The 57,671-nt window shown below is 73.1% G+C and carries 42 protein-coding genes and 2 pseudogenes (1 of these 44 running past the window's edge); 25 read left to right on the top strand and 19 right to left on the bottom strand.

Going from position 1 to position 57,671, the window contains the following annotated elements; all coding sequences use genetic code 11:
* Positions 1-12: the start of a hypothetical protein gene (locus EV374_RS15480; protein ID WP_486485789.1), read on the bottom strand. Its footprint begins 696 nt before the window's first position; only the first 12 of its 708 coding nucleotides appear in the window; the start codon lies at positions 10-12; its stop codon lies beyond the left edge, outside the window.
* 222 nt (positions 13-234) lie between these two features.
* Between EV374_RS15480 and trmB the strand changes: the two genes are divergently transcribed.
* The 3 genes from trmB (at position 235) to EV374_RS15465 (ending at position 5,210) form a co-directional block, all read left to right on the top strand.
* Entirely contained in the window at positions 235-864 is a 630-nt protein-coding gene (gene trmB, locus EV374_RS15475) for a tRNA (guanosine(46)-N7)-methyltransferase TrmB (protein ID WP_486485788.1), read from the top strand.
* 113 nt (positions 865-977) lie between these two features.
* Positions 978-3,482, top strand: coding sequence for a DEAD/DEAH box helicase (locus tag EV374_RS15470; protein WP_132235884.1), 2,505 nt, complete (start codon positions 978-980; stop codon positions 3,480-3,482).
* A 357-nt stretch (positions 3,483-3,839) separates the two neighbouring features.
* Positions 3,840-5,210: an MFS transporter gene (locus tag EV374_RS15465; RefSeq protein WP_207914205.1), complete on the top strand. Its 1,371-nt coding sequence runs from the start codon at positions 3,840-3,842 to the stop codon at positions 5,208-5,210.
* 60 nt (positions 5,211-5,270) lie between these two features.
* On the opposite strand, the gene helR is transcribed toward EV374_RS15465, so the two are convergent.
* Positions 5,271-7,418, bottom strand: a complete 2,148-nt coding sequence (helR, locus tag EV374_RS15460; RefSeq protein ID WP_207914224.1) for an RNA polymerase recycling motor ATPase HelR — start codon at positions 7,416-7,418, stop codon at positions 5,271-5,273.
* Between the two features lie 636 nt (positions 7,419-8,054).
* Here helR and EV374_RS15455 point away from each other — a divergent pair.
* The 3 genes from EV374_RS15455 (at position 8,055) to EV374_RS15445 (ending at position 11,776) form a co-directional block, all read left to right on the top strand.
* A complete protein-coding gene (locus EV374_RS15455; protein ID WP_132235878.1) occupies positions 8,055-8,699 on the top strand; it encodes a hypothetical protein in 645 nt (214 codons plus the stop codon).
* A gap of 155 nt (positions 8,700-8,854) precedes the next feature.
* Positions 8,855-10,639 (top strand): glycosyltransferase family protein, encoded by a 1,785-nt coding sequence (locus tag EV374_RS15450; RefSeq protein ID WP_486485778.1) that lies wholly within the window; start codon positions 8,855-8,857, stop codon positions 10,637-10,639.
* A gap of 45 nt (positions 10,640-10,684) precedes the next feature.
* A complete protein-coding gene (locus EV374_RS15445; RefSeq protein WP_486485777.1) occupies positions 10,685-11,776 on the top strand; it encodes a glycosyltransferase family 2 protein in 1,092 nt (363 codons plus the stop codon).
* A gap of 22 nt (positions 11,777-11,798) precedes the next feature.
* Here the strand turns inward: EV374_RS15445 and EV374_RS15440 are convergent, their stop codons facing one another.
* Genes EV374_RS15440 through EV374_RS15425 form a run of 4 tightly spaced genes read right to left on the bottom strand, consistent with a single transcriptional unit; the run spans position 11,799 to position 15,751 of the window.
* Positions 11,799-12,743 (bottom strand): iron-siderophore ABC transporter substrate-binding protein, encoded by a 945-nt coding sequence (locus EV374_RS15440; RefSeq protein ID WP_132235876.1) that lies wholly within the window; start codon positions 12,741-12,743, stop codon positions 11,799-11,801.
* Positions 12,743-13,591 (bottom strand): ABC transporter ATP-binding protein, encoded by an 849-nt coding sequence (locus EV374_RS15435; RefSeq protein WP_132235874.1) that lies wholly within the window; start codon positions 13,589-13,591, stop codon positions 12,743-12,745. Before EV374_RS15435 ends, EV374_RS15440 begins: the two co-directional genes overlap by 1 nt.
* Before the next feature lie 25 nt (positions 13,592-13,616).
* Entirely contained in the window at positions 13,617-14,708 is a 1,092-nt protein-coding gene (locus EV374_RS15430; RefSeq protein WP_486485776.1) for an iron ABC transporter permease, read from the bottom strand.
* On the bottom strand, positions 14,705-15,751 hold the full coding sequence (locus EV374_RS15425; protein ID WP_132235872.1) for an iron ABC transporter permease: 1,047 nt from the start codon (positions 15,749-15,751) through the stop codon (positions 14,705-14,707). The genes EV374_RS15430 and EV374_RS15425 overlap by 4 nt, the downstream gene beginning before the upstream one ends.
* 154 nt (positions 15,752-15,905) lie before the next feature.
* On the opposite strand from EV374_RS15425, the gene EV374_RS15420 reads away from it, so the two are divergent.
* Positions 15,906-16,265, top strand: a complete 360-nt coding sequence (locus EV374_RS15420) for a YciI family protein (protein WP_132235870.1) — start codon at positions 15,906-15,908, stop codon at positions 16,263-16,265.
* A gap of 12 nt (positions 16,266-16,277) precedes the next feature.
* Here EV374_RS15420 and EV374_RS15415 read toward each other — a convergent pair whose 3' ends face one another.
* The gene (locus tag EV374_RS15415) at positions 16,278-16,718 is read right to left on the bottom strand and encodes a cytidine/deoxycytidylate deaminase family protein (protein ID WP_132235868.1); all 441 of its coding nucleotides are present in this window, start codon (positions 16,716-16,718) and stop codon (positions 16,278-16,280) included.
* A gap of 167 nt (positions 16,719-16,885) precedes the next feature.
* Here EV374_RS15415 and hrpA point away from each other — a divergent pair, with 167 nt between their 5' ends.
* Entirely contained in the window at positions 16,886-20,911 is a 4,026-nt protein-coding gene (gene hrpA, locus EV374_RS15410) for an ATP-dependent RNA helicase HrpA (protein WP_132235866.1), read from the top strand.
* On the opposite strand, the gene EV374_RS15405 is transcribed toward hrpA, so the two are convergent.
* Together EV374_RS15405 and EV374_RS15400 are read right to left on the bottom strand one after the other, a co-directional pair.
* Positions 20,878-22,218: an FAD-dependent monooxygenase gene (locus tag EV374_RS15405; protein ID WP_132235864.1), complete on the bottom strand. Its 1,341-nt coding sequence runs from the start codon at positions 22,216-22,218 to the stop codon at positions 20,878-20,880. The genes hrpA and EV374_RS15405 overlap by 34 nt on opposite strands.
* A 181-nt stretch (positions 22,219-22,399) precedes the next feature.
* Positions 22,400-23,329, bottom strand: coding sequence for a LysR family transcriptional regulator (locus EV374_RS15400; protein WP_132235862.1), 930 nt, complete (start codon positions 23,327-23,329; stop codon positions 22,400-22,402).
* 77 nt (positions 23,330-23,406) lie between these two features.
* On the opposite strand from EV374_RS15400, the gene EV374_RS15395 reads away from it, so the two are divergent.
* From EV374_RS15395 to EV374_RS15365, 7 genes are all read left to right on the top strand, one after another.
* Positions 23,407-24,096 (top strand): succinate dehydrogenase cytochrome b subunit, encoded by a 690-nt coding sequence (locus EV374_RS15395; protein ID WP_486485775.1) that lies wholly within the window; start codon positions 23,407-23,409, stop codon positions 24,094-24,096.
* Between the two features lies 1 nt (position 24,097).
* On the top strand, positions 24,098-26,035 hold the full coding sequence (locus tag EV374_RS15390; protein ID WP_132235858.1) for a fumarate reductase/succinate dehydrogenase flavoprotein subunit: 1,938 nt from the start codon (positions 24,098-24,100) through the stop codon (positions 26,033-26,035).
* Positions 26,032-26,796 (top strand): succinate dehydrogenase/fumarate reductase iron-sulfur subunit, encoded by a 765-nt coding sequence (locus tag EV374_RS15385; RefSeq protein ID WP_132235856.1) that lies wholly within the window; start codon positions 26,032-26,034, stop codon positions 26,794-26,796. Before EV374_RS15390 ends, EV374_RS15385 begins: the two co-directional genes overlap by 4 nt.
* 651 nt (positions 26,797-27,447) lie before the next feature.
* On the top strand, positions 27,448-28,632 hold the full coding sequence (locus EV374_RS15380; protein ID WP_132236044.1) for a zinc-dependent alcohol dehydrogenase: 1,185 nt from the start codon (positions 27,448-27,450) through the stop codon (positions 28,630-28,632).
* Complete coding sequence (locus EV374_RS15375; RefSeq protein WP_132235854.1) at positions 28,629-29,573, top strand: SDR family NAD(P)-dependent oxidoreductase; 945 nt, start codon at positions 28,629-28,631, stop codon at positions 29,571-29,573. The genes EV374_RS15380 and EV374_RS15375 overlap by 4 nt, the downstream gene beginning before the upstream one ends.
* An 86-nt stretch (positions 29,574-29,659) precedes the next feature.
* Complete coding sequence (locus tag EV374_RS15370) at positions 29,660-30,676, top strand: serine hydrolase (protein ID WP_486485774.1); 1,017 nt, start codon at positions 29,660-29,662, stop codon at positions 30,674-30,676.
* A gap of 165 nt (positions 30,677-30,841) precedes the next feature.
* A complete protein-coding gene (locus EV374_RS15365) occupies positions 30,842-31,987 on the top strand; it encodes an MBL fold metallo-hydrolase (RefSeq protein ID WP_132235850.1) in 1,146 nt (381 codons plus the stop codon).
* Positions 31,988-31,993: 6 nt separating this feature from the next.
* Here the strand turns inward: EV374_RS15365 and EV374_RS15360 are convergent, their stop codons facing one another.
* Positions 31,994-33,505, bottom strand: coding sequence for a dGTP triphosphohydrolase (locus EV374_RS15360; RefSeq protein WP_132235848.1), 1,512 nt, complete (start codon positions 33,503-33,505; stop codon positions 31,994-31,996).
* A 148-nt stretch (positions 33,506-33,653) separates the two neighbouring features.
* Here EV374_RS15360 and EV374_RS15355 point away from each other — a divergent pair, with 148 nt between their 5' ends.
* The 6 genes from EV374_RS15355 (at position 33,654) to EV374_RS15330 (ending at position 41,770) form a co-directional block, all read left to right on the top strand.
* Positions 33,654-36,191 (top strand): Tex family protein, encoded by a 2,538-nt coding sequence (locus EV374_RS15355; protein WP_132235846.1) that lies wholly within the window; start codon positions 33,654-33,656, stop codon positions 36,189-36,191.
* 389 nt (positions 36,192-36,580) lie between these two features.
* Complete coding sequence (locus EV374_RS15350; protein WP_132235844.1) at positions 36,581-37,021, top strand: hypothetical protein; 441 nt, start codon at positions 36,581-36,583, stop codon at positions 37,019-37,021.
* A gap of 231 nt (positions 37,022-37,252) precedes the next feature.
* On the top strand, positions 37,253-37,963 hold the full coding sequence (locus tag EV374_RS15345) for a sugar transferase (RefSeq protein WP_486485773.1): 711 nt from the start codon (positions 37,253-37,255) through the stop codon (positions 37,961-37,963).
* Complete coding sequence (locus EV374_RS15340) at positions 37,960-39,108, top strand: aminotransferase class I/II-fold pyridoxal phosphate-dependent enzyme (protein WP_132235842.1); 1,149 nt, start codon at positions 37,960-37,962, stop codon at positions 39,106-39,108. Before EV374_RS15345 ends, EV374_RS15340 begins: the two co-directional genes overlap by 4 nt.
* On the top strand, positions 39,105-39,749 hold the full coding sequence (locus tag EV374_RS15335; RefSeq protein WP_132235840.1) for an acetyltransferase: 645 nt from the start codon (positions 39,105-39,107) through the stop codon (positions 39,747-39,749). The genes EV374_RS15340 and EV374_RS15335 overlap by 4 nt, the downstream gene beginning before the upstream one ends.
* A 149-nt stretch (positions 39,750-39,898) precedes the next feature.
* A complete protein-coding gene (locus tag EV374_RS15330; protein ID WP_132235838.1) occupies positions 39,899-41,770 on the top strand; it encodes a nucleoside-diphosphate sugar epimerase/dehydratase in 1,872 nt (623 codons plus the stop codon).
* Positions 41,771-41,830: 60 nt separating this feature from the next.
* Here the strand turns inward: EV374_RS15330 and wecB are convergent, their stop codons facing one another.
* The 4 genes from wecB to EV374_RS15310 are packed head-to-tail and all read right to left on the bottom strand — an operon-like array spanning position 41,831 to position 46,348.
* Entirely contained in the window at positions 41,831-42,955 is a 1,125-nt protein-coding gene (wecB, locus tag EV374_RS15325) for a non-hydrolyzing UDP-N-acetylglucosamine 2-epimerase (RefSeq protein ID WP_132235836.1), read from the bottom strand.
* Positions 42,952-44,190, bottom strand: coding sequence for a glycosyltransferase family 4 protein (locus tag EV374_RS15320; RefSeq protein WP_132235834.1), 1,239 nt, complete (start codon positions 44,188-44,190; stop codon positions 42,952-42,954). Before EV374_RS15320 ends, wecB begins: the two co-directional genes overlap by 4 nt.
* Positions 44,187-45,314 carry a polysaccharide biosynthesis C-terminal domain-containing protein gene (locus tag EV374_RS15315; protein ID WP_132235832.1) on the bottom strand — a complete coding sequence of 376 codons (1,128 nt, stop codon included), beginning with the start codon at positions 45,312-45,314 and terminating at the stop codon, positions 44,187-44,189. Before EV374_RS15315 ends, EV374_RS15320 begins: the two co-directional genes overlap by 4 nt.
* Entirely contained in the window at positions 45,308-46,348 is a 1,041-nt protein-coding gene (locus EV374_RS15310) for an SDR family NAD(P)-dependent oxidoreductase (protein ID WP_132235830.1), read from the bottom strand. Before EV374_RS15310 ends, EV374_RS15315 begins: the two co-directional genes overlap by 7 nt.
* Positions 46,349-46,724: 376 nt before the next feature.
* Here EV374_RS15310 and EV374_RS15305 point away from each other — a divergent pair, with 376 nt between their 5' ends.
* Together EV374_RS15305 and EV374_RS33445 are read left to right on the top strand one after the other, a co-directional pair.
* Positions 46,725-48,119: a hypothetical protein gene (locus EV374_RS15305; protein WP_132235828.1), complete on the top strand. Its 1,395-nt coding sequence runs from the start codon at positions 46,725-46,727 to the stop codon at positions 48,117-48,119.
* A gap of 155 nt (positions 48,120-48,274) precedes the next feature.
* Complete coding sequence (locus EV374_RS33445; protein ID WP_486485772.1) at positions 48,275-49,609, top strand: O-antigen ligase family protein; 1,335 nt, start codon at positions 48,275-48,277, stop codon at positions 49,607-49,609.
* Positions 49,610-49,723: 114 nt separating this feature from the next.
* On the opposite strand, the pseudogene EV374_RS15300 reads toward EV374_RS33445, so the two are convergent.
* Together EV374_RS15300 and EV374_RS15295 are read right to left on the bottom strand one after the other, a co-directional pair.
* Positions 49,724-50,752 (bottom strand): annotated as a pseudogene (locus EV374_RS15300) (glycosyltransferase family 4 protein); the annotation flags it as partial.
* Positions 50,753-50,844: 92 nt separating this feature from the next.
* Positions 50,845-51,975 carry a glycosyltransferase gene (locus EV374_RS15295; protein ID WP_132235824.1) on the bottom strand — a complete coding sequence of 377 codons (1,131 nt, stop codon included), beginning with the start codon at positions 51,973-51,975 and terminating at the stop codon, positions 50,845-50,847.
* 236 nt (positions 51,976-52,211) lie between these two features.
* Here EV374_RS15295 and EV374_RS15290 point away from each other — a divergent pair, with 236 nt between their 5' ends.
* A complete protein-coding gene (locus tag EV374_RS15290; RefSeq protein ID WP_165947801.1) occupies positions 52,212-53,396 on the top strand; it encodes a glycosyltransferase in 1,185 nt (394 codons plus the stop codon).
* Between the two features lie 47 nt (positions 53,397-53,443).
* Here the strand turns inward: EV374_RS15290 and EV374_RS33440 are convergent.
* The 3 genes and pseudogenes from EV374_RS33440 to EV374_RS15275 all read right to left on the bottom strand — a co-directional run.
* Positions 53,444-53,602 (bottom strand): annotated as a pseudogene (locus tag EV374_RS33440) (DapH/DapD/GlmU-related protein); the annotation flags it as partial.
* 429 nt (positions 53,603-54,031) lie between these two features.
* A complete protein-coding gene (locus tag EV374_RS15280; RefSeq protein WP_132235818.1) occupies positions 54,032-55,513 on the bottom strand; it encodes a lipopolysaccharide biosynthesis protein in 1,482 nt (493 codons plus the stop codon).
* Positions 55,510-56,457 carry an NAD-dependent epimerase/dehydratase family protein gene (locus EV374_RS15275; RefSeq protein ID WP_132235816.1) on the bottom strand — a complete coding sequence of 316 codons (948 nt, stop codon included), beginning with the start codon at positions 56,455-56,457 and terminating at the stop codon, positions 55,510-55,512. Before EV374_RS15275 ends, EV374_RS15280 begins: the two co-directional genes overlap by 4 nt.
* 213 nt (positions 56,458-56,670) lie before the next feature.
* Between EV374_RS15275 and EV374_RS15270 the strand changes: the two genes are divergently transcribed.
* Positions 56,671-57,600: an NAD(+)/NADH kinase gene (locus EV374_RS15270; protein ID WP_132235814.1), complete on the top strand. Its 930-nt coding sequence runs from the start codon at positions 56,671-56,673 to the stop codon at positions 57,598-57,600.
* Positions 57,601-57,671 lie beyond the last annotated feature (71 nt).

The raw sequence follows: 57,671 nt of genomic DNA, 5'->3' as shown, positions 1-57,671 counted from the left end.
GCTGCGGTGCACCGACACGACGCCCCCTCCCGGCGCGTTGGGGCAGTGCCGGGCAATACCAGACGCCCGGTCTGCCGTACGGGATGGATCCTCTCATCCCCGGGCGAACATCACATCCGATTCGGCGCGGTCGTCGCGTACCCTCGGGTCGTTGTGACCTCCACCGACTCCCCCGCCGCCGTCCCCGCGCCCGCCGCCCGGACGATCCGGACCTTCCATCCGCGCCGTGGCCGGATGAGCAGCCGCCAGACGGACGCCCTCGACCGGCTCTGGCCGGTCTACGGCCTGGACGTGCCCGAGCGGCCCGGCACGCCGGTGGACCTGGCCGGCCTGTTCGGCCGGCGGGCCCCGCTGGTGCTGGAGATCGGCTCCGGGATGGGCGACACCACGGCCGAGATGGCCGCCGCCGACCCGGACCGAGACTATCTGGCGGTCGAGGTGCACACGCCCGGAATCGCCAATCTGCTGGACCTGGTGGACCGGCACGGCCTGCGCAACGTACGGGTGGCGCAGGGCGACGCGCTGGACCTGGTGGCGGGCCTGCCGGAGGCGTCGCTGGACGCGGTGCACGTCTTCTTCCCCGACCCCTGGCCCAAGTCCCGGCACCACAAGCGGCGGATCATCCAGCCGGCCCACGTGGCGCTACTGCGCTCCCGGCTGGCGCCCGGCGGCACCCTGCACTGCGCGACCGACTGGGCCGAGTACGCCGAGGCGATGCGCCAGACCCTGGACGCCGACCCGGGGCTGGTCGACGCGCACGACGGCTTCGCGCCCCGCCCCGCCCACCGCCCGGTCACCAAGTTCGAGCGCCGGGCCCTGCGGGCGGGTCGCCCGATCTTCGACCTGATCCACCGCCGGTCGTGAAAGGAAGGGCCCCCTGTTAACGGATTCCGTTGTACAGGGGGCCCTTGCTAACACTTCAGGCGCGCGGAGCCGGTTGGCGTTCGGGGGCATGATCCAGGCACCATGGACGGGCTATGACGCTCACCGCCGCGCTGCCGACAAGCGCCGACCCCGACACCCTCTTCGACGCGTTCGCCGGCTGGGCGAAGGAGCGCGGCCTCGACCTCTACCCCCACCAGGAGGAGGCGGTCATCGAGATCGTCTCCGGCGCCAACGTGATCATGAATACGCCGACCGGGTCCGGCAAGAGCCTGGTCGCGATCGCGGCGCACTTCGCGGCCCTGGCCGACGACCGGACGACCTTCTACACCGCCCCGATCAAGGCGCTGGTGTCGGAGAAGTTCTTCGCCCTCTGCGAGGTCTTCGGCGCCGACAACGTGGGCATGCTGACCGGCGACGCCAGCGTCAACGCCGACGCGCCGATCATCTGCTGCACCGCCGAGATCCTCGCCAACCTGGCGCTGCGCGAGGGCGACCGGGCCGACGTCGGCCAGGTGATCATGGACGAGTTCCACTTCTACGCCGAGCCCGACCGGGGCTGGGCGTGGCAGGTGCCGATCATCGAGCTGCCGCAGGCGCAGTTCGTCCTGATGTCCGCCACGCTGGGCGACACCACCCGCTTCGTCGACGACCTGACCCGGCGTACCGGCCGGCCCACCGCCGTCGTCCGCTCGGCCGAGCGGCCGGTCCCGCTGATCTTCTCGTACGCGATGACGCCGCTGCACGAGACGCTCGAAGAGCTGCTGGAGACGAAGCAGGCACCCGTCTACGTCGTGCACTTCACCCAGGCCGCCGCCCTGGAACGCGCCCAGGCGCTGATGAGCGTCAACGTCTGTACCCGCGCCGAGAAGGACATGATCGCCACCGCGATCGGGAACTTCCGGTTCACCTCCGGGTTCGGCAAGACCCTGTCCCGGCTGGTCCGGCACGGCATCGGCGTGCACCACGCCGGGATGCTGCCCAAGTACCGCCGACTGGTCGAGACCCTGGCCCAGGCCGGCCTGCTCAAGGTCATCTGCGGCACCGACACCCTCGGCGTCGGGATCAACGTGCCGATCCGCACCGTGCTCTTCACCGGCCTGTCCAAGTACGACGGGGTGCGCACCCGGCTGCTCAAGGCCCGCGAGTTCCACCAGATCGCCGGGCGGGCCGGGCGGGCCGGGTTCGACACCGTCGGCCGGGTGGTCGTACAGGCCCCCGAGCACGTGATCGACAACGAGAAGGCGCTCGCCAAGGCCGGCGACGACCCGAAGAAGCGGCGCAAGGTGGTGCGTAAGAAGCCGCCGGAGGGCTCGATCGGCTGGGGCAGGCCCACCTTCGACCGACTGGTCGAGGCCGAGCCGGAGCCGCTCACCTCCAGCTTCCAGGTCAGCCACTCGATGCTGCTCAACGTCATCGGCCGGCCCGGCGACGCGTTCGCCGCGATGCGGCACCTGCTCACCGACAACCACGAGGACCGCGCCGCCCAGCGCCGGCACATCCGCCGCGCCATCGCCATCTACCGGGCGCTGCGCGCCGGCGGGGTCGTCGAGCAGCTCGACGAGCCCGACGAGACCGGGCGGCGGGTCCGCCTCACCGTCGACCTCCAGCTCGACTTCGCCCTCAACCAGCCGCTCTCCCCGCTGGCGCTGGCCACGATCGAGCTGCTCGACGTCGAGTCCCCCGCGTACGCCCTCGACGTGCTCTCGGTGGTCGAGTCGATCCTGGACGACCCGCGCCAGGTGCTCTCCGCGCAGCAGTTCAAGGCGCGCGGCGAGGCGGTCGCCGCGATGAAGGCCGAGGGCATCGAGTACGAGGCCCGCCTCGAACTCCTCGACGGGGTGACCCACCCGAAGCCCCTCGCGGAGCTGCTGGACTCGGCGTACGAGATGTACCGGCAGGGGCACCCGTGGGTGGCCGACCACCAGCTCTCCCCCAAGTCCGTCGTCCGGGACATGTACGAGCGGGCGATGACCTTCACCGAGTACGTGCAGTTCTACGGGCTGACCCGGTCGGAGGGGCTGGTCCTGCGCTACCTCGCCGACGCGTACAAGACGCTGCGCCAGACGGTGCCCGAGGACGCCAAGACCGAGGAGCTGGTCGACCTCATCGAGTGGCTCGGCGAGCTGGTCCGGCAGGTCGACTCCAGTCTCATCGACGAGTGGGAGCGGCTGCGCAACCCCACCGACGCCGCCGAGGCCGCCGAGGCGCTGGACGACCGCGTGCCGGCGGTCACCCGCAACGCCCGGGCCTTCCGGGTGCTGGTGCGCAACGCCCTGTTCCGCCGGGTCGAGCTGGCCGCCCTGCGCCGCTGGTACGACCTCGGCGAGCTGGACGCCGCGTCGGGCTGGGACGCGGACGCCTGGGCCGACGCCCTGGAGCCGTACTTCGAGGCGTACGACTCGATCGGGGTGGGTCCGGACGCCCGCGGCCCGGCGCTGCTGATGATCGAGCAGGGCCGGGAGCGGTGGACGGTCCGGCAGATCCTCGACGACCCCGAGGACGACCACGACTGGGGGATCAGCGCCGAGATCGACCTCGCGGCCTCCGACGAGGCGGGCGCGGCGGTCGTCCGGATCACCTCGGTCGGCCAGCTCTAGCCACCGCCACGACCGTGGGGGCCGGCTCCGGCCGGCCCCGCCGCGGTGCTCCGGGTGCCCACGGGCAGGTATCGCGTTGCCGGGGTGAACCGCTCTGGACTACGTTGACCCCGTGCCCGCCTCGGACAGGGTGCGCCGCCCCTAGCGGCGGCGCGAAACCCCAGACTGCCGAACGCTCTGCGTTTCCGCTCCGCCGCATCAGCGACCCTTCGCCGGTGTGGCCGTCCGAGCTGCCCGGCTCCGCATGCGATGTCCGGAGCCTTTCGTGCACAGTTCTGCATCCACCTGTCCCGTCCCCTGTGACGCCCCCCGCTTCCGTCTCCTCCTGATCGTCGTCGTCCCGGGTCGGTGGTCGCGGTGAACGCGCGCGCCCTCACCCTGACCGCGGTGCTGTTGTCGTCGCTGTCGTTCCCGCTGACCATCACCGGGGCGTCCGTCGCGCTTCCCGGCATCCAGCACGATCTCGACACGTCGCTCACGACGGCACAGTGGGTCGTCAACGGCTACAACCTCTGCTTCGCGGCGTTCCTGGCCCTCGGCGGCTCGCTCGCGGATCTGCTCGGCAAGCGCCGCCTCTTCACTGCCGGGGTCGCGGTCTTCTTCGCCGGCAGCGTGCTGTGCGTGCTGGCCCGGGACGCCACGGTCCTCAACCTCGCACGCGTCCTCGCCGGTACGGGGGCGGCAGCGGCGACGGCGACCGGTCAGTCGATCCTGGCGGCGACCTTCGGCGGACCGGCCCGGACCCGGGTGTTCGGCGCGCTCGGCGCGGTCCTCGGCGTCGGCCTCGCGTTCGGGCCCACGATCTCCGGCCTGCTGGTGGACGCGCTCGGGTGGCGGGCCGTCTTCGCGGTCCCCGCCACGCTGGCGGGAGTCGTGCTGCTGGTGTGCCCCTTCCTGCCCGCCCTGCCTGGCGCGAGAAGGAGGATCGACTGGGCCGGCGGCACGCTGTTCACCGCCGCGCTCGCGCTCCTCATCTGGGCCTTCGTCGAGGCACCCGCCCTGGGTGCCTCGCATCCGTCGGTGATCGCCGCGCTTGTCGCCCTCGTGATCTGCGGGATCGCCTTCGTACGGGTCGAGAAGCGCGGCACCGACCCGATGTTCGACCTCGGCCTCCTGCGCGACCAGCGCTTCGTCGGGTACTCGCTGGTCGCCGCGACCATGATGGGACTGCTCGTTCCCCTTCTGGTCTACCTGCCCTCCTACCTCATCGACGTCGCCGGCCTCGACGCCGGGCGAGCCGGGCTGTGGATGCTCATGCTCACCCTGCCCTCGGTCGTCCTGCCCCCGGTCGGAGCGATGGTCGCGCGTCGCTCACCCCGCCTGCTGTCAGTCGGGGCGGTCGCCCTCGGCACGGCGGGCATGTTCACCCTCACCACCGTCGGGCCCGACAGCACACCGGGTTCCCTCCTGCTCCCGCTGCTGCTGATCGGGGCCGGTGTCGGCGCCACCACGGGCGTGATCGACGGACTCGCCATCTCCAGCGCGCCCGTCCGACAGGCCGGCACGGTGGCCGGGCTGTTCAACACCGGCCGGCTCGTCACCGAGACGGTCGCGCTCGCGCTCGTCGGCTCCACCCTCGCCATCGTCAGCGGCGGGCACCTCGCCGGCGACGGCTTCACCGCCGCGCTGCGCGTCGTCGCGACGGCGCTCGGCTGTTTCGGCGCGGTCTCCGCCGTCGGCGTCGGTCTCCTCCTGCGACGACGGGATGCCGGGCGCCCGGCGGCGTGAGCCTCTGCCGCCGCGCGTCCCGGCGCCGCCGCGTGCCCGGGACGCGCGGCGGGCGCGTCGTCAGGAGGTGGTGAGGACGACGAGCTGACGGGTCGCCCGGGTCATCGCGACGTAGCGGTCCACCGCGCCGGCGACGCCGGCGCCGAACGCGTCCGGGTCGACGAGGACGACCAGGTCGAACTCCAGTCCCTTCGCCAGCTCCGGGGTCAGCGACCGGACGCGGGACGTCGCCCGGAACGTGGGGTCGCCGATGACGCACGCGGTCCCCTCGGCGTGGGCGGCGAGCCAGGTGTCGAGGATCGCGTCCCGATCGGCGGCGGACCCGCGTACGACGGGAGCGCCGCCGCCACGGATGGAGGTCGGCACGTTGGCGTCGGGGAGCACGGCCCGGATGACGGGCTCGGCCTCCGCCATGACCTCCTCCGGCGTCCGGTAGTTGACGGTCAGGGAGGTCACGGTGATCCGGTCGAGCCCGACGCGCTCCAGCCGTTCCCGCCACGACTCGGTGAACCCGCGGCGGGCCTGGGCGCGGTCCCCGACGATGGTGAAGCTCCCCGACGGGCAGCGCAGCAGCAGCATCTGCCACTCGGCGTCGGTCAGCTCCTGAGCCTCGTCCACCACGATGTGGGCGAACGGTCCGGCGAGCAGATCCGGCTCCACGTGGGGCAGGGCGGTCTCGTCGACCAGGGCGTCCTGGAGGTCCAGCTGACGCAGGCTCGACAGCACGCCCTCGCCGTCGTCGTAGGCGTCGGCCTCGATCAGGTCGTCGACGACGGCGGCCATGCGCGCGCGTTCGACGGCGACGACGGCCTCCTGCCGGCGCCTGCGCCCGGACGCCTCCGCGTCGCCGAGCCGCTGCCGTGCCGCGTCCAACAGCGGCAGGTCGGACACCGTCCACGCCCCGGCGTCGCGGCGCTGGAGGGCGCGGACCTCGTCCGGGCTCAGCCAGGGAGCGCACCGGCGCAGGTAGGCGGGCACCGACCACAGGTCGCCGACGAGGTCGGTCGCCTCGATCAGCGGCCAGGCCCGGTTGAACGCCGTACGCAGCTCCCGGTTGCGCAGCAGCGAGGCGCGGACCACGTCGTCGGGCTCGTCGCCGTCGTACTTCTCCGCCAGGATCGTGAGCAGCTCCTCCCAGACCTCGTCGCGCGCCTCGTTGTGGGGCGTACCGGGTCCCGGCGCCTCGAACGCCTCGGCCCAGTCGGCGGCGCGCAGCCGGAGGTCGGCCTCGTCCGTGCTGACCGTCATCGGGGCGGTCGGCGGCTCCTCGTAGAACCTGACGGCCGACTCGATCGCCTTCACCATCGCCGCCGACGACTTCAGGCGGGCCACCTCCGGGTCGGTCTCGACGCTCGCCGAGGCGCCCTCGGGTACGAGGTCGCGCAGGGTGCAGGTCTGCACCTCCTCCTCCCCCAGGCTGGGCAGCACGTCGGAGACGTACGCCAGGTAGGGCTGGTGCGGCCCGACGAACAGCACCCCGCCCCGGCGGTGACCGAGGCGCGGGTCGGCGTAGAGCAGGTACGCGGTGCGGTGCAGCGCGACGACGGTCTTGCCGGTGCCGGGACCGCCGTCCACGACGAGCGCCCCGCTCGACCCCGCCCGGATGATGGCGTCCTGGTCGGCCTGGATCGTGCCGAGCACGTCGCGCATCCGCGGCGACCGGCTGGCGCCCAGGCTGGCGATGAAGGCGGACTGGTCGTCGAGCGCGGCGGCGTGCCCCACGAGGGCGTCCGGGGTGAACACCTCGTCCCAGTAGTCGGTGATCCGGCCGCGTGTCCAGCGGTACCTGCGGCGGCTCGCCAGGCCCATCGGGTTGGCGTGCGTCGCCGCGAAGAACGGCTCGGCCGCGGGGGAACGCCAGTCGAGCAGCAGCCGCCCGCCCGCGCCGTCGGTGAGGCCGCGCCGTCCGACGTACACGGGCGCGGGATCGTCGGCGCCGACCATCCGGCCGAGGCAGAGATCCACGCCGAAGCGGCGCAGTGTGCGCAGGCGGGCGGCCAGCCGGCGGACCTCCATGTCCCGGTCCACCGCCTGCCGGCCCTTGCCACCGGGGGCCCGGCGCTCGGCGTCGAGGCGGTCGGACAACTCGGTGCCCGTCCGCTCGATGCTCCCGGCGACTGCCGCGAAGTGCTGCTCGTCGGCGGCGATCAGCGTCGGGTCGGCCTTGGCGGCGAGGTGGTCGGGAAGGTCGAACACAATGGTCGTCAGGCGATCCACGTCGGCAACTCCACTCTCGTTCCGGCTCCCGGCCCGCGATGCCGTGCGCCGCACGCGCGCACCGGGCGTCCGGCCATCGGCTCGACATCTCCATTCGGCCGTACGTCGACGGCGACCCACGCTTTCGCTGGTCCCGTTTCCGCAGCTCGCGGCCTCGGCCGGTGATTCTGCGGCACGGATGGGGTCTTGCCGCAAGCCCCCGGGTGCGATATATCTTGAGAAGGGAAAGGGGTGGTCACACTCCCTTTCCCTTTGTTTCTGTCCGGAGTGTTTCTTTCCGGGGCGGAAGACCCTTCGGAATCGGCGCCGCACAAGATGGGCACCGGACAGCGGCAGCGGTGCGCGCCTCGGCGCGGGCCGTCGGCGCGGATCTCCCGCGGGCGCGTCGGTGGCCCGTCTTCGCGCGGCAGCTATGCGCTGGGTACGCGAACCACGTCGTCGAAGAGTTCCTGCAGTCGGTCCCGGCAACGCAGCAGAAGTGTCCCGCGCTCCCCCGCGCCTCGATGAGCCGGTGCCGGTCGGCCGTCGGCGGACCGGGCGAGAGAGTCCCCCGCGAACCCTGGGAGATGTCACACCCGTCGATTAGAATGTGTGTACTAATCGAGGTCCTGACCTGGGAGGACGCCCGTGACCACGCCCGCCTCCGCCCCACCCACCCCCTACGCCACCCTGCTCGGCTTCACCCGCTACGTCGACCGCACCGGCCCGACGAAGGCCACCTTCGTCGGGGGCCTGCGCAAGCAGCGGGCCAGCCGCTCCGGCTTCAACCCGCACGGCCAGTTCGTCAAGGCGCTCAAGGCCGACATCGCCTTCCACACCGGCGGCACCCACCTCGACCAGGTGGTCGACGTGGTCAAGCCCCGCTGGCGACCGCTCTACCAGGCCCTCGTCCCCGGCGCGACGACCTGGCTGCGCTCCCTCGGCGAACCGAGGGCCGTCGACCTCGCCCAGACCCGCGACGCGCTCGCGATGCTGGGCGACCTGCCCGTCAAGGTCAACCCCCAGTTCGGCGTACGGCACGCCGACGGTCGCGTCGAGGCCGTCCGACTGCACTTCGACGAGGCGCCGCCCAGCGAGGAGGCGACGCTGGCCACCCTGCACCTGATGGCCCGGCACATGGACGCGGTGCTCCCGCACGCCGAGCCGGTCCTGGTCGACGTCCGCCGTGGCGAGGCCCACCGCATGCCCGCCGACGCCCGCCCGGAGCAGATCGAGCGGTGGCTGGCCGGCGAGGCGGCGGCCTTCCGGGCCATCTGGGCCACCGCCGCCTGACCCCTGCCCACCACCCACCCGATCCCGCTCGCCCGGTCCGGCCGACGTTGGCCGGACCGGACGTGCGTCCCGGGCGCGTCGGCGGACCCGCGCGAAAGCCCACATCCCGGGCGGCGGATCGACACGACGCACAGCATCGTGAATCATCTATCCTCATGACCACCGGGTCCACGGACGCCCGTCCGCCCGCCGAGATCGCCGACGACGAGCAGGTTCCCGCGCCCAGGGACCCCGGCCGGCGGGAGCGGTGGTGGTGGCTGCGCCACGAATGGACGTTGGCGGTGCTCGGCGGGCTGCTGCTGGCCGTGGTGCTGACCTGGCCGACGATGCGGCACCCCGCGAGCACGATCCCCGGCGACATCGGCGACCCCACGTTGCAGGCGTGGCAGATGGCCTGGGCCGGGCACGCCGTGCTCAACAACCCGGCCGGTCTCTGGCACTCGAACACCTTCTTCCCCGAGACCTACACGTACGCCTACAGCGACACCCTGCTCGGCTACGCCCCGTTCGGGATGCTCGGCTCGGGCTTCGAGGCCGCCCTGGTCCGCTACAACGTGATGTACGTGCTGGTGCACGCGTTGGCCTTCATCGGGGCGTACGCGCTGGCCCGGCAGCTCGGGGCGGGCCGGCTGGGCGGGGCGGTCGCCGGCATCGCGTGGGCGTACGCGCCCTGGCGGCTGGCGCACTCCGGCCACCTGAACATCCTGTCCAGCGGCGGGATCGCGTTGTGCCTGGCGATGCTGGCGCGCGGCCACGGCTGGTCACTGCGGCACGGCTACCGGCCGGAGCGGCGGCGACCGGGCTGGGCCCTCGCGGGGTGGCTCGTCGCCGCCTGGCAGATCAGCCTGGGCTTCGGCATCGGGCTGCCACTGGTCTACTTCCTGCTGGCCGCGGTGCTGGTCGGGGCCGGCGGCTACGGCTGGTCCTGGTGGCGGCGCGGGCGACGACCCGCGTTCGGCCGGCGGCTGCTGCTCGCCGACGTGGCCGGTGGCGCCGTCTTCGGCGCGGTGACGCTCCTGCTGGGCCTGGTCTATCTGAAGGTCGTCGACCTCAACCCGCAGGCCGAACGGTCGTTGGCCTGGACGGAGATGTTCTCGCCGCCGCTGATCGGCTTCGTCACCGCCCCGGCGGACTCGTGGTGGTGGGGCGAGCGGCACGCGGCGGCGCGGGAACAGCTGTCCTGGCCGCCGGAGATGGCGCTGTTGCCCGGGATGGTCCTGCTCGCGTTGGCTGCGGCGGGGCTGTTCGTCTCGGTCTACCCGGCCCGGCACCGGGTCGCGCTGGCGCTCGGTGTGCTCGGCACGGTGCTGCTGGGCCTGGGCGTCACCCTGGGCGGCGACGGCGATCCGGGCTACCTGACGCTGTCGAAGCACCTGCCGGGCTGGGACGCGCTGCGGACGCCGGGCCGGATGATGCACTGGACGAGCCTGCTGCTGGCGGTGCTGGCGGCGGGCACGGTGACGGTGTTCGCCACGGCAGTGCGGCGCTGGTCGTCCCGGGGTTGGGCCAGGCTCCTGGCACCGGTGCTCCTGCTGGTGCCGCTGGCCCTGGTCGGGCTGGAGGGGGTCAACCGGACGCCGCATCCGGTGGTGCCGACGCCGCCGGCCGCGATGCGTACGGCGGCGGAGCCGATGCTGGTGCTGCCCGCCGGCGGCGCGGTCGACCTGATCTTCATGTCGTGGACGACGGACGGGTTCCCCCGGGTCACGAACGGGCTGGGCGGGTTCGAGCCGGTCACCCAGGCGCAGACCCGGGTCGCGACGGCCACCTTCCCCGATGCGGGCAGCGTGACGTACCTGCGGGGAATCGGGGTGCGGTCCGTGGTGGCCCTGCCGGGCTGGACCGCCGGGACGCCCTGGGAGGGCATCGCGGACCGGCCGATCGACGGGCTCGGCATCACCCGGGAGGAGATCGATGGTGTGCTGGTCTACCGCCTCTGAGCGGGGCGGCGCGGGACGGGCGTCCTCGGGCGCCGGCCGGGCGGGGTGACGCAGGTGCGCCTGTCGCTGGTGGTGCCCTGCTTCAACGAGGAGGCCTCGGTGGAGCGCCTGCACACGGCGGTGACCGCCGCGGTCGCGGAGCTCACCGACGTCGACATCGAGGTGGTCTACGTCGACGACGGCAGCTCCGACGGCACCCTCGTGGCGCTGCGCCGGCTCGCCGCCGCCGATCCCGCCGTGCGCTACACGTCGCTGAGCCGCAACTTCGGCAAGGAGGCGGCGATGCTGGCCGGGCTGGAGCGGGCCACCGGGGACGCGGTGGTCATCATGGACGCCGACCTCCAGCACCCGCCCCGGCTGCTGCCCGACATGGTGGCGTTGTACCGGCAGGGTTTCGACCAGGTGATCGCGCGCCGGGACCGGCGTGGCGACCGCTTCGTCCGGATGCTGGCCTCGCGGTCCTTCTACCGGGTGGTCAACTGGTGGATCGACGTGCGGCTGCTGGACGGGGCGGGTGACTTCCGGCTGCTGTCCCGGCTGGCGGTGGACGCGGTGCTGGCGATGCCGGAGTACAACCGCTTCTCCAAGGGGCTGTTCTCCTGGATCGGCTTCCGGACGGTGGTGGTCGCGCACGGCAACGAGACCCGGCAGGCGGGCCGGAGCAGGTGGACGTTCGGCAAGCTGTTCAACTACGCGTTCGACGGGCTGCTGTCGTTCAACAACCGGCCGCTGCGGCTGGCGATCTACGGTGGCCTGTTCCTCACCCTGATCGCGGTGGTCTACATGGCCTGGGTGGTCGCCGACGCCGTCAGCAAGGGAATCGACGTTCCCGGCTACACCACAATCATCGTCAGCGTGATCGGTCTCGGCGGCATCCAGATGACGATCCTGGGCGTGATCGGGGAGTACATCGGCCGGATCTACTACGAGACCAAGCGTCGGCCGCACTACCTGGTCCAGGAGACCGAGGACCTGGTCACGCAGCACGGGGAGACGCCCCGGGTGCCGGACCAGCCGGCGGTGCACCCGGCCGGGCGGGTCCGGCAGGGCGGGCCGGCCCGCGAGGACCCCTCCCGGTACCGCTCGCTGCGGCGCGCCGCCGGCGAGTCCGTGACGGGTGACGCGCGGCAGCCGTAGCGGCTGCCGCGCGCGACACGGGTCAGGCGGTGAGGTACTTCGCCAGGTCGTCGAGGATCTTGTTCGCGGCGCCGATGCCGATGCCGGTCATCCAGATCTCGTCGGAGACGACGTGCGACTTGCCGGCCTTGACCGCCGACAGCCCCTTCCAGAGCGTCCCGCCGGTGACCTTGGCCTGCTCGGCGGCGGCCTTCTCGCCGTACGCGGTGACGAAGATGACGTCGCCGTCGACCTCGCCGATGCGCTCCGGGCTGACCCGGTCCATCCGCCGGTCCTCCTTGCCGGTGAGCTGCTGCCGCTCGGGGCGGCCCAGGCCGGTGTCGCCGATGACGATGCCGGAGAACGAGTCCGGCCCGTACACCCGGATCTCGGTCGGCATGAAGCGGACGATGGAGACCTTGCGCTCGGCGGCGTTGCCGAGCTTGCCGCCGAACTCCCTGGCCCGCGTCTCGTACGCGGCCAGCAGGTCCTTGGCCTGCTGCTCCTTGCCGAGCGCCGCGCCGTCGAAGAGGAAGTTCTCCTTCCAGGTGATGCCGACCTTCTCGGTGAAGACGGTCGGCGCGATGGCGGCCAGCTCGTCGTAGAACTTCTCCTGGCGGAACTTGCTGCCCAGGATCAGGTCCGGCTTGAGGGCGTTGATGGCCTCCAGGTCGGGCTCGGTGAGCACCCCGACCTCCTTGATGCCGGCGAGCTTCTCCTCGCCGAAGTAGGTCGGCCAGCTCTTCGCCTCGCCGGCGGTGGCGGCGCCGACCGGTGTGACGCCGAGTGTCAGGGCCGTGTCGATCTTGTCTGTGTCGAGCACGACGACACGCTTCGGTTCCACCGGCACCTTGGTGGTGCCCATGGCGTGGACGATCTCCCGGGTCTGTCCGGTGGTGGTGTCGGCGACCGGGTCGCTCTCACCGCAGGCGGTGAGAGCGACGCCGAGGGCCAGCGCCGCGGTGAGGGCGGCGGCGAGACGACGCATCAGATTCCTTTCGAAGGGTGCGAGCCGGTCAGCGGCGTCGCCGCGTTCCCGGCGGGCAGGCGGGTCAGGGAGGGACTGGTGAGCGCGGGCACCACCAGGGGCGCCCCGGTCACCGGGCAGGGCACGACCACGCAGTCGAGGCCGAAGACGTCCCGGACCAGGTCGGCGGTGAGGATCTCCCGGGGCGGCCCGGCGGCCACCACGGCACCGGAGCGCATGGCGATCAGGTGATCGGCGTACCGGGCGGCCTGGTTGAGGTCGTGCAGTACGGCGACGACCGTCCGGCCCCGCTCGACGCGCAGCCGGTGCAGCAGGTCCAGCACCTCCACCTGGTGCGCGAGGTCGAGGAAGGTCGTGGGCTCGTCCAGCAGCAACGCCTCGGTGTCCTGGGCGAGGGTCATGGCGATCCAGACACGCTGCCGCTGGCCCCCGGAGAGGGTGTCGACCGGCCGGTCCGCCAGCGCCGTCACGTCGGCGAGCGCCATGGCCCGGTCGACGGCGGCCCCGTCGGACTCCGACCACTGCCGCCACCACCGCTGGTACGGCTGCCGGCCCCGGCCGACCAGGTCGGCGACGGTCACCCCCTCGGGCACCAGCGGGCTCTGCGGCAGCACGCCGAGGCGGCGGGCGACCTCGCGGGTCGGCAGGTCCCGGATGGCGGTGCCGTCCAGCAGCACGGCGCCGCGCCGGGGCGTGAGCAGGCGGGCGATGGTGCGCAGCAGGGTGGACTTGCCGCAGGCGTTCGGCCCGACGATCACCGTGAACGCGTCGCCGGGCAGCTCCAGGTCGAGCCCGTCCAGCACGGTCCGCTCGTCGTAGCCGGCGACCAGGTCGCGGGTGGAGAGCATCACGCCTCCTTGCCAGGGTGGGACATCACGAGGGCCGCCGCCGGCCACGGAGCAGCAGGAAGATCAGGTACGGGCCACCGATGGCGGCGGTCAGCACCCCGGCGGGCAGCTGGGTGGGGGCGAACAGCCGCCGGCCGCCCAGGTCGGCGAGCACCAGCAGCAGGGCCCCGAGCAACGCGGCGCTAAGCAGCGGCGGGCGCTCGGCGCGGACCAGCCGCCGGGCCAGCTGCGGGGCGACGAGGGCCACGAAGTCCACCGCGCCCACCTGCGCGGTGACCATCGCGGCGGCCAGCACCCCGGTGCCGGCGAGGCCGGCCCGACGGGCCACCGGGCGCAGGCCGATCCCCCGGGCGGTGTCGTCGTCCAGGGCGGTGCTGTTCAGCGCCCAGCCGGCCCAGGCCAGCACCGGCAGGAGCGCGGCCAGGGTGAGGGCGATCCACAGGCTCTCGTTCCAGCCCTTGCCGGCGAGCGTGCCGATCAGCCAGATCTGCGCGCGCAGCCCGTCGATCGGGTCGGCGGTGAGCAGGACGACCTCGGTCAGGGCCCGCAGCGCGAAGGCGACCGCCACGCCGGCGAGCACGAACCGCTGGGCGGCCAGCCCGTGCCGGGCGCCGAGGAGGAACAGCAGCGCGGCGGCGACCAGCCCGCCGAGCAGCGCCGCCGGGGCCACGAGCACCGCCGCGGCGCCGGTCGTCAGGGCCACCGTCGCGGCGAGGCCGGCGCCCTGGGTGATGCCGACGACGTCGGGGCTGGCGAGCGGGTTGCGGGCCACGCTCTGGATCAGCGTGCCGGCCACCCCGAAGGCCGCGCCGGCCACCGCGGCCAGCACCAGCCGGGGCAGGCGCAGGTCGAGGACCACCAGGTCGTACGGGGTGCCGGCGCCGGAGAGGGCGCGCAGCACGTCGGCCGGGGCGACGTACGGGGTGCCCAGGGAGAGGCTGAGCACCCCTGCGGCGAGCAGCAGCACGACCAGCGCGGCGGCGACCAGCACGGAGCGGCGGCGGACCTGCACGCTGACCGGGCCGATCCGCACGAGCGACCGCCCCGGCAGCGCGGTGACGCCCACCCGGGGACGGCCCGCCGGCCGCCCGGCGGCGGGGGCGGCGGGGGCGCTCACGCCGTCACGACCTTGGCGCGGCGGACCAGGAAGGCCAGCAGCGGGGCGCCGATCAGCGCGGTGACGATGCCCGCGGGCACCTCCCCGGGCGGCGCGACGAGCCGACCGACGACGTCGGCGCCGAGCAGCAGCGCGGGCCCGAGCAGTGCCGAGACCGCGAGGGTCCAGCGATGGTCGGCGCCGACCAGGGCGCGGGCCAGGTGCGGCACCGCGAGCCCCACGAACGCGATCGGCCCGGCGGCGGCCACGGCCGCCCCGGTGAGCAGCACCGCGGCGACGCCGCCGCCGAGGCGGACCAGCCCGATCCGGTGCCCGAGGCCCCGGGCCACGTCGTCGCCGAGGGCGAGCGCGTCCAGGCCCCGCGCGACGAGGGCGGCCAGGACCAGCCCGGCGAGCACGAACGGCACCACCTGGGCGGCCACCGTGAGGTCCCGGCCGGTCAGCCCGCCGACCACCCAGAAGCGGTACTCCTCGAAGGTGCGGGCGTCCATGCTGAGCAGCGCGTACACCACGGAGGCGAGACTGGCGTCGAGGGCCGCGCCGACCAGCGCGAGGGTGACCGGGCTGGCGCCCTCGCGGGCCTTGGCCGCGACGGCGAAGACCAGCACGCCGGCCCCGAGCGCACCGGCGATGCCGAACCAGACGTACCCGGCGAGGGTGCCCACGCCGAAGACGGAGATGGCCAGCACCACGCCGAACGAGGCGCCGGCGCTGATGCCGAGGATCCGCGGTTCGGCCAGCGGGTTGCGGGTGAGGGCCTGGAAGAGGACGCCGGCGACGGCGAGCGCCAGCCCGACGGCGAGGCCCAGCGCCGTGCGCGGCATCCGCAGTTCCCGCACGATGGTGGCGGCGTCGCCGCCGTCCGGGGCGATGAGCGCGCGCCACACCTCGTCGACGGCCAGCGCCCGGCTGCCGAGCGCGAAGCTCGCCAGCACGGCCAGCAGCAGCACCAGCGCGGCGGCGACCGTGACCGCGAGCCGACGACCCCCACGCGCCCGAGGCCGGGTGCCGGCAGGCGCCGGTCGGGTGGCGAGGGTGGTCACGAGGCTCCTGCACGTTCGGGCTTAGGGTCGCCTTACCGTAGCGGAACGCCCTGGCCGGGCCTAACTCGCCGTCGTCGATCCGGGCGGCGCTGAGCAGGGCGGACAGCGCCGGATCCGGTCGGGCGGCGGCCCCGGCCGCCCTAGGGTTGTCAGCATGCGATTCGACCAGCACACCGTGGTGCTCCTGAGCCGGCCGACGGACGCGCCGCAGCTACCGCTGGACGCGGCCGACCGGTTGCAGGACGCCCACCTGGCCCACCACGCGGGGCTGGTGGAACAGGGGCTCGTCCTGGCCGCGGGGCCCTTCGTCGACGCCGACGACGAGCGGCTGCGCGGGTTCGTCGTGCTCTCCATCTCCCCGCAGGAGGCCCGAGAGCTTTACCACAACGACCCGGCCGTGCGGGCCGGGCGGCTGGGCGTGCAGGTGATGAGCTGGATGGTGCCGGAGGGCATCGTGCGGTTCGAGAGCGTGCCGATGCCCCGGTCGATCCTGGCGGCCGCCGCCGGCGACTGACGGCCCGGGACGTCAGTCGGCCGGTCGGGGCGCGGGGAGCGGGCCGGCGGGCCCGTCGAGCTGCTGGTCGGCCCAGACGTACGTCTCCGGCAGCAGCTCGGCGACGTGCACCACCCGCAGCGCGTCCATCGGCCCGACGATGACCCGGACCGTGGGGAAGTAGTCGCGCAGCACCTGCCGGCAGCGCCCGCAGGGCGGGATCACCCCGCGCCCCCGGTCGCCCACCGCGACGATCGTCTCCAGCTCGGTGACGCCCTGGGTGGCGGCGGCGCCGACCGCGACCACCTCGGCGCAGGGGCCGCCGGTGAAGTGGTAGACGTTGACCCCGGTGAAGACCCGGCCGTCGGTGGTCCGCGCGGCGGCGGCGACCGTGTGGTTGTCGCTGCGGCAGCGCAGCTTGGCGACCGCCGTGGCGGCCTGCACCAGGGCCCGGTCGGTGTCCCGCATCGTCATCCATCCCCCGTGGCCAAGGTCGGTCGGCGCCCCACTCTAGTCCGAGGCGGCACCGCCGCGCTCCCCCTGACGGGCGCCGCCGACGGGCGTGCGCGCGGGCGGCCCGGGGCGGGGCGGCGGTAACCCGGGGGCGGTCCGGCCGTCGGCTGCCTATCCTTGGCGACGACATGCAGAATCCAGCCGCACCCGCCGCGACCGACCCCGTCCGCGAGCTGCACCGCCGCCTGAGTCCCCTGATGTTCCGCGACCAGCGCCGCCTGCAACGGCGCCTGGACGGGGTACGCCGGCTGCGCGACCCGCAGCGCAGGGAGTCGGCGCTCGACGAGATCGCCGCCGACGTGGCGCGGGCCGAGGCGGTGCTGGCGGGGCGGCGCGCCGCCGTGCCGGTGGTCACCTATCCGGCCCAGCTGCCGGTCAGCGAACGCAAGGACGACATCGCCGCCGCGATCCGCGACCACCAGGTGGTGATCGTGGCCGGCGAGACCGGCTCCGGCAAGACCACCCAGCTGCCGAAGATCTGCCTGGAGCTGGGGCGCGGGATCACCGGGCTGATCGGGCACACCCAGCCGCGCCGGCTCGCGGCGCGTACGGTGGCGGACCGGATCGCCGAGGAGCTCGGCACCGAGCTGGGCGACGTGGTCGGCTACAAGGTGCGCTTCAGCGACCAGGTGAGCGACCGCAGCCTGGTCAAGCTGATGACCGACGGCATCCTGCTCGCCGAGTTGCAGACCGACCGGATGCTGCGCCAGTACGACACGCTGATCATCGACGAGGCGCACGAGCGCAGCCTCAACATCGACTTCATTCTTGGCTACCTCCGGCAGCTCCTCCCGCGCCGCCCCGACCTCAAGGTGATCATCACCTCGGCGACCATCGAGACCGAGCGGTTCGCCCGGCACTTCGCGGGCCCGCCCACCGCCGACGAGCCCGACGGCGTACCGGCGCCGGTGGTCGAGGTCTCCGGGCGCACGTACCCGGTCGAGGTGCGTTACCGGCCGCTGGTCGAGGTGGCCGAGGGCGAGGACGACGGGGAGGACGAGGAGAACGTCCGCGACCAGGTCCAGGCCATCGGCGACGCCGTCGAGGAGCTGGCCGCCGAGGGGCCCGGCGACGTCCTGGTCTTCCTCAGCGGCGAGCGGGAGATCCGCGACACCGCGGACGCGCTGGGCAAGCTGGTGGAGAAGAAGCCGGCGCTGCGCGGCACCGAGATCCTGCCGCTGTACGCGCGGCTCTCCACCGCCGAGCAGCACCGGGTCTTCGCCCCGCACGGCGGGCGCCGGGTGGTGCTCGCGACCAACGTGGCGGAGACCTCGCTCACCGTGCCCGGCATCAAGTACGTGGTGGACCCGGGTACGGCCCGCATCTCCCGCTACAGCAGCCGGCTCAAGGTGCAGCGGCTGCCGATCGAGCCGGTCTCGCAGGCGTCGGCCAACCAGCGCAAGGGGCGCTGCGGGCGCACCTCGGACGGCATCTGCATCCGCCTCTACGACGAGCAGGACTTCCTGTCCCGCCCGGAGTTCACCGACCCGGAGATCCTGCGCACCAACCTCGCCTCGGTCATCCTCCAGATGACCTCGATCGGGCTCGGCGACGTCGCCGCGTTCCCGTTCATCGACCCGCCGGACCGGCGCAACGTCGCCGACGGCGTCAACCTGCTGCACGAACTCGGCGCGCTGGACCCGGCCGAGGCCGACCCGGCGAAGCGGCTCACCCCGCTGGGCCGGCGGCTGGCGCAGCTCCCCGTCGACCCGCGGCTGGCCCGGATGGTCGTCGAGGGCGAGCGCAACGGCTGCGCCACCGAGGTGATGGTGATCGCCGCCGCGCTGTCCATCCAGGACCCCCGCGAGCGGCCCGCCGACAAGCAGGCCCAGGCCGACCAGGCGCACGCCCGGTTCACCGACCGCGAGTCGGACTTCGTGTCGCTGCTCAACCTGTGGCGGCACCTGCGCGAGCAGCAGCGCGAACTGTCGTCCAGCGCGTTCCGGCGGATGTGCAAGGCCGAATACCTCAACTACCTGCGGGTACGCGAGTGGCAGGACATCGTCAGCCAGCTGCGCCAGGTCCTGCGTACGCCCGAAGAAGGGCGACCGGCGCGCGACGGCGGCGGGCGCCGGGGCGGCGCGGACCTGCCGGAGGAGATCGACACCCCGAAGGTCCACCAGTCGCTGCTGCCCGGCCTGCTGTCACACGTCGGGCTCAAGGACGCGCAGAAGCACGAGTACCTGGGCGCCCGGGGCGCCAAGTTCGCGCTCTTCCCCGGCTCGGCGTTGTTCAAGAAGCCGCCGCGCTGGGTGATGGCGGCCGAGCTGGTGGAGACCTCCCGGCTCTGGGGCCGGGTCGCCGGCCGGGTCGAGCCCGAGTGGGTCGAACCGCTGGCCCAGCACCTGGTCAAGCGCAGCTACAGCGAGCCGCACTGGGAGAAGAAGCAGGCGGCCGTGATGGCCTACGAGAAGGTGACCCTCTACGGCATCCCGCTGGTCACCTCACGCAAGGTCAACTTCGGCCGGATCGACCCGGCGCTGTCCCGGGAGCTGTTCATCCGGCACGCCCTCGTCGAGGGCGACTGGCAGACCCACCACCACTTCTGGCGGGACAACCAGCGGCTGCTGACGGAGATCGAGGAGCTGGAGCACCGCGCCCGGCGCCGCGACATCCTCGTCGACGACCAGACCGTCTTCGACTTCTACGACGCGCGCGTCCCGGCGGACGTGGTCTCCGGGCGGCACTTCGACGCCTGGTGGAAGAAGACCCGCCGGGAGCAGCCCGACCTGCTCACCTTCACCCGGGAGCTGCTGGTCAACGCCGGCCGCACCGGCGTGGACGAGGCCGACTACCCCGACGAGTGGTCCGCCGACGGGGTGACCCTGCCGCTGACCTACCGGTTCGAGCCGGGCACCCCGACCGACGGCGTGACCGTCGACATCCCGCTGCCCCTGCTCAACCAGGTGCCGGCGGAGAGCTTCGACTGGCAGGTCCCCGGGCTGCGCGAGGAGTTGGTGATCGCGCTGATCCGCTCGCTGCCCAAGGCGGTGCGGCGCAACTTCGTCCCGGTGCCGGACTTCGCGCGCGCGGCGCTGGCCGCGATGCCGGCCGGCGAGGAGCCGCTGCTGGACGCGCTGACCCGGCAGCTGCGGCGGATGACCGGCGTCACCGTGCCCCGGGACGCGTGGGAGCCGGAGAAGCTGCCGCCGCACCTGCGGGTCCGCTTCCGGGTGCTCGACGAGGAGAACAAGCCGGTCGCCGAGGGCAAGGACCTGTCGGCCCTGCAACGCCAGCTCAAGGCGGAGGTACGCCAGGTCGTGGCCGCCGCAGCACCCGACGTGGCCCGCACCGGGCTGCGCGAGTGGAGCATCGACGATCTTCCTCGCACCATCGAGCAGGTCCGCTCGGGCTACGCGGTGACCGCGTACCCGGCCCTGGTCGACGAGGGCGACACCGTCGGGGTGAAGGTCTTCGACTCGCCCGCCGAGCAGGAGGCCGCGCACTGGGCGGGCACGCGGCGGCTGCTGCGGCTGACCGTGCCGTCGCCGGCGAAGTTCCTCCAGGGGCGGCTGTCCAACGAGGCGAAGCTGGCGCTGAGCCGCAACCCGCACGGCGGCGTGCAGGAGCTGATCTCCGACGCGGCCGGGGCGGCCATCGACAAGCTGATCGGCGACGCGGGCGGCCCGGCCTGGGACGCCGCGGGCTTCGCCGCCCTGCGGGACAAGGTCCGGGCCGACCTGGTGGACACCGTGGTCGAGATCATGGACCGGGTGCGCCGGGTGCTCGCCGCCGCGTACGCGGTCGAGCAGCGCCTCGGCGCCACGCGGAACCTGGCGGTGGTGGCCGCGCTGGCCGACATCCGGGCCCAACTCAACGGCCTGGTGCACAAGGGCTTCGTCACCGAGACCGGGTACGCGCGCCTGCCCGACCTGCTGCGCTACCTCACCGCCATCGAGCGGCGGCTGGACCGGCTGCCGGGCAACCCGCAGCGCGACAAGCAGCAGCAGGACCGGGTGGCGGTGGTGCAGAAGGAGTACCAGGAGATGCTCGCCGCGCTGCCGCCGGGGCGCCGGCAGTCGACGGCCGTCCGGCAGATCCGCTGGATGGTCGAGGAGCTGCGGGTGAACGTCTTCGCCCAGGCGCTGGGCACCCCGTACCCGGTGTCGGAGCAGCGGATCTACCGGGCGATGGACGAGGCCGAGGGCAGGTAGGGCGACCCGCGCAGCACCCGCAACAGCACCGGCGGGGAGAGCAGCCGCGTCGGCGGGTCGACGAGGTTCACCACCCGCAGGAACGCCGCGCCCAGCGCCGGGTCCCGGGTCGCCGCCTCGTGCAGCCGACCCACGTACGCGTTGACCAGGCGTACCCGCGGCGAACGGCGGCCGGGCACCTCGGGGAAGCGCAGGTCGGTGCCGACCGCGATGGACCACGGCCCGTCGATCAGCCGGGCCGCGCCCCGGAAGAACCGCCGGGCGAGCCGGTCGGACGGCCGTCGCAGGAGTCGGCGCAGCAACAGGGCCTCCAGCGCGGCCACCGTCATGCCCTGCCCGTAGACCGGGTTGAAGCTGCACACGGCGTCGGCCACCACCAGGTAGCCCGCCGGGAAGCGGCGCAGCCGCTCGTAGCGCCGCCGCACGCTGGCCGGGAACTTCATCGTCGCCGGTGGGCTCTCCGGCCGCGCCGTACGCAACAGGTCGGCGATCTGCGGGGCGGCGAGGGTCTCGGCGAAGGCGGTCATCCCCTCGTCGTCGGCCGGCGGCTCCTCGCCGAGCATGCCGCTGAGCGCCACCGCGAACCGGCCCTGCTCCTGCACGGCGACGATGCCGCCCCGGGGCTGGCCGGGCACGGCATTGGTGAGCGCGCCGAGCAACCCCTCCAGGTGGTGCGGCTCCCGTCGGTAGGTGCGGGTGAGGTAGGTGACGCCGACCTTGACCCGTTCCTCCGGCGCCGGCCGGTAGCCCAGCTCGGCCAGCCATACCGGGCTGCGGGTGCCCCGGCCGCCGGCGTCGACGACGAGGTCGGCGGCGACGGTGGTCGGATCCCCGTCGCGGGGGCGCAGCCGTACGCCGGTGACCCGTCCCCGGTCGAGGGTGGTGGTCAGCCCCTCCACCTCGCAGCCCGCCACGATCCGCACCCCGGGCAGGGCGGCCACCCGCTCCCGGACGACCTGCTCCAGCAGCGGCCGGCTGACCCCGAGGGCGAACAGCGGGGACGGCGCGCGCCGCATCCGGTGGCCGTTGTTGTACCAGTGGACCTGCTCGTGCAGGTCGACCGTGGGCACGCCCCGCGCGCTCAGCTCCGCCGAGATCCCGGGCAGCAGTTCCTCGAACGCCTGCCGGCCCCGGGTCAGCAGGACGTGCAACTGCCGGCCCTGCGGTACGCCCCGGCGGCTCTCCGCCTGCTCGGGCAGCAGGTCACGGTCCACGAGGGTGACCCGCTCGTACGCCTCGGTGAGTGCGCAGGCGGTCAGCAGCCCGCCCATGCTGGCGCCGATCACCACGGCGCTGCCCGTTGCCATGCGGGCAGCGTAGGCAGGCCGGCGTGGCCCGGTCGTCTTCCGTCGTGCGCACCTGGCGGCGTCGGACGGCGCGGCCGGGCGGCCTGGGACCGGCGGCGTGGGACCAGCGCGGCCGGGCGGCCTGGGAGCGGCGCGGTCCGGCGGCCTGGGACCGATGCGGCCGGCGCGCGTGCCGGCGGGGTCAGAGGGGCTCGACGCCCGGCGGCAGGTCCCCGCCGGTGGTGGCGTCGCGGACGTAGTCCAGCAGTATCCGGCGCAGCTCCCGGCCGGCGTGGGTGGGTACCACGTCGCGGCGCCGGGCGACCGCGATGGTCCGCCGGACGCCGGGTGGGGCCAGCCGGGTGACGCGCACGCCGGGGCGCCGGGCCACCACGATGCCGGGGACCAGCGCGACGCCCAGCCCGGCCTCGACGAAGCTCAGCACCGCGTCCATCTCGCCGCCGTCGACGGCGATGGTCGGCTCGAAGCCTGCCTCCCGGCAGGCCTGGAGGGTGGCGTCGCGCAGGTCGTAGCCCTCCCGGAACATCACCATCGGCTGGTCGCGCAGGTCCGCGACGCGCAGCTGCCCGGTCTCCGGGGTCACCGACAGCTCCTCGACGGAGGCGACCACCAGGCTCTCCCGCAGGATGGGGTCGGCGCGCAGCCCGGGGTCGGTGCCCTGGGCGGGCATGATGATCAGTGCCAGGTCGAGGTCGCCGCGGAGCAGGCCGCGGACCAGGTCCTGCGAGCCGCTCTCCTCCACCCGCAGGTCGATGGTGGGGTGGGCGTCGCGGAAGCGGCGCAGCACGGGCGGGGCGAGCGAGGTGGCGAGGCTGGGGGTGGCGCCGAGCCGGACCCGGCCACGGCGCAGGCCGACCAGTTCCTGCACCTCGCGGGTCGCGGTGTCGACGTCGGCGAGGATCCGCTTGGCCAGCGGCAGGAGCACCTCGCCGGCCGCGGTGAGCGTGATGTTGCCCCTTACCCGCTCGAACAGCGGGGCGCCGAGGCCGTCCTCCAGGGCGTGAACTTGCTTACTCAACGAAGGCTGGGTGATGCCCACGATGTCGGCGGCTTGGGTGAAATGTCGTACTTCCGCCACCGCAACGAAGTACTTCAGCTGATGGAGCTGCATCTACATAGCCTATAGCTATCAAGACTGCGAGGTCGATGCATTGGACGACTGAATCAAGTGCTCCTAGCGTCGATCGCGTGGTAGTCACGAGAACTCGGTCGCCCATCCGCTCCAGCGTCGGCCTCAAGGCCGTCATGGCGGTGACGGGCATCATCCTGGTGCTGTTCCTGATCGCGCACATGCTCGGCAACCTGAAGATCTTCACGGGGGCGACCTCGTTCGACCACTACGCGCACTGGCTGCGCGAGATCGGCGCCCCGATCCTGCCGGGCGTGTGGTTCCTGTGGATCCTGCGGGTCGGTCTGCTGGTGTCGGTGCTCGGCCACATCTGGGCCGCGACCGCCCTCGCCGTGCGCGCCCGCGCCGCCCGCCCGGTGCAGTACGCGCACCGCAAGAAGGTCCAGGGCAGCTACGCGGCCCGCACCATGCGCTGGGGCGGCGTGATCATCCTGCTCTTCGTGATCTACCACATCCTGGACCTCACCACCGGCACGCTGAACCCGGTCGGCGATCCGAGCCGGCCGTACGCCAACGTGGTGGCCGACTTCGCCCCGGAGCGCTGGTACGTCACGCTCTTCTACACCCTGGCGGTCGTCACCCTCGGCTTCCACCTGCGGCACGGCCTGTTCAGCGCGCTGCGCAGCCTCGGCCAGCAGAGCCCGCGCGGCGAGCGGCGGGCCCGGGCCGTGGCGCTGGGCTTCGCCGTCGTGCTCTGCGCCGGCTACCTGGCGGTCCCGTTCGCCGTACTCACCGGATTGGTGTCCTGACATGGATCTCTACACCGAGGGCGACCCGATCGCCGACACCAAGGCTCCCGACGGCCCCATCGAGACCCGCTGGGAACGCCGCCGCTTCGAGGCCAAGCTGGTCAACCCGGCCAACCGCCGCAAGATGACCGTGATCGTGGTCGGCACCGGCCTGGCCGGCGGCTCGGCCGCCGCCACGCTGGGCGAGCAGGGCTACCGGGTGAAGACCTACTGCTACCAGGACAGCCCGCGCCGGGCGCACTCCATCGCCGCGCAGGGCGGCATCAACGCCGCCAAGAACTACCGCAACGACGGCGACTCGGTGCACCGGCTCTTCTACGACACCGTCAAGGGCGGCGACTTCCGCTCCCGGGAGTCGAACGTGCACCGCCTGGCCGAGGTCTCGGTCAACATCATCGACCAGTGCGTCGCCCAGGGCGTCCCGTTCGCCCGCGAGTACGGCGGCCTGCTGGACACCCGCTCCTTCGGCGGCGCGCAGGTGCAGCGCACCTTCTACGCCCGGGGCCAGACGGGCCAGCAGCTGCTGCTCGGCGCGTACCAGGCGCTGGAGCGGCAGATCGGCCTCGGCAACGTGGAGATGAACACCCGGCACGAGATGCTGGAGCTGATCGTCGTCGACGGCAAGGCCCGCGGCATCGTCGTCCGGGACATGGTCACCGGCGAGATCACCACCGAGTTCGCGGACGCCGTCGTGCTCGCCTCCGGCGGCTACGGCAACGTCTTCTACCTCTCCACCAACGCCAAGGGCTGCAACGTCACCGCCACCTGGCGGGCGCACCGCAAGGGCGCGTACTTCGCCAACCCCTGCTACACGCAGATCCACCCGACCTGCATCCCGGTCTCCGGCGACCACCAGTCGAAGCTGACCCTGATGAGCGAGTCGCTGCGCAACGACGGCCGGGTCTGGGTGCCCAAGACCAAGGGCGACACCCGCAGTCCGCGGGACATCCCCGAGGACGAGCGGGACTACTACCTGGAGCGGATCTACCCCTCCTTCGGCAACCTGGTCCCCCGCGACATCGCCTCGCGCGCCGCCAAGAACGTCTGCGACGAGGGGCGCGGCGTCGGCCAGACAGGGCTCGGCGTCTACCTCGACTTCTCCGACGCCATCGACCGGCTCGGCCGCAAGGCCATCGAGGCCAAGTACGGCAACCTCTTCGAGATGTACGAGCGGATCACCGGCGAGGACCCGTACGAGGTGCCGATGCGCATCTACCCCGCGGTGCACTACACGATGGGCGGCCTCTGGGTCGACTACGACCTCCAGTCGTCCATCCCGGGCCTGTTCGTGATCGGCGAGGCCAACTTCTCCGACCACGGCGCCAACCGGCTCGGCGCCTCGGCGCTCATGCAGGGCCTGGCCGACGGCTACTTCGTGCTGCCGAACACCATCGCCCACTACCTGGCGTCCGGCCCGTTCGAGAAGGTCGACGCCACGCACCCGGCGGCCGTGCAGGCCCGCGCCGACGTCGAGGACCGGATCCAGCGGCTGCTGGCCGTCGACGGCGACCGGACCGTCGACTCGTTCCACCGCGAGCTGGGCCAGATCATGTGGGAGCACTGCGGCATGGAGCGCAGCGAGGCCGGGCTGCGCAAGGCGATCGACGAGATCCGTGCCCTGCGCGAGCAGTTCTGGCAGCGGGTCCGGGTGCCGGGCACCGGCGAGGGGCTCAACCAGTCGCTGGAGAAGGCCGGCCGGGTGGCCGACTTCTTCGAGCTGGCGGAGCTGATGTGCATCGACGCCCTGCACCGCGAGGAGTCCTGCGGCGGTCACTTCCGGGCCGAGCACCAGACGCCCGACGGTGAGGCCGAGCGCGACGACGACCGCTTCGCGTACGTGGCGGCCTGGGAGTTCACCGCCACCGGCGAGCCCTCGGTGCTGCACAAGGAAGACCTGAACTTCGAATACGTCCACCCCACGCAGCGGAGCTACAAGTGAACCTGACCCTGCGCATCTGGCGCCAGTCCGGTCCCGAGGACAAGGGTCGGATGGTGACCTACAAGGTCGACGACGTCTCCCCGGACATGTCGTTCCTGGAGATGCTCGACGTCCTCAACGAGCGGCTGATCCTCGCCGGCGAGGAGCCGGTGGCGTTCGACCACGACTGCCGCGAGGGCATCTGCGGCATGTGCGGCCTGATGATCAACGGCGACGCGCACGGGCCGCAGCGCGGCACCACCGCCTGCCAGCTGCACATGCGGCAGTTCTCCGACGGCGAGACGATCGACATCGAGCCGTGGCGGGCCCGGGCCTTCCCGGTCATCAAGGACCTGGTGGTCAACCGGGGCGCCTTCGACAAGATCATCGCGGCCGGCGGGTACATCACCGCGCCGACCGGCAGCGCCCCCGAGGCGCACTCGACCCCGGTCGCCAAGGCCAACGCGGACGCCGCGTTCGAGGCGGCGGAGTGCATCGGCTGCGGCGCCTGCGTGGCGGCCTGCCCGAACGGCTCCGCCATGCTCTTCACCGCCGCGAAGGTCACCCAGCTCTCGCTGCTGCCGCAGGGCCAGCCGGAGCGCTACACCCGGGTCATCGGCATGGTCGACGCGCACGACGAGGCCGGCTTCGGCGGCTGCACCAACGCCGGTGAGTGCACGGTGGTCTGCCCGAAGGGCATCCCGCTGAACACCATCGGCCGGCTCAACCGCGACTTCCTGATGGCCACCTCGAAGCGGGGCGACAACACCCCCGGTTCCTGAGCCTCCGCACGTCACGCCGGCGACGCCGGTGCGGGGCCGCCGCGTCCTTGGGAGCGCGGCGGCCCTTGCCGTACCGCCTGCCCGGTGGCCTGCCCGCCGTCCCCGCCCCGGGCCGCGCCGCGAGGTGGGAGTCGGGGCCGGCCGTCGCAGCGCCACGCCCCGACCCGACCACGCCAGGTTCGGCCCGCCGCGACCCCCTGTCCCTGGGCCCTGGGCCCTGGGCCATCGCACCCTGCCGCTCGCGCCTCGTCGCCGCTGGCCCTGGCCTCTGTTCCCTGGCCCCTGCCACTCGCGCCCTGTCGAGCTGAGTCGTCTGCGACATCAGCTCGACAGGCAACGACAGGCAACCACCGGCAGCGACCGGCAGCGACCGGACCGCCGGGCCGGAGCCGCTTCGGGGACGTACACCCGGCCTTGCGCATCCCGCTCCGGCCGTTCCTGCGGCGGCTGCTGGCCGCCGCCCTCGCGGTCCTGGCCCTCGACGCCGCCCGGGACGACCCGCTCCCGGCCCAGCCATCGGGGCCCGCCGGCCCACGGCCCAGCCGTCTGCGGGCCGCCCCGCCCCTCGGCCACCCCGGGCTCCGGTGCCGGTTCAAGTCGTCGGGGGCGGGTAGCAACCCCGGGGACGGCACGAGGAGGGGACGACGGGACATGAAGGCGCTGACCTGGCAGGGCAAGCGGGACGTACGGGTGGAGGAGGTGCCCGATCCGCGGATCGAGGAGCCGACCGACGCCGTCGTCCGGATCACCTCGACCGCGATCTGCGGCTCCGACCTGCACCTGTACGAGGTGCTCGGGCCGTACCTGAAGCCCGGCGACGTCCTCGGCCACGAGCCGATGGGCATCGTCGAGGAGGTGGGCGCGGGGGTGACCCGGCTCAAGCCGGGCGACCGGGTGGTGGTGCCGTTCAACATCTCCTGCGGCTCCTGCTGGATGTGCGACCGGCAGCTGTACGCGCAGTGCGAGACCACCCAGGTGACGGCCGAGGGCAAGGGCGCAGCGCTGTTCGGCTACACGTCGCTCTACGGCTCGGTGCCCGGTGGGCAGGCGGAGTACCTGCGGGTGCCGCACGCCCAGTTCGGCCCGATCAAGGTGCCCGACACCGGGCCCGACGAGCGCTGGCTCTACCTGTCCGACATCCTGCCGACCGCCTGGCAGGCGGTGAAGTACGCCGACACCCCGCCCGGCGGCACCCTCGCCGTCTTCGGGCTCGGGCCGGTCGGCCAGCTCTGCGCCCGCATCGGCCGGCACCTCGGCGCGGACCGGGTCATCGGGCTGGACCTGGTGCCGGAGCGGTTGGCGATGGCCCGCCGGCACGGCATCGAGGTGCTCGACGTCAGCCAGCTGGACGACGTGCCCAGCGCGCTGATCGACCTCGTCGACGGGCGCGGCCCCGACGCCGTCATCGACGCGGTGGGCATGGAGGCCCACGGCGCGCCCCTCGGCAAGCTAGCCCAGACCGCCGCCGGGCTGCTGCCGGACAAGCTCGCCCAGACCATGACCGACAAGGCGGGCGTCGACCGGCTGGTCGTGCTCAAGGCCGCACTCAAGGCCGTTCGCCGTGGCGGCACGGTCTCCATCTCCGGCGTCTACGGTGGCGAGGTCGACCCGATGCCCCTGATGGAGATGTTCGACCGGGGCGTCCAGCTGCGGATGGGGCAGTGCCACGTGCGCCGGTGGACCGACGAGATCATCCCGCTGCTCTCCGGCGACGACGACCCGCTGGGCGTGATGGACCTGCGGACCCACCGGGTGCCGCTGGCGGAGGCGCCGCAGGCGTACGAGATGTTCCAGAAGAAGGAGGACGGCTGCGTCAAGGTCGTGCTCGCACCGTGACCCGGACGGTGGTCGTGACCGGCGCGACCAGCGGGATCGGCCGGGCGGCGGCCCGGGCCTTCGCGGCACGCGGGGACCGCCTCGTGCTCGCCGCCCGCTCCCCCGTCGCCCTCGCCGCGGTGCGCGACGAGTGCCGGGCCGCGGGCGCGCAGGTGCTCCAGGTGCCCACCGACATCACCGCCGACGGCGCGCTGACGGCGCTCGCCGACGCGGCCCTCGACCGGTTCGGCGGCATCGACGTCTGGGTACACACGGCGGCGGTGATGGCCTACGGCCGGTTCGAGGAGACCCCGGAGCGGGTCTTCGAGCAGGTGGTGCGCACCGACCTGCTCGCCGCCGCCGCGGTCGCCCGGGTGGCGCTGCGCCGCTTCTCGGCGGACGGCGGGGGAACGCTGATCCTCACCGGGTCGGTGCTCGGCCACATCACCGCGCCCTACATGAGCGGCTACGTGGCGAGCAAGTGGGGGTTGCAGGGGCTCACCCGCACCCTCCAGCAGGAGACCCGGGAGACCCCGGGGGTGCACGTCTGCATCGTCAACCCGGGCAGTGTGGACACCCCGGTCTACCAGCGCGCCGCGAACCACCTCGGCCGGGCCGGCCGGCCCCCGCCGCCCGTCACCACCCCGGAGCGGGTGGCGCGGGCCATCGTGGACTGCGCCGACCGGCCCCGCCGGGAGGTGTCGGTGGGCCGGGTCAACCTGGTCATGCGGGTCGGCTTCACCATGCTGCCGGGCGTCTACGACGCCCTCGTCGGGCCGTTGATGCGACTGCTCGGGCTGACCGACCGGCCGGTCGCACCGCACGACGGCACGGTGTTCGCGCCGGACCCGGCCACCGCGTCGGTGCGCGGCGGCTGGCTGCCCGACCTCCAGCGGCTGGCGCGGGCCGTCGGGGAACTGCCCGGACCGGTCGTGGCGGCCCTCCGGCGCCGGCTGCCGTGAGCCCCGCGCGGGATCACCCGCGTCGATCGTTTCGCCTAGGGTGGTGGGCCGGCCCACCACGACGGGAGAGACGATTGACTATCCGGGTGAACCGCAGGACCGCGCTGGGACTGGGCACGGTGGCCACCGCCGGGACGGTGCTGGGCGCCGCGTCCCCGGCCGCGGCCGCCCCGGCGACCTCCGGCCGTGGCGTGGCCGGGTCGGCACCGGCGACGCCACGGCAGGCCGCGCACCGGGTGACCACGAGCTACCAGGGCGAGAGCGCGTACGCGGGCGGCAACTGGCAGGCGTACGTCAGCGTCGTGGACCCGGCGGGCCCGCTCCTGGTGCCGGTCGCCGACGAGCCCGACCGGCGGATCGAGGCGTACAGCGTCAACAAGATCGCGGTGGCGGTGGCGGTGCTCGACAAGGTCGACCGGGGCCTGCTCACGCTCGACCAGCGCATCGAGGTGACCGAGGCGATCGTGGTGCCCGGCGGCGACGGCATCTTCAGCCTCGACGGGGCCTACCCGAGCTTCGTCACGCTCGGACACGTGCTAGCCAACCTGCTGACCGTCTCCGACGACACAGCGGTACGGCTGTGCGGGTCGGTCTGCCCGGCCGCCGAGCTCAACGAGATCCTGCGCGGCAAGGGCTTCCCGAACACCCAGGTGCAGCCGGTCGCCAACCCCTACCGGTTCTTCCTCGGCACCAGCACCCCCCGGGAGACCCACGACCTGCTGCGCGCGCTGGTGGCGGGCACGCTGCTCGCGCCGACCTCCACGGCGCTGGTGCTCCGGCTGCTGCGGGCGCCGGTCGCGTACACCGACGGGGTGCGGCGGGTCATGTCCTCCGCCGAGCGGGCCCGGGTCGCCACCAAGGCGGGCTGGTTCGCCGACGCCCGGCACGAGGCCGGCGTGATCTTCGACAAGGCCGGCGCGCCCGTGCTGACGTACGCCCTCTTCGCGGACGGCCAGGCCGGCGCCGACAACTTCGGCGCGACGCACCCCGCCGTCGCGGCCCGGGCCCGGATGGGCCGGCACTTCCTCGCCGCGGTCGACAACCTCGTCGGCACCGGCCTCGTCCACCGCCCGGCCGTGCAGCGACCCAGCAACGGCGGCTGAACCGCGCGACCGCCCGTCCGGGCCACCGGCGTGCCGCGAGCACCCGCCGGGGTCCGCCGCCTGGGGGCGGTCCGGCCGGGCCGCCCCCGGCACCCGGCCGGACTGCCCGGCGGTCCCTCGGCGGCCCGGCTACCGTGTACGACGGGACACGGCGGAGGGACGACGATGGGCGCAGCACCGCAACGCGCGGAACCCGACCGGGCACTCGGGCGGCGGCTACGCGGGGCGGCCGGACTGGCCGCGCTCGTCGGGCTCGCGTGGGTGGCCCGGGACGTGCCGGCGGCGCTCGGCGGCCGGCTCACCGGCGCCCGCGCGGAGCGGGCCGCCCGCTCGCCCCGGTTCCACGACGGCGTTTTCCGCAACCCGGGCGGCTCCCGTTCGATGGCCGGCACCCCCGACCGCAACCTGGTCCGTGAACTGATCTTCGGCAAGCAGAAGCGCCGGCCGGGCGTCGCCGTGCCGCTGTCGCGCCCGGGCGCCGCCCCGGCCACCGACGCGGGGCGTGAACTGAACGTCGTCTGGTACGGCCACGCCTCCGCGCTGATCGAGATCGAGGGCCGCCGGGTGCTGCTCGACCCGGTGTGGAGCGACCGGTGCTCCCCGTCGAGCCTGGTCGGCCCGCGCCGCCTGCACCAGCCGCCGGTACGCCTCGACGAACTGCCCCCGGTGGACGCGATCCTGATCTCGCACGACCACTACGACCACCTCGACATGGCGACCGTCCAGGCGCTGACCGCCCTGCAGTCGGCGCCGTTCCTGGTGCCCCTGGGCGTGGGCGCGCACCTGGACCGCTGGGGCGTACCGGCCGGGCGGATCGTCGAGCTGGACTGGGAGGAGAGCCACCGGGTGGCGGGGCTGGAGATCACCGCCACCGCCGCGCAGCACTTCTCCGGCCGAGGGCTGCGCCGCGACGGGACGCTCTGGAGCTCCTGGGTGGTCGCCGGCGCGCACCGCAAGGTCTTCTACACCGGTGACTCCGGCTACTTCGACGGCTACGCCGAGATCGGCGAGCGGCACGGGCCGTTCGACGTCACGCTGATGCAGATCGGGGCGTACGACCGGGCCTGGCCGAGCATCCACATGTTCCCCGAGGAGGCCGTCGCCGCCCACCTCGACCTGCGCGGCGGGCTGCTCCTGCCGGTGCACTGGGCGACGTTCAACCTCGCCCTGCACGACTGGTCCGAGCCGGTGGACAGGATCTGGGCCGAGGCTAAGGCCCGGGACGTACGGCTGGCCGTGCCCCGCCCCGGGGAGCGGGTGGTGGTGGACGACCCGCCGGCCGTCGACGGCTGGTGGCAGGCCGTCGCCTGAGCGCCCTCAGAGCACGAAGGCGTCGGTCCAGAGCGCCCCGGAGCGGCCCGACAGGGCGTCCAGCATGGCGACCGCCTGGCCGTCGGTGAGCTGGGCGACGAAGTCGACGATCGCCCGCCCGCGGGCCTTGCCGATCCGGTCCGGCGTACGCGGGTGCAGCTCCGCCTCGGCCAGCTCCACGAGGTCGTGCAGGCGGCGCGGCAGCCGGGACTCCTCCTCGGGGTCGAGCAGCCACTCCAGCAGCGCCTCCACCAGGGTGCCCAGCAGCCGGGCCTGCCCGCGCTGGTGCAGGGCCAGGTCCGGCCGGGCCAGCACGAACCGGTGGTGGACGAACTTGAGCACCTGCACCTCGTGCCACTGCGCGGGGGCGAGCAGCACGTGACCGGAGCGGACCGCCGGCTGCTCGACGACGGTGATCGCGTCGACGAAGCGGGTCGTCCACCGGGCGGAGAACCGGGCCACGTACTGCTCCGCCTCGATGGAGCCGTCGAAGGGCATGGCGAGCAGCCCCTCCACCAACTCCTCGCGGACGTGCTCGACGGCGGCGGCGAACGCCTCGTCGTCGGCGATCCAGGCGTCCTTGCGGTGCAGTTGCCGGCGCAGCCGCTCGATCGCCGAGCCGGGTCGGCGGGCGGCGGTGGCCAGGGCCGCGTCGGTGATGGCCCGGAAGTGCCCACTCTCGCGCTGCCAGGCCATCAGCTCGGCGGCCACCGCGCCCTGCTGGAGCACCCCGACCCGGTAGAAGTCCTCCACGTCGTGGATCGCGTACGCGACGTCGTCGGCGGTGTCCATGATCGACGCCTCGGGGGTCTGCTGCCAGTCCGGGATGCGACCCACGAACGGCTCCCGGGCCTGCCGCAGGTCGCCGAGCTCGGTCCGGTACGCCCCGAACTTCGACGAGCCGCTGTCCGGGTCGTCCGGCGGCGGGGTGGCGCCACGCGGCGGCGGGTCCAGCAGCCGGGGGTGCGGGTCGGGGTGGTCCAGCCGCGTCCACGGGTACTTCAGCAGTGCCGCCCGCACCGCCGCCGTGAGGTCCAGGCCGGTGGTCGCCGCGCCGCGGATCTCGGTGCTGGTGACGATCCGGTACGACTGGGCGTTGCCCTCGAACCCGTCGGTCAGGCCGAGCCGCTGCCGGGCCAGCCGGTCCAGCACCCGCTCGCCGAGGTGCCCGAACGGCGGGTGGCCGAGGTCGTGCGCGAGCGCGGCGGCCTCCACCACGTCCGGGTCGCAGCCGCCCAGCTTCTCCAGCAGGTCGCGGTGCGCCTCGTCGGCGGTGAGCCGCTCGGCGATGGCGCGCGCCACCTGCGCCACCTTGAGGCTGTGGGTCAGCCGGTTGTGCACGAGCAGGCCGGAGCCGCCGGGGCTCACCACCTGGGTCACGCCGTTGAGCCGGGCGAAGAACGGGGAGGCGACGATGCGGTCGCGGTCGGCCCGGAACGGGCTGGTGGCGAGGTCGCCGAGCGCCCGGGCGCTGCCGCCGAAGAGCCGCCGGGCGCGCGGGTCCACGGGATTTTCCATGATCGCCACGCTAGCGCAGCGGGCGGCGTCGCGGGCGAGGCGGTGTAAGGAAGGGGTGGGGCGGCTCGCCGGGCCGGGGGCGGCGACGGGCGTCGGTGCGGGCCGGCACAATGCAGGGCGGAACCCACACCGAAGGCGGATCGAGATCGTGACCCTCTCTGTTCATCAGCGGATCGCCGACGAGCTCGGCGTCGCCGAGCGTCAGGTACGGGCGGCCGTGGAGCTGCTCGACGGCGGCGCCACCGTGCCGTTCATCGCCCGCTACCGCAAGGAGGCCACCGGCCTGCTCGACGACACGCAGCTGCGCACCCTGGAGGAGCGGCTGCGCTACCTGCGCGAGCTGGACGAGCGGCGCGCGGCGGTGCTGGAGTCGATCCGCGGCCAGGGCAAGCTCGACGAGGCCCTGGAAGCGCAGATCATGGCGGCCGACTCGAAGTCCCGCCTGGAGGACATCTACCTGCCGTACAAGCCCAAGCGCCGCACGCGGGCGCAGATCGCCCGCGAGGCCGGGCTGGAGCCGCTCGCCGAGTCGCTGCTGACCGACCCGGGTCAGGACCCGCGCCAGGCCGCCGCCGGCTACGTGGACGCGGAGAAGGGCGTGGCCGATGCCGCCGCCGCCCTGGAGGGTGCCCGCGCGATCCTCATCGAGCGCTTCGCCGAGGACGCCGACCTGATCGGCACGCTGCGCGAGCAGATGTGGTCGCGGGGCCGGCTGGCTTCCCGGGTACGCGACGGACAGGAGTCGGCCGGCGCGAAGTTCGCCGACTACTTCGACTTCGCCGAGCCGTACCCGAAGCTGCCCTCGCACCGGATCCTGGCCATGTTCCGGGGCGAGAAGGAGGGCGTGCTCGACCTGACCATGGAGCCCGAGGAGGCCGGCGAGGCCGACGCGGTGGTCACCGGGCCGAGCCGCTACGAGGCGGCGATCGCCGGGCGGTTCGGCATCACCGACAAGGGTCGGCCGGCGGACCGGTGGCTGGCCGACACGGTGCGCTGGGCCTGGCGTACGCGGATCCTCATCCACCTCGGGGCGGACCTGCGGATGCGCCTGTGGCAGGCGGCCGAGGAGGAGGCGGTGCGGGTCTTCGCCACCAACCTGCGGGACCTGCTGCTCGCCGCGCCGGCCGGCACCCGGCCCACCATGGGGCTGGACCCGGGCCTGCGTACCGGCGTGAAGGTCGCCGTGGTGGACGCGACCGGCAAGGTGGTCGCCACCGACACGATCTACCCGCACGAGCCGCGCCGGCAGTGGGACGCCTCGATCGAGACCCTCGCCCGGCTGGCCGGCGCGCACGGCGTCGAGCTGGTCGCCATCGGCAACGGCACGGCCAGCCGGGAGACCGACAAGCTCGCCGGCGAGCTGATCAAGCGGTACCCGCAGCTCAACCTCACCAAGGTGGTGGTCTCCGAGGCCGGCGCGTCGGTCTACTCCGCCTCCGCGTACGCCTCCCAGGAGCTGCCCGGGCTGGACGTCTCGCTGCGCGGCGCGGTCTCCATCGCGCGCCGCCTGCAGGACCCGCTCGCCGAGCTGGTGAAGATCGACCCGCGCTCGATCGGGGTCGGCCAGTACCAGCACGACCTGTCGGAGGTGAAGCTCTCCCGGTCGCTGGACGCGGTGGTCGAGGACTGCGTCAACGCCGTCGGCGTCGACGTCAACACCGCCTCCGCGCCGCTGCTGACCCGGGTCTCGGGCATCGGCGCCGGGCTGGCGGAGAACATCGTGCTGCACCGCGACGCGAACGGTCCGTTCCGCACCCGGTCGGAGCTGAAGAAGGTCGCCCGGCTCGGGCCGAAGGCCTTCGAGCAGTGTGCCGGCTTCCTGCGCATCCCCGGCGGCGACGACCCGCTGGACTCCTCCAGCGTGCACCCCGAGGCGTACCCGGTGGTCCGCCGGATCCTGTCCACGACGGGGCAGGACCTGCGGTCGCTGATCGGCAGGAGCGCCATCCTGCGAGGGCTGCGGGCCACCGACTTCGTCGACGACACCTTCGGCCTGCCCACCGTCACCGACATCCTCGCCGAGCTGGAGAAGCCGGGCCGCGACCCGCGGCCGGAGTTCCGCACCGCCACCTTCGTCGAGGGGGTGGAGAAGATCAGCGACCTGGTGCCCGGCATGGTGCTGGAGGGCGTGGTGACCAACGTGGCCGCGTTCGGCGCGTTCGTGGACGTCGGCGTGCACCAGGATGGTCTGGTGCACGTCTCGGCGATGTCCCGGACGTTCGTGAAGGACCCGCGCGAGGTGGTCAAGTCCGGCGACGTCGTACGGGTCAAGGTGCTCGACGTCGACGTGCCCCGCAAGCGGATCTCGCTCACCCTCCGGCTGGAGGACGACGCGGAGGCGGGCGCCGGGCGCGGCGGCCCGGACGGCGGGCGCCGCGAACGTGGTGGTCAGGGCGGACCGCGAGGCGACCGGGGCGCCTCGCGGGGCGGGCAGGGTGGCCAGCCCGCCCAGGGCGGTGGGCGCGGTGACCGGGGCACGCAAGGCGCCCAGGGCGGCGGGCGCGGCGGTCAGTCCGGGCAGGGCGGCGGGCGCGGCGGTCAGTCCGGGCAGGGCGGCGGGCGCGGCGGTCAGTCCGGGCAGGGCGGCGGGCGCGGCGGGACGCAACGGCAGGGCCGTGGCGGAGCGGGACCCGCGCCGGCCAACGACGCCATGGCGGACGCGCTGCGTCGCGCCGGACTGGCCTGACACGGCCTGGGCTGCCCGAGCCTGACACGGCCCGGGCCGCCCGAGCCTGACACGGCCCGGGTCGGACCGGCCTGACACGGCCCATGCCCGGAGCGACGCGGCACGCAGGGCCCTGGGACCCGGCCAGGTCCAGGCCACCCGGCCGGGTTCCAGGGCGGCGCGGGACGCACGTACGACGCTGTCGAGCTGATGTCGTGGACGATTCGACGACGGTTCAGGCAACCGCCTGATGTCGCAAGCGACTCAGCTCGACAGCGTCGTGCGGACCTTTCGCCCGGACTGCTCACGACCATCAGGACCCGGCGGTGCGCGCCTGTCGACCGGCCGGACCGCCGACAGGGCGCGGTGGTGCTTTCCGGTGGCGGGCGGCGGGGCGTACCGTCTCGGTCGTGGATCGGGGCGACGGCCTGGAGTGGCGGGAACGGCAGCGGGAGGCGGTGCGGGCGCACGCGGCGGCCGACGAGCGCCGGCGGGCGGCCGAGCACGCCGAGGCGGCGGAGCTGGTCGGTTGGTTCGTCGCCGAGGCGACCCGGCGCGGCCTGCCCACCGAACGGCTCACGGCCCGGGGCCTCGACGGGCGCGGCAGCTACCGGACGGGGCTGCGCGGCTGGTACGTCGACCGGGCCCGCACCAGGGCCGTCGACGTCGACGGGCGGTTCCACCTGCTGACCGTGGCCGGTGGCCCGCGCGCCCTGCTGTTCGGGGCCGATCCCCAGCCGAGTCCGCCGCCGCTCGTGGTCGGCGCGGGTGGTCGCGACGGCGAGTCGATCCCCCTGCGCACGCTGCTGGCCCGCCGGCTCGAAGGCGGCGACGCGACGCCCTCAGCGTAGGCAGGCGGATGCGCCGAACACCGGCGTCGGCCCACCTGCCGCCCCACCAGGGCCGCGGCGCGGGCAGGTCGAGGGGCACGTCTTCGGCGTCGGGCCGCGTCCTGACGGGCCGTTGCGCGGTTGACCTGTCGGGAACGGCGCGAGTGTCGCGATTTCGCACTGCTGGCACGTTCACCCCTGTTAGAACGTGTTTGTCAACTGGTGCCCGACTCTGCCCTGGAGGTCGAAGCCTTGCCTGGTTCCGTGCACACGCCGGGAAGAAGCCTCGCGGAGCGGCCCCGACCGGAGGCCCTGAAGCGGGCGATCGACGTGCTGGCGGCCGTGGTGCTGCTCGTACTGACCGCGCCGCTGGTCCTCGTCGTGGCGGTGCTGGTGGCGGCGGGACTCGGTCGGCCGGTGCTGTTCCGGCAGCCCCGCGTGGGGCGGCACGGCCGGGTGTTCGAGCTGGTCAAGTTCCGCACCATGCTCCCGCCGGATCCGCTGCGGGGACGGGTGCGCGACGGGGACCGGCTGACGCCGCTGGGGCGCTTCCTGCGCTCCACCAGCCTGGACGAGCTGCCGACGTTGTGGAACGTGCTGCGCGGCGACATGAGCCTGGTCGGCCCCCGGCCCCTGCTCACCGAGTACCTGCCGCGCTACTCCCCCACCCAGGCCCGCCGGCACGAGGTCAGGCCGGGCGTCACCGGGCTGGCCCAGGTGCGTGGTCGCAACAGCCTGGGCTGGGAGGAGAAGCTGGACCTGGACGTCTGGTACGTCGACCACCGCAGCCTGCGGCTGGATCTGTCGATCCTCGCCGCGACCGTCCGCACCGTGCTGCGCCGCGAGGGGATCTCCGCGGCGGGCTCGGCCACCGCTCCCGAGTTCCTCGGCACACCCCCGCCCGCCCCCGCAGCGCCGGGACCGGACGCCACCCTCACCGTCCCCGCCGGAGGTGGCCGATGAGCGGGACCATCCACCTGTCCCCGCCCGACGTCGGGCCGCTGGAGGAGTCGTACGTCGTCGCCGCCCTGCGGTCCGGCTGGGTCGCGCCCGTCGGTCCGGACCTCGACGCGTTCGAGCGCGAGGTCGCCACGCGGGTGGGCACGCGCGGGGCCGTCGCGGTGAGTTCCGGCACGGCGGCGCTGCACCTGGCGCTGCTCGGGGTGGGAGTCGGGCCCGGAGACGCCGTCATCGTGCCGACGCTGACGTTCGTGGCGAGCGCGAACGCGGTCCGCTACGCCGGCGCCCGGCCGGTCTTCGTCGACTGCGACCCGCACTCCGGGAACCTCGACGTGGCCCTCGTGGACGAGCTGATCCGGGCGCTCGTCCTGCGGGGACAGCGCGTCGGCGCGGTCGTCCCCGTCGACCTCTTCGGCAGCTGCGCCGACCACACCGCGCTGGCCCCGGTCTGCGCGGCGGCGGGCGTACCGGTGGTCGAGGACGCCGCGGAGGCCCTCGGCGCGACCCATCACGGCCGGCCCGCCGGCTCCTTCGGGCAGGCGGGCATCCTCTCCTTCAACGGCAACAAGATCATGACCACCTCGGGCGGCGGGATGCTCGTCTCCGACGACACGGCCCTGCTGGCCCGGGCCCGGTTCCTGTCGACCCAGGCCCGCGAGCCGACGCCGCACTACGAGCACCGCGAGACGGGCTACAACTACCGGCTGAGCAACCTGCTCGCCGCGTTGGGCCGCGCCCAGCTCGTCCGGCTGGACGGGATGATCGCCCGGCGCCGGCACCTGCGCGACCAGTACGCCAAGCTCTTCGCCCCGATCCCGGGTGTGCGGCTGCTCGGCGTGGAGGACCCCGGCTCCAACTGCTGGCTGACCACCATCGCGGTCGACCCGCAGCGGGCCGGCTGGCGGGCCGCCGACCTGGCCGCCCACCTGGCGGGGCGGGACATCGAGACCCGCCCGGTCTGGAAGCCGATGCACCTGCAACCGGCGTACGCCGACGCCGAGTGCCTCCTCACCGGGGTGGCCGAGCGGCTGTTCGCCGACGGGCTGGCCCTGCCCAGCGGCAGCGCGATGAACGAGCGGCAGGTCGGCCTCGTCCTCGCCGCCGTCGACGAGTTCCTGGCGGCCCGCACGGGCGGGTCGACGGCGTGACGGTCCCGCTGGTGGTCGTCGGTTGCGGCGGGCACGGCCGGGAGGTCCTCACGATCGCGCGCGCGATGGACGTCGCCGCCGGCCGGCCGCGCTGGCGCCTCCTCGGGTTCGTCGACGACCGGCCCTCCGAGGAGAACCTGAAGCGGGTGCAGCGGCTCGACGTGCCCTATCTCGGGGGCGTCGCCTGGCTGCGCGACGCGCCCCCGGACGCGCACCACGTCATCGGCATCGGCGACCCGCGTGTCCGGCGGGCGGTCGCCGCCCGGGTCGAGGCGTACGGCACGCCGGCGGCGAGCCTCGTGCATCCGGCGGCGACGATCGGGCCGGACACGGTGCACGGCCCGGGCCTCGTCGCCTTCGCCGGTGCCCGGGTCACCACCAACGTCACGCTCGGCCGGCACGTGCACCTCAACCAGAACGCCACGGTCGGGCACGACTGCACCCTCGCCGACTTCGTCTCGGTCAATCCGCTGGCCGCCGTCTCGGGCGACTGCCACCTGGCGGAGGGGGTGCTCGTCGGCACGACGGCGGCCGTGTTGCAGGGCCTGCGGGTGGGCCGGGACAGCACCGTCGGGGCGGGCGCCTGCGTCGTCCGGGACGTGCCGGACGGTGTCGTGGTCAAGGGCGTGCCCGCCCGTTGACCCGACGAGCCCTCCGCCCCACGGACGAAAATTCGGTCATCGAATCCGAAAGCCGCCAAAAATCGTGTTCGGGCATGTATCAACCTAAAGAGCCCTAAAGCTCCTTTCGCCCTGTGGCGGAAGCCCTCGGAGACGGACAGGGAGCACAGATGCCGCCCGCAACAGAGGCCACCCGACTCGGTGAACAGAGTTCACACCGGGCCAGGGCGCGTCGCCGCACCATCGGATTCCTCGCCACCGACAGCACCGCCTGGGTCGGTGGGTTCACCGCAGCGGTCTGGTTCCGTTACGAACTCGACCTGGCCTCCGGCCAGCTCGCGCGCGCCGCCACCTGCGGCGCGCTCGCCGCCGTCGTGCACGTCGCCGTCGCGGCGGTCCGCCGGATCTACTCCGGACGTCACCCGCTCGGCAGCCTCCAGGAGGTGCAGGGGGTCGCGGGCACGACGGCCACCACGGCCGCGATCATGCTGATCGGTCTGCTGCCGGCCGGCGTACGACCGGTGCCGGCGAGCACGCCGCTGGTCGGTGGCGCCCTGGCGCTGCTGTTCATGCTGACCGCCCGGTTCACCTACCGGCACCGCCGCGACCTCGCCATGCGGCCCGACGCCCGGTCCTCAAACCCCGTGCTGCTGTTCGGGCTCGGCGACGCCGGGCAGGGGCTGCTGCGGGCCATGCTCGGCGATCCGCGTGGACGCTACCGGCCCGTGGGCGCCCTCGACGACGACCCCGACAAGCGCGACCTGCGCATCGGCGGCGTACGTGTGCTCGGCGGCCGTCAGGACGTGGCCGCGGCCGTACGGCGCACCGGCGCGACGACGGTGATCTTCTCCGTCGCCAACGCCGACGCCGCGCTGATCCGGCAGATCCGCGAGGCCACCCTCCAGGCCGGGGCGACGTTCAAGGTGCTGCCTCCGGTCCGGGACCTCGTCGACCACCGGATCACCGTCACCGACGTCCGCGACGTGCAGATCGACGACCTGCTCGGCCGCCGGCAGGTGGTCGCCGACATGGCGTTGAGCGGCAACGGGCTCAGCGGCCGACGGGTTCTCGTCACCGGCGCCGGCGGCTCCATCGGCTCGGAGCTGTGCCGGCAGCTGATGAAGGCGGACCCGGGCGAGCTGATGATGCTCGACCGCGACGAGTCGGCCCTGCACGGCCTCCAGATGTCGCTGACCGGCCAGGCCATGCTGGACGGTCCCGAGCTGATCCTCGCCGACCTGCGTGACGACGAGGGCATCCGGCGGATCATCCGCGAGCGCCGGCCGGACGTCATCTTCCACGCCGCCGCGCTCAAGCACCTCACACTGCTGGAGCGGCACCCCGGCGAGGCGGTGAAGACGAACGTCTGGGGCACCCTCTCGGTGCTCGACGCGTGCCGCGACGTGGCCCGCTTCGTCAACATCTCCACCGACAAGGCGGCCGACCCGATCAGCGTCCTCGGCTACTCGAAGCGGATCACCGAGCGGCTGACCGCGCACGCCGCCTCCCGGTTCCCCGGCACCTTCCTCAGCGTCCGCTTCGGCAACGTGCTGAGCAGTCGCGGCTCGGTGGTGACCGCGTTCCAGCGGCAGATCGAGCTGGGCCACCCGCTCACCGTCACCCACCCGGAGGTGACCCGCTACCTGATGACGGTGCAGGAGGCGGTGCACCTGGTGTTGCAGGCCGCCGAGATCGGCCGCGACGGGGAGGCGCTGGTGCTGGACATGGGCGAGCCCGTCCGCATCGCCGACCTGGCCCGGCAGATGGCCGAGCAGGCGGAGAGCGGCGTGCCAATCGTCTACACCGGGCTGCGCCCCGGCGAGAAGCTGCACGAGGACCTGTTCGGCACCGGCGAGACCGACACCCGGCCGCTGCACCCGCTGGTGTCGCACGTGGCGGTGCCCGCCCTGGACCCGATCGAGGTCAGCGGACTCGACCCGTACGACGATCCGGAGAAGGTGGTCGCGCAGCTCGCCCTGCTCTGCGACCACCCGGTCGGGCCGGTCCCCCGCGCCTCCGTGCAGGTGCCGCTGGCTCGCTGACCGCCAGATGGTGAGGGCCGGCGACCGGAGCTTCCGGTCGCCGGCCCTCGCGGTACGCGGTCAGCGGCGGATGCCCGCCCAGTCGTGGTGCCGGCGGACGGTGGAGAGGATGAAGTCGACCACCCGGCGGGAGGTGTCCGGGACCCGGTAGTCGACGGGGCACGGCACCCCCTGCGCGGCGACCTGGGCCACGGTGACCTCGACTGCCTCCACGACGCCCTGCGGGTCGAGCCCGGTCATGATGATCCCGCCGGCGTCCAGCGCCTCGGGGCGCTCGATCGACTCGCGCAACGTCACGGCGGGGAAGCCGAGGATCGCGGCCTCCTCGCTGATCGTGCCGCTGTCGGAGAGCGTGCAGAAGGCCCTGGTCTGCAGGTGCACGTAGTCGAAGAGGCCGAACGGCTCGTGGAACGCGATCCCGTCGAGAGCGGCGGCGTCGGGCGCCAGCGCCTCCAGCCGCTTGCGGGTACGCGGGTGCGTGGAGACCAGCACCGGGTGCCCCCACCGGTCGCGGACGGCCCGGAGGCAGTCGAGCAAGCGCTGGAGGCGGTCCGGCTGGTCCACGTTCTCCTCGCGGTGCGCGCTGACCACGAAGTACCGGCCGGGTGCGAGGTCGAGCTGGCGCAGGACGCCCGACGCGGCGACGTCGGCGCGGTAGTGCTCCAGCACCTCCCGCATGGGCGAGCCGGTGTGCAGGATGCGGCGCGGGTGCAGCCCCTCGGCCAGCAGGTTGCGCCGCGCGTGCTCGGTGTAGACGAGGTTGAAGTCGGCGACGTGGTCGACGAGCCGCCGGTTGGTCTCCTCCGGCACGTTGAGGTCGAAGCAGCGGTTGCCGGCCTCCATGTGGTAGACCGGCACCCGCATCCGCCGGGCCATCAGCGCGGCGATGCAGCTGTTGGTGTCGCCGAGCACGAGCAGCGCGTCCGGTCGCGTCTCGGCGATCGCCGCCTCCATGCCGACCAGCACGCCGCCCAGCACCCGGCCGAGCGACGAGGTGTCCACCCGCAGGAAGCGGTCCGGCTCGCGCAGCCGCAGCTCCTTGAAGAAGACGTCGGAGAGGGTGCTGTCCCAGTTCTGCCCGGTGTGCACCAGCAGGTGGTCCACGGTGTCGTCGAGCCGGGCGATCACCCGGGACAGTCGGATGATCTCCGGTCGGGTGCCGACCACCGTCATGATCCGGGTCATGCCCGTCCTCTCTCTGCTGCCAGCTTGGTCATGATGTCCTCGAACTGGTCCACGCCCACCCGCAGCGACATGCGCTCCTGGTAGACCCGTCGGGCCCGCCGACCCAGTTCCGCCCGGGCGTCCGCGGACTCGGCCGCCGCGACGGAGAAGCGCGCGGCGAGCGCACGCCAGTCCCCCGGCGGGGAGACGAGGCCGACCCCGGCCGAGCGGACCAGGGCCGCGGCGTCGCCGCCCACCGACGCGATCACGGGACTGCCGCAGGCCAGCGCGGCCTGCAACTTCGACGGGATGCTGCCGCGCAGTGCGGGCAGGTCGCGCAGGCAGATCAGCTGCCAGTCGGCGGCGGCGTACAGCGCGGCCATCCGTTCGGCGGGCCGCCGGCCGACGAACCGCACGTTGTCGGCGCCGAGATCCGCGGCGAGCCGGCGCGCGGCCTCCTCGCCGGCACCGGAGCCCACCAGCACCAGGTCGATCCGGTCGCGCACGACGGCCGCCGCCCGGATCGCGGTCTCGATCCCCTGCAACAGGCCGATGTTGCCGGCGAACATCACCGTGCAGCGCCCGCGGTGGCCGAGCGCCGCGCGGGCCTCGTCGGTGGCCGGCACCGGCCGGAACAGCGCGTCGTCGGTCCAGTTCCACACCACCCGCACCCGGTCCGGGTCCGCGCCCCGGGCCACGACCAGGTCGGCCATCGCCGGCGAGATCACCACCACGGCGCCGGCCAGGCGGTACGTCGCGCGCATCAGGGCGGCGACGCCGCGCTCCAGGACCCGGCCCGCCCGGCCGGCGGGCGCCATGCCCGAGCCGAGCACCGACTCCGGCCACAGGTCCTGGACGTGCAGCACGATCGGCGTACGCCGGGCCAGGCGGACCAGCGCCGCTGCGGCCGCGGAGGTGGGTGGCGGGTGGTAGACGTAGGTGACGTCGACGCCGGCCAACCAGCGGACGCCGCCAAACGCGCTGCTGGCCCCGAAGGACAGGTGGCTCAGCGCGCGCCGGGCGGCGGACGTGTCGTGGCTGGGATAGGCGGGCACCCGCCGCACGGCGACCGGCCCGTCGGCCTCGGTGTGTCGCCAGCGCTGCCGCCAGCCGGGGAAGATCCGGCCGTGCGGGTAGCTCGGGAAGGTGGTGAGCACCCGCACGTCGTGGCCGCGCTCGGCCAGTTGCCGCGCCAGGTTGCCGGGGATGAACACCCCTTCGGGCGGGTACCACTGGCTGACCAGGCCGATCCTCACGTGGCAGCCACGGCGTGCTCCGGCCGGCCCGGCTCCACCGGCTCGGGCCAGGTGTCCGGCCGGTCCGGGTCGAACAGCTCGTTCGTCCAGAACATGGTGACCAGGTCGTCGCCGCCGGTGTTGACCAGCTTGTGCGCCCACATGGTGGGCATGTCGACGAGCGCCGGCTCGTCGCCGGAGACCGCGAACCGCACCACCCCGGTGTCGCCGACCCGGCGCAGGCTGATCTCCGCCGAGCCGCGCAGCACGACGAAGCGCTCCACCTTGGCCAGGTGGAAGTGCTCGCCCCGGGTGATGCCGGGGCGGGTGGTGGAGCAGAAGGTCTGGCCGCCTCCCCCGTGCGTCCGGACCGTCTCGACCAGCTCGCCCCGGGCGTCCGCCCGGCGCGGCAGCGCCAGCGGGTAGTGCGCCGGGAAGCAGTGCGAGCGGTAGGTGTTGAACAGCCGCACGTCGTGCCGGTCCACCAGGGCCGGCAGCTCGCCCGTGCGGTAGGTGGCGGCGACGTCGGCGAGCCGGTCGGCGAGGGCCCGTACGCCGGTCCGCAGCGCCGGCATGGCGGGGTCCCAGGAGCCGCCGGCCGGGACGCCGACGAGCCGGGCCGCCGCGTCGGTGACGTGCACCAGGCTCAGCTCGCGGTCGCCGTGCACCTCCGGCTGCCCGCCCTCGGCGAGCAGCCGGCAGAACGTCGCGACCGCCGAGTTGTAGTACGGCCGGCCGTGCTCGCCGTACAGGTTGGGCAGCAGGACGTCGTCGAACGGCAGGCCCGTGTCGGCCAGGATGCCGGCGGCGGCGGCTTTGGCGTCGCCGTAGGGGGTGCCGTTGCCGGCCTGCACCGAGTTGGCGAAGACCACCGCGCCGGGTGGCGTCGGGCAGTGCTTGAGGCCCTGCGCGAGCTGGGCGGCGAGCTGCACGTTGCCGGCGGCCACGTCGGCCGGCTCGCCCCGGTTGACCCCGGCCAGGTGCAGCACCCGGTCGACGCCGTCGAGCTTCGCCGCGACCCGATCCGGGTCGGTCAGGTCGGCCCGGGTGACGACAACCGGCTCCGGCCGGCCGAGGACGCGCAACAGCACCCGCACGTGCCAGCCGAGGAAGCCGCCGGCGCCGGTGACCGCCAGCCTCAGCACGCCAGCACCGGGTCCCGCAGGGCCAGCTCCGCGCGTACCTCCGGCAGCGTCTTCAGCAGCTCGACGATCTCCGGTACGCCCAGCCGCGGCGCGTTGGCGGAGTTGAAGTCCTCCCGCGGCCCCCGGCCCAGCTCGCCCTCGGAGACGTAGAGCGCGTAGTTGAGGTCGCGGGCGTCCAACGGCACCCGAAGGAAGTCGCCGAAGTCGTCCGCCTGGGCGAGTTCCTCCCGGCTGGCCAGCGTCTCGTCCTGCTTCTCGCCGTGCCGTACGCCGATCACGTCGAGCTTCGCGGGCACGTCGAAGAGTTCGCAGACCGCCTCGGCCAGGTCGCCGACGGTGCAGGCGACGGCCTTGCGGATGAAGATGTCGCCGGGCCGGGCGTGCTGGAAGGCGTGCTCGACCAGCTCCACCGAGTCGTCCAGCGACATCAGGAAGCGGGTCATCCCCGGGTCCGTGACGGTGGGCGCCCGGCCCGCCTTGATCTGCTCGATGAACAGCGGGATCACCGAGCCGCGCGAGTACATGACGTTGCCGTACCGGACGCAGGAGACCGTGGTCGCGCTGTTCGGGTTGTTCCGGGCGTGCGCCTGGGCGACCTTCTCCATCATGGCCTTGCTCATCCCCATCGCGTTGACGGGGTGGACGGCCTTGTCGGTGCTCAGCACGACCACGGAGCCGACGCCGTTGCGCTCCGCCGCCTCGACGACGTTGGCGCTGCCCAGGACGTTGGTCCGCACCGCCTCCAGCGGGAAGAACTCGCACGAGGGCACCTGCTTGAGCGCCGCCGCGTGGAAGACGTGGTCGATCCCCCGGCTGGCCCGCAGCACCGAGTCGTAGTCGCGCACGTCCCCGACGTGGTAGCGGACCCGGTCGTCGCCGAGCTGCCGGCGCATGTCGTCCTGCTTCGCCTCGTCGCGGCTGAGCACCCGGACCTCGCCGACGCCGCGGTCGAGGAGGCGGCGGACCATCGTCCTGCCGAAGGAACCCGTGCCGCCGGTGATGAGGACCCGGCGGCCGTTGGTCGAATACGTCACTGGTTGCTCCCCGTCTCGGTTCTGGGATCGCGACGGCCGCGCCGCAGGTCACGAGGCGGCGGTCACACCTCCCGCAACGAGCCGGGCCAGGTCTGGAAACGGCAAAACGGACGAACGGACAGTGTCCGCTTCACTGCCCGGCACTCGCACCACCGCAGGTCGCCACTGCGCCGCATCGGCAGCTCCATTCGACGAAAAGGGCAAATTGCCCTATTGCGGGCTGCTATAACACCAGTCAGCAGGCCGGTGGCAGCACCACGCCGAGTGTCTCGACAGGCAGCGGCTGTGGTGAACGGACAGCACCGGGGTCAGTGGAACCACCACGTCGGGAGGCACCCGACGGACCAGTACCGATACGGGGGCACCAGCCGTGACCATGACGACAGCGGTCCGGGAGGGGCAGCTCCGGCCGATGACGGAAGCGACGGCGCCGTCCTCGGGAACTCAGGCCGCCCCCGGGCGCCAGAAGCCGATCCACCTCTGGCTGCCACTGCTGATCGCCGCTGCCTGGATGCTCGGAACGTTCGGACTGTTTTGGACCGGTGCCCTGGCGGAGCAGGTGCCGAATCCGGCTCGGCTGTGCCTCTTCGTGTTCGCCGCGACCGCCGCCTTCGCCACTGGCTACGTCGTGCGCGTCCGGCGCCGGGCGGGGAGCACGGCCGGGACTGTGAATCCGCTGGCAGACGAGCGACGGGCCCGGCAACTGGTCGTGGCGAGCGCCGTCTACCACCTTGCCCTCGGCGCGGCCCTCCTCCTCGAGTACGGCGCCAACGGGCCGGGCGACATCGTCGCCAGCCTCCAGGATCCGGCGCAGGCCTACGCCAACAAGTTCGCGGTATACCAGGACCAGCAGGACAGCGGTCGGGTCAATCCGGCGGTCCAGGTGCTGACCCTGCTCGGGGTCCTAGGTGCCGCGCTGGTCCCGCTGCTCGTCATCCACTGGCGGCGGCTGTCGGGTGACATCCGGCTGCTCGGGCTCACCGGTACGGGCGTCTACGCGCTCTTCTTCCTCTACATCGGCACTCTGAAGGGCCTCGGGGACTTCGTCGTCATGATCGCCGCCGGCCTGCTCGTGTCCGCCGCTCGCGACGGTGACCGAGCGCGATCGAGGATCCGACGGGCAGCACGACGGCGGTCACTGACGATCATCGTCGTCGTCACGGCCCTGTTCTGCGCGTACATGGTCAGCAGCCAGGCGGACCGGGTGAGCCAGTTCGGCACCCAGGACCGGGTCCGCCCGAACCCCACGGTCGAACGGGTGGTCGGGTCGCATCTCGCCACCGGTGTAGCCGCGCTGGTCATCTACCCAACACACGGCTACCTGGGATTGGCCTACAACCTGGAGACGCCGTTCGTCTGGTCGCGCGGGCTCGGTAGCACCCCGGCGGTCGCCTCGTACGCGGAGCAGTACCTCGGCGCCGACACCGCCCGCCATCCCTCGTACCCGGTCCGGACGGAGAGCCGAACCGGATGGCCGGCGGGCATGTACTGGTCGACCATCTATCCCTGGCTGGCCTCGGACCTGACCTATCCGGGAACCGTGCTGTTCATGGCGCTTCTGGGCTGGCTCTTCGCCGCCATGTGGCTCGGCGCCACCCGGTCCCGTCGGATCCTGCCGACGCTGCTCTTCGTCCAACTCTGCCTGCTCGTTGCCTACATCCCGGCCAACAACCAGTTGGGTCTGTCCCGTCCCACGGTGATCGGCCTGGCCACCCTGCTGGTCGTCATGGTCTGGCTCACGGTTCGACGACACGTACGCCTGGCGCGGTGAGCACCACCTCGAATCCTCTGCATCGTTGACCCTCCCGAGACGGACAGGGCCGGCGGCGACCCGTCGTTCGACGCGTGGGTGTGCCTGCGGCCCCGCACACCCCGACCCGAACCGGGCCGGCCCGGCCGGCCGCCGCCTGCGGGAGGAGATTCGCCGTGAGTCGACGGTACGACGCGCACGGGTCCGTGCTGGGCCGCTCGGGGACGAGGACGGCCGGCGTCGCGGCGACGACCCGGGCCTCTCTCCACCTGACCCGCGCAGCCGGGCCCGCACACGCCGCGCCGGAGGAGACGCGGTGGAGGTTGGCCTGGCTCGGCGTACCGCCGCTCGCCGTCGCCGCCGCCCTCGCGCCCGTCGACCCCGGTGTGGTGTTCGGATTCGGGCTGTGGTTGGCCGGGTTCGCGCTGATCGGCAATGGTCGGCTTCCCCGGCTCGGCCCCCTGGACCACCTGGCGCTGCTGCTCTGCGGATGGGCCACCGCGTCGTTGATGTGGACCCGCGACGTGGCCGCCAGTCAGGTCGCCGTGCATGCCTGGTGGACCGTCGCGCTGCTCATGATCGCCGCCCGACACGTGCTAACCACTCGGCGGCGGCTGCTGGTGGTGGCCGGCGCCCTGCTCGCTGGCACGGTCTGGACAGCGGTCCGGCTCATCCTCGCCGGCAACATCGACGAACCCGCACTACGTGTCGGTCTGGATGGCGTGGGGATCAACTACACCGCCTACGCGCTGACCACCGGCACCCTCGTGTGCGTGATGCTCCTGGTCGCCCGGGTCGGAAACCGACTCGTCCGAGTCGGGCTCTGGACGCTCTTCCCGCTGTTCGTCCACGCGACCGTGCTGACCGGAACCAGGGCGACCCTCATCGCCCTCGCGGCCGTTGCCGGCTACCTGCTCGTCACCCTGCTGTATCGGCACGCCTGGGCCTGGTCGGTGGCGTTGTCGGCTCTCCTGCTTGTGGTCGTGCCCTTCGGACATCTCAGCCGGCATCGTCCGGATTGGCTGGACAGCGTCTTCAACAGACCGCTGGACGACCTCTCCGGGCGGCTGCTCGTCTGGCCGATCGCAGAGGCGTCCTTCTGGGAATCACCGCTGGTGGGCATCGGTGTGGGGGCGTTCCCGAGCACCAATCCGTACCTGGGGATCGGCGCGCACTCGCTGCTGCTCACTCTCGGCAACGACGTTGGCCTGGTGGGAATCGTCGTCTTCATCGCGATGATCAGTCAGGTGATCCGGAGTGCCAGACCGACGTCCGCACGCAGCAACGGCCTCCTGGTCGGAGTCCTGGTCGTCGGGTGGACGCCAATCTGGCTGAGCGGACACTGGGAGATCTCACCGTTCGCGTGGATGGTGCTCGCGCTCTGGTCCCGACTGCCCGTGGCGCTGGCCCTGCCGCGCGGCGGTCGACGTCGACGCCGGCGCTCCGACCCGCCCCTGCCGAGGCGACCGGTGCCCCGCCGGGCGATCAGCGTGCGTGCCGGGTATCCCTGACGGTCTGAGCCCGGTACGGGACCGCGCCGCCAGGAAGTCGCGCATCCGTCGCCCCTGCGCCGCCGGACCACGAGTCTCCTGGACGAAGTCGGCGCCACCGAGCCCGATCCGGGCGCGCTCCTCGATGGGCAGCCGCAGCGCCCGGTCGACGGCTTCCCGCAGCCCTTCGGCCGTGTCGACGTCGGCGAAGACCAGCCACGGCGCGTAGTCCTCCGGAATGCTCGGAAGCCGGGTCGTCACGACCGGGACGCCGGTGGAGAGGTACTCGATGAGCTTCGACGGGAAGGACCAGCGCACGAAGTCCTGTCCGACCGGCCGGGGGTTCACCAGCACGGCGGCCCGGGCCAGCCGCGGCAGCAGCGCGTGCCGCGGCAGCAGTTCAGGCGGTGCGATACGGGAATCGAGAACCGCCTGGTCGCGGAGCCACTCGTCGAGTTCGCCCCGGCCGTACACCCGCAGCCGTAGATCACTACCCGGCAGCCCTCGGAACGCCTCGATCAGGCGGTCGACGCCGTACGCCCGGGTGAGTCCGCCGGCGTACACGATCTCGCGGGTCCCGGGTGCGGCCGGTGCCCGGTCGGTGGCGCCGGACCCGGCGCCAACCGGGTTGAATATGCCCTCCATGACGAGCCGGGGCAGGTCCGGGGCGAAGTCCTCGGCGAGCGCGTCGGTCAGCGTGACCACTCCGGAGCAGCGGGCCAGCGCGGCGCGGACCAGGGCCCGATCCAGTCGACGCAACGACCGGACCAGCCGGCCGTCCGTGGGCAGGACGACGCTCGGCGGGTCGGTCAGCACCGGGACCACCCGTACGCCGAGGCGAGGTCCACGCAGTGCGCCGAACCAGAGGAAGGGCGAGTGCACCCCGTGCACCAACAGCACGTCCGCCTCCTGCTGCCGCAGCACCCGGGTGCCGCTCCGCCACACGTTCACGAACCGGGTGAGGTGTTTCAGTCCGAGTGCGTTGACGAAGCCGAGCAACTGCCCGTCCACCCCGTCCTGCCGGAACGTCCCAGAGCGGAACAGGAACTGACGGTTGCCGGGCCAGTTGGACACGGGAGCCGTCGAGAGCAGATGCACGGGGCAACCCGCCGCACGCAGGCTGCGGGCCAGGCCCCAGGCAAAGGTGTGCGTCTGGACGGGCATGATCGTGTCCCGGCCCATGATCTGATCGAAGAGGTCGTCCGGCACGGTGAAGCCGAGCAGGACGACCCGGACCTGGCCGCCGTCGGGGGCGCTCACCGGCGCAGCATCCGACCGTAGACGCCGTCGAGCGCCCGGAGCATCCCGTCGAGGCTGTAACCTTCGCTGACGACCTTCCGACCCAGTTGCCCCAGGTGGTGCCGCTCCGCCGGGTCGGCGAGCAGCCCCGCCAACGCCGCCGCCAGAGGCTCCGGATCCCCCGCCGGCACGAGGCGGCCACCGCCGGAACGCAGCACCTCCACGTTGCCGCCCACCGCTGACGCGATCACCGGCAGTCCGTACGCCATCGCCTCCAGCAGCGCGTTGGACAGGTTCTCGTGCAGTGTGGGGAAGACGAAGATGTCTGCTGCGGAGAGCAGCTCCGGCACGTCCAGCCGGTTACCCAGCATCCTCACCTCGGTCCCGGCCGCACCGGCCAGTGCCGCCACGATTCCGGCCCGGTCCGGGCCGTCACCGGCGACCAGCAGGACCCGCCGGCCGCCGGCGACCGGCAGCCGGTGCAGCGCGTCGGCGAGGACCCTGTACCCCTTCTCCCAGGTCAGCCGGGCCACCGCGATCATGGCCACGTCGTCGGGATGGAGACTCAGTTCGGCGCGGACCCGGTCGCGGGCCGCCGTAGGGTCGGGCGGCACCGGGACCCCGTTGGGGATGACACCGACGAACTTCCCGGCGTACGGACGCAGGAAGTCCCGTCCGGCGGCGTACTCGCAGACGGTGGCATAGTGGCTGGCCATGCGCAGGGTCGCTGGCTCGGCGCCGTGCGTCAGCAGGCGACGCCGCCAGCCTCGGCCGCCCTGTCGCAGGTCACGGACCGTGCCGTGCACCGTGACGAGGATCCTGGTGCAGCCGGCCAGCCGGGCGGCGAGGACGCCGTGGAAGCCCTCGTTCTGCAACCCCCGCACGTGCACCACGTCCGGTCGCGCCCGGCGGAGCAGGCGCACCCACTCGCGCAACAGGGTGGCGTCGACGCTCCCGTTGCCCGCGCTCTGGTGCATGCGCACGAACTCGTAACGCTCGGCCAGCGGCGAGGCGAGCACCCGCTGCACGGCGGTCAGCGGGCCGTTGGCGCCGGGACGGCCGGCCGAGTGCTGCACGACGACCGGTCGGGACCGGCCGCGCGGCGGGGACGGCCGGTCCCTACCGACCGGCGGGGCGGATGGCTCCACGGACACTCCACTTCGACCTCGGCGGCACCGACCGGCTGCGCGGTCGTTGGTGACAGTGAGAGTGCGTAGAGTAACACCAATAATCGCCCTGATAGGTGTTTATGTGGGCAAGGCGGAAGGATGGCATGGAAGAGCAGGAGTCGCCCACCATTTCGGCGCAGATCCGGGGAGATCGGAGTGAGGTCCTGCCGAGACTGATGGTCCTCGGGGCTTACCGGTTCCCACACGGAGACGCCATGTCGAACCGGTTGCTCCACCTGGCGCGTTCCGCCACCCCCGAGGGCACCGTCACACTGGTCGTCAACGACTGGCCTGCCGGCGACAGCCCGCCCGGTCCAGGCCCGGACCTGCCATCCGACGTACGACTCATCACGCTGCCCGGCGGCGGTGGTGGCCGGTTCGGTCGCTGGCTGCATCAGCGCACCCGTCCCCTGCGAGTACTCGCGGCGTTGCGGCGGGCAGGGATACGAACCGACCAGTTGACCGGGGTCTACCTGCCACTCGGGTTGTGGACCCTCACCACCTGGGCTGTCCTGCGGGTGGTGCTGCGCTGTCCACTGACCGTCGACGTGGTGGAACGGCACGACCCGGAGCAGTTTCCGCACGGACGCCTGACCCCATACTTCATCCGGCACCGATGGTCCACCTTTCTTGCCGGCCGCACGGCGGACCGCGTCATCGCCATCTCCGAAACCCTGGAACGGCACTTTCTCCGACGCGGTCGGCGGACCATGGTGGTGCCGCCCCAGGTCGACTGCGCCGACTATGACGACCCCGCACCTGCCTCGTTGTGCGACGGCCTGCGACTGCTCTACGCCGGCTCCGCCGGCCCTAAGGATCTACTGGCTGTCGTACTCGAAGGAATTCGCCTGCTACCGCCCGGTGAGCGCGCCAGGGTGCGGCTGGTAATCGCCGGTATGAGCCGGGACCAGGCCGCCAACGTCTCCGACCTGGACGAATCCGCCCTGGCCGAGTTCGGTGACCAGGTCACCTTCCTGGGCCGGCTGTCACGCCGGCAGGTGCTCGAAGAACTGGCCCGCGCGCACTTCTCGGTGCTGGTACGCCCGACCGTCGGCTACGCCCAGGCCGGGTTCCCCTCGAAGGTGCCGGAGAGCCTGGCGGCCGGCTGTCCCGTCCTGCTCAACCACACCAGCGACCTGGCCCGACACATCGTCGACGGCCGTGAGGGAATCGTCCTGGCCGGCCCCTCCGCCGAGCACGTCAGAGCCGGGCTGGCCCGGGCGCTCACCCTCGACGACCCACAGTGGTGGCGGATGAGCCGGTACGCCCGGGACCGGGCCCGTTCCTTCGACTACCGGTCCTGGAGGCCGGCGGTGAGTGGATTCGTGGCCGGCGACGATCGCGGAGCCGGTGGCGCGAACTCCGCCAGTGCGGCCAGTTCGCCAGCGTCGAGACGCTGATCCGGCGGATACAGCTCCCGCTCGTGCCTGATGATCGTCTCGACCGGCCAGCGGAGCCGGATGACCCGTGCCGGGTTGCCGGCGACGATCGCGTACGGCGGAACCGAACGGGTGACCACGGCTCCCGCGCCGATCACCGCGCCACGGCCTACGGTGACGCCCTGCAGGATGATCGCCCGGGTCCCCACCCAGACGTCGTCGCAAATCGTGACGCCCCGGTCGTGGTCCTCGTCCCCCGGCTGCTTACACACCGCGATCATCGGCACGCCCACCCGGTCGATGCGGTGGTTGCCGCCTCGGATGGTGACCTCCGGCCCGAACATGACGTTGCTGCCGATCCGGATGCGGCTGCGGGCGGCCATCAGCACGGGCCGGTAGCCCAGGTCCACGTCGGAGCCGAGCTCGATGGTCTCGTAGGTGTAGACACCGTCCGGGTCGAACGTCACCCGATCCCCGCGCACGGCGAACCGAGGCACTGTCGCCCAGCCGCGTACCGCCCGGCGGATGCGGGAGCCTGCCGTCCACGCGCCATCAAGTAGGCGGGCAAGACGATAGGTCAGAGGCATTGGACGGCACGAGTTGACACGCATCAAAACCGCCCGTACCCACGCCAGTCGCCTGCTGCCATCACGGCATCACAGCGTCGCATTCACGACTCCCGAATTCCTGTCACCACGCTCCGCGACGACGGACAGTGTCCTGCGGTAGCCGAACAGGGCCGCCGGTAGCACGGTGAGCGCGTATGAAACTGTCCCGGCGAACGCGATACCCGCCAGACCAAGCCGACTGGCCAAAGTGATCTTCAGAACAAGGGAGACGACGAGGAAGGCAGCCCAGCCAATGAACTGTGGGCGCAGCAGACCGATGCTGTTCTGGACCATGAACATCGGGGACGCCGAAGCCACCAGTACCGACCAGATGGCGAGTGCTACGAAGACTGCGACCGGCGTCGTGGGCAGTTCCGGCGACCGCACCCATGACTGGAGGATGTCGTTACCCAGCAGCACGAATCCCCCGGCCGGCAGGGCCACGGCCACGACCGAGAGGAACGTCATCAGCCGGGTGCTACGGCGCACCCAGGTCACGTCTCCCCTGGCCAGCGCTTCGCCGTTGGCTGGCCAGAGCGGCGTATTCACCAGTGTCACGAACAGTGCGAGAAGGCTGAACATTCGCAGCACCACGGAGTAGCTCCCCGCGACGTCCAGGCCCAACAGCCGGCCAACGAGGAACGGATCCACGTTGAGCGCGGTGGAGGTCAGCACGGAGAGCGCGAAGAACCTGACCCCTAGGCGCAGCAGCCCACGTGTCACCGCCGGCCTTACGTCCCGTGGGCGGGGTCGGAGGGGGCGGTTCTGCCATCCGAAGTAGCAGATCGAGTTGCCCAGGTTCACCAGCGGGACGGCGAGAACGGCGGCGGCGACCACCAGCACCGGACCGGCGTCGGCGGCCACCGCCGCGAAGACCAGGCCGACCGAGACGAGGCTGCCACCGGCCTGCCAGAGGTTGCTCTGCGCCACCTGCTGGTGCGCGTACTGGACCCGTTGGATCAGGCCCAGCGGGATGTTGACCAGGAACGCCCCGAAGCAGAACAGCACCACCGCGCGGGTGTCCCGGGCGACAGCCGGGTCGGTGACGTTCAGCAGCGTGGGCCACGGGACCACCCGCGCGGTGGCCACCAGCACCGTGAGCAGGCCGACGGCCAGCGCGCCGAGCATCGCGTACGCGCTGGCGATCTCGCGGGCCGCCGCCTGTCGGTCGCCGATGGCGTGCAGGCGGGCGAGCCGGGTGAGCAGCCCGTTGCCCAGCCCGAAATCGGCGAAGAGCGCCATGCCGGTCAGCGAGGTGACCGCCATCCACAGGCCGTACCGCTCCGCGCCCAAGTGGGTGAAGGCGACCGGCGTGATCAGCAGCGGCGCCACGAGGCCCACCGCCTTGCCTCCGAGGGCGGAGACGATTCCCGTTATCAGGGCCTGGTTGCGGGTGCGGCCGGCCTGCTGCGACGAGTCATCGACGTGGCGCGGTCCGGCCGCTCCGGCGCCGGCTCCCGGCACCGGCCGCACGGCGGCGTCGACCAGGGCCGCGGGGGCCCGGCCGGCAGCCGGTGGCCGGTCGGTCATCGGGCGAGCTGCTCCGCGTGCGCCTCGTACCACTCCACGGTCGCCCGCAGGGCCTGGGCGCGCGGCACCGGCGTCACGTCGGGGAAGAGCGCGCGCAGCACCCCGTCGTCCGCGTCGGAGTGGCGCACGTCGCCCGCCCGCGACGGACCGTGCTCCACCTCGAGGCGGCGGCCGAACACCTCCTCCAGCTCCGCGATCAGCTCCAGCAGCGAGAGCCGCACGCCGAAGGCGAGGTTCACCACGTCCGGGGCGCAGACGCGGCGCAGGACCGCGTCGATGATCACGTCCGTGACACTGCCCACGTAGGTGAAGTCGCGGGACTGGGTGCCGTCGCCGTGCACCTGGAGCGGCCGACCCTCCAGCGCCGCCGAGACGAACCTCGGCACCACGGCGGCGTACGCGTGGTTGGCCGCCTGGCGGGGCCCGTAGACGTTGAAGAAGCGGAACGGCAGCACGCCGATGCCGTAACAGGCGGCGTACGCGAGCGCGTAGGCCTCCGTGGCCAGCTTCGAGACCGCGTACGGGCTGACCGGCATCGGCCGCAGCGTCTCCTGGCGGGGCAGGACGGGGTTGGCGCCGTAGACGGAGGACGACGAGGCGACCACGACGTGGGGGACCCCGTGGCGCCGGACGGCCTCCAGCACGCTGAGGGTGCCGGTGGCGTTGGCATGATGGCTGCGCAGCGGGTCGTCGATGGAGCGGGGCACCGAGCCGAGGGCACCGAGGTGGACCACGCTGGCGGCCCCGCTGACCGCCTCGTCGAGCAGGTCGGGGTCGAGGATCGTCCCCGTGAACAGCCGGACCGGCAGGTCGAGCAGGTTCTCCAGCGACCCGGTGGAGAGGTCGTCGACGGCCACCACCTCGGTGACCTGCGGTGCGTCGGCGAGGGCGCGTACCAGGTTGGAGCCGATGAAACCGGCGCCACCGGTAACGACGATCTTCAAAGATCCTCCTCGTGGGTTCCCGCCCGGCGCGCCACCTGCACGCGGGCCCGGGACGTCGAGCCCCTGCGGACCCGCTCCCGTCTGCACCAACGAGCCGTGCACCGGCGCGTCACGCGGAAAGCCCCGGACGTGACGAAGTGGCACGCCGCGCGGTCACCCGCCCGCCTCGCGGTACGCCCGTCCCGGGACCCCGGGATGTGATGAGCTGTAGGCATGGACCGGAGCTGCCTCGGGCTGGTGCTGCATCCCACCCGGGACGTCTCCGAGGTGGTCGACACCATCGTGACCTGGGCCGCCCGGCACCACATCTCCCTGGCCGTACGCGCCGAGGACCGGCACCGCGTACCGGCCACGGTCGAGCCGCTGCCGGTGGGCGAGGTGGCCCTCCGGTCGGACGCGCTGATCGCCATCGGCGGCGACGGGACGATGCTCGGCGCGCTCCGGTCGGCCGTGCACGATCCCAAGCCGGTGCTCGGCGTACACGTCGGCAAGCTCGGCTTCCTCGTCGAGGTCGAGCCGCCGGAGCTACCGAGGGCCCTGGACCGGCTGGTGGCACACGACTTCACGGTGGAGAACCACAGCTGCCTGGCCTGCGACGTCTGCGGTGACGACCTCGTCGCGTTCAACGACATCGCGCTGATCCGCCAGCCCGGTGCCGGCTTCGTCAGCGCCTCCCTCGCCGTCGACGGGCAGCAGTACGGGTACTACCGCTGCGACGCGCTGGTGGTCAGCACCCCGACCGGCTCGACCGCCTACAGCTACGCCGCCGGCGGCCCGCTCGTCTCGCCGGCCACCGAGGCGGTGGTGGTGACCCCGTCCGCCCCGATGGCCGGCATCTCCCGCGCGCTGGTGCTCTCCCCCCACGAGACGGTCCGCCTGCAACTGCGCGAGGGCTCCGGTCCGGTCGCGGTGGAGGTGGACGGCCTGGTCATCCGGGATGCCGCGACGGAGGGCGTCGTGCAGATCCGCTACCGGCACGACGCCGGCCTGGTGGTCCGCCTGGACCCGCGCCGCTACCAGGAACGCAACCAGCTCAAGCTGAGCCTGCTGGACCTGCCGCTGCTTCCCGAACAGCTCCGCGAGCTGCTGCCGGAGGGCCTGCGGGAGAGGTTCAACCGCCGCGAGCTACCCCCGCCCCGCTGACCCGCCCACCTGCGCCCAGGCCAGCCCGGCAGCGGGACTCGGCCTGCGTCGACCCGCCCTCGCCAACCTGG

Source organism: Micromonospora sp. CNZ303, assembly GCF_004345505.1.
Note: the sequence above shows the minus strand (reverse complement) of the source record. Positions and strands in the feature narration are given on the sequence as shown.

Coding starts and splice junctions, on each gene's coding strand:
- EV374_RS15415 (WP_132235868.1), bottom strand. CDS start 16,718: ATGACGATGCGGGACACCGACCGGGCCCTGGTGCAGGCCGCCACGGCG.
- EV374_RS15440 (WP_132235876.1), bottom strand. CDS start 12,743: ATGCGTCGTCTCGCCGCCGCCCTCACCGCGGCGCTGGCCCTCGGCGTC.
- EV374_RS15470 (WP_132235884.1), top strand. CDS start 978: ATGACGCTCACCGCCGCGCTGCCGACAAGCGCCGACCCCGACACCCTC.
- EV374_RS15305 (WP_132235828.1), top strand. CDS start 46,725: ATGACGACAGCGGTCCGGGAGGGGCAGCTCCGGCCGATGACGGAAGCG.
- EV374_RS15290 (WP_165947801.1), top strand. CDS start 52,212: ATGTCGAACCGGTTGCTCCACCTGGCGCGTTCCGCCACCCCCGAGGGC.
- EV374_RS15330 (WP_132235838.1), top strand. CDS start 39,899: ATGCCGCCCGCAACAGAGGCCACCCGACTCGGTGAACAGAGTTCACAC.
- EV374_RS15270 (WP_132235814.1), top strand. CDS start 56,671: ATGGACCGGAGCTGCCTCGGGCTGGTGCTGCATCCCACCCGGGACGTC.
- wecB (WP_132235836.1), bottom strand. CDS start 42,955: ATGACCCGGATCATGACGGTGGTCGGCACCCGACCGGAGATCATCCGA.
- EV374_RS15450 (WP_486485778.1), top strand. CDS start 8,855: ATGACCACCGGGTCCACGGACGCCCGTCCGCCCGCCGAGATCGCCGAC.
- EV374_RS15435 (WP_132235874.1), bottom strand. CDS start 13,591: ATGCTCTCCACCCGCGACCTGGTCGCCGGCTACGACGAGCGGACCGTG.
- EV374_RS15390 (WP_132235858.1), top strand. CDS start 24,098: ATGGATCTCTACACCGAGGGCGACCCGATCGCCGACACCAAGGCTCCC.
- EV374_RS15420 (WP_132235870.1), top strand. CDS start 15,906: ATGCGATTCGACCAGCACACCGTGGTGCTCCTGAGCCGGCCGACGGAC.
- EV374_RS15405 (WP_132235864.1), bottom strand. CDS start 22,218: ATGGCAACGGGCAGCGCCGTGGTGATCGGCGCCAGCATGGGCGGGCTG.
- EV374_RS15380 (WP_132236044.1), top strand. CDS start 27,448: ATGAAGGCGCTGACCTGGCAGGGCAAGCGGGACGTACGGGTGGAGGAG.
- hrpA (WP_132235866.1), top strand. CDS start 16,886: ATGCAGAATCCAGCCGCACCCGCCGCGACCGACCCCGTCCGCGAGCTG.
- EV374_RS15400 (WP_132235862.1), bottom strand. CDS start 23,329: ATGCAGCTCCATCAGCTGAAGTACTTCGTTGCGGTGGCGGAAGTACGA.
- EV374_RS15280 (WP_132235818.1), bottom strand. CDS start 55,513: ATGACCGACCGGCCACCGGCTGCCGGCCGGGCCCCCGCGGCCCTGGTC.
- EV374_RS15340 (WP_132235842.1), top strand. CDS start 37,960: ATGAGCGGGACCATCCACCTGTCCCCGCCCGACGTCGGGCCGCTGGAG.
- trmB (WP_486485788.1), top strand. CDS start 235: ATGAGCAGCCGCCAGACGGACGCCCTCGACCGGCTCTGGCCGGTCTAC.
- EV374_RS15365 (WP_132235850.1), top strand. CDS start 30,842: ATGGGCGCAGCACCGCAACGCGCGGAACCCGACCGGGCACTCGGGCGG.
- EV374_RS15360 (WP_132235848.1), bottom strand. CDS start 33,505: ATGGAAAATCCCGTGGACCCGCGCGCCCGGCGGCTCTTCGGCGGCAGC.